The organism is Shewanella salipaludis, from assembly GCF_012911865.1.
Lineage (GTDB): Bacteria > Pseudomonadota > Gammaproteobacteria > Enterobacterales > Shewanellaceae > Shewanella > Shewanella salipaludis.
Window position 1 is genome coordinate 1 of record NZ_JAAXYH010000005.1, and the last position, 55,468, is coordinate 55,468.

At 55.2% G+C, this 55,468-nt stretch carries 61 protein-coding genes (1 of these 61 cut by a window edge); 38 read left to right on the plus strand and 23 right to left on the minus strand.

All coding sequences use genetic code 11. The annotated features are described in order from the left end of the window. Nucleotides 1–129 precede the first annotated feature (129 nt). The gene (locus tag HC757_RS08685; RefSeq protein ID WP_169563954.1) at nt 130–1,677 is read left to right on the plus strand and encodes a hypothetical protein; all 1,548 of its coding nucleotides are present in this window, start codon (nt 130–132) and stop codon (nt 1,675–1,677) included. Nucleotides 1,678–1,774: 97 nt separating this feature from the next. Here the strand turns inward: HC757_RS08685 and fumC are convergent, their stop codons facing one another. Beyond that, nucleotides 1,775–3,175 (minus strand): class II fumarate hydratase, encoded by a 1,401-nt coding sequence (gene fumC / locus HC757_RS08690; protein ID WP_169563955.1) that lies wholly within the window; start codon nt 3,173–3,175, stop codon nt 1,775–1,777. 144 nt (nt 3,176–3,319) lie between these two features. Between fumC and HC757_RS08695 the strand changes: the two genes are divergently transcribed. Continuing rightward, entirely contained in the window at nt 3,320–4,174 is an 855-nt protein-coding gene (locus HC757_RS08695; protein WP_169563956.1) for a PA4780 family RIO1-like protein kinase, read from the plus strand. 116 nt (nt 4,175–4,290) lie between these two features. Here HC757_RS08695 and HC757_RS08700 read toward each other — a convergent pair whose 3' ends face one another. Further along, the gene (locus HC757_RS08700) at nt 4,291–4,530 is read right to left on the minus strand and encodes a transposase (protein WP_169563957.1); all 240 of its coding nucleotides are present in this window, start codon (nt 4,528–4,530) and stop codon (nt 4,291–4,293) included. 618 nt (nt 4,531–5,148) lie between these two features. On the opposite strand from HC757_RS08700, the gene HC757_RS08705 reads away from it, so the two are divergent. Continuing rightward, nucleotides 5,149–5,796 carry a YiaD family glycine zipper/OmpA-like lipoprotein gene (locus HC757_RS08705; RefSeq protein WP_483315809.1) on the plus strand — a complete coding sequence of 216 codons (648 nt, stop codon included), beginning with the start codon at nt 5,149–5,151 and terminating at the stop codon, nt 5,794–5,796. A 185-nt stretch (nt 5,797–5,981) separates the two neighbouring features. Here the strand turns inward: HC757_RS08705 and mgtE are convergent, their stop codons facing one another. The 12 genes from mgtE to HC757_RS18930 form a co-directional block, all read right to left on the minus strand. Then, nucleotides 5,982–7,346 (minus strand): magnesium transporter, encoded by a 1,365-nt coding sequence (mgtE, locus tag HC757_RS08710; RefSeq protein WP_169563959.1) that lies wholly within the window; start codon nt 7,344–7,346, stop codon nt 5,982–5,984. A 63-nt stretch (nt 7,347–7,409) separates the two neighbouring features. Continuing rightward, on the minus strand, nt 7,410–7,685 hold the full coding sequence (locus tag HC757_RS08715; protein WP_169563960.1) for an HPr family phosphocarrier protein: 276 nt from the start codon (nt 7,683–7,685) through the stop codon (nt 7,410–7,412). Next, entirely contained in the window at nt 7,672–8,526 is an 855-nt protein-coding gene (gene rapZ / locus HC757_RS08720; protein ID WP_169563961.1) for an RNase adapter RapZ, read from the minus strand. The genes HC757_RS08715 and rapZ overlap by 14 nt, the downstream gene beginning before the upstream one ends. After that, nucleotides 8,523–8,966 carry a PTS IIA-like nitrogen regulatory protein PtsN gene (ptsN, locus tag HC757_RS08725; protein WP_169563962.1) on the minus strand — a complete coding sequence of 148 codons (444 nt, stop codon included), beginning with the start codon at nt 8,964–8,966 and terminating at the stop codon, nt 8,523–8,525. Before ptsN ends, rapZ begins: the two co-directional genes overlap by 4 nt. 2 nt (nt 8,967–8,968) lie before the next feature. Then, on the minus strand, nt 8,969–9,256 hold the full coding sequence (hpf, locus tag HC757_RS08730) for a ribosome hibernation promoting factor (protein ID WP_169563963.1): 288 nt from the start codon (nt 9,254–9,256) through the stop codon (nt 8,969–8,971). A gap of 28 nt (nt 9,257–9,284) precedes the next feature. After that, on the minus strand, nt 9,285–10,763 hold the full coding sequence (locus HC757_RS08735) for an RNA polymerase factor sigma-54 (protein WP_169563964.1): 1,479 nt from the start codon (nt 10,761–10,763) through the stop codon (nt 9,285–9,287). Nucleotides 10,764–10,890: 127 nt separating this feature from the next. Beyond that, entirely contained in the window at nt 10,891–11,622 is a 732-nt protein-coding gene (lptB, locus tag HC757_RS08740) for an LPS export ABC transporter ATP-binding protein (RefSeq protein WP_169563965.1), read from the minus strand. Further along, nucleotides 11,619–12,170: a lipopolysaccharide transport periplasmic protein LptA gene (gene lptA, locus HC757_RS08745; RefSeq protein ID WP_169563966.1), complete on the minus strand. Its 552-nt coding sequence runs from the start codon at nt 12,168–12,170 to the stop codon at nt 11,619–11,621. Before lptA ends, lptB begins: the two co-directional genes overlap by 4 nt. Then, nucleotides 12,160–12,720: an LPS export ABC transporter periplasmic protein LptC gene (gene lptC, locus HC757_RS08750; protein WP_169563967.1), complete on the minus strand. Its 561-nt coding sequence runs from the start codon at nt 12,718–12,720 to the stop codon at nt 12,160–12,162. The genes lptA and lptC overlap by 11 nt, the downstream gene beginning before the upstream one ends. After that, the gene (gene kdsC / locus HC757_RS08755; protein WP_169563968.1) at nt 12,717–13,268 is read right to left on the minus strand and encodes a 3-deoxy-manno-octulosonate-8-phosphatase KdsC; all 552 of its coding nucleotides are present in this window, start codon (nt 13,266–13,268) and stop codon (nt 12,717–12,719) included. Before kdsC ends, lptC begins: the two co-directional genes overlap by 4 nt. Before the next feature lies 1 nt (nt 13,269). Next, nucleotides 13,270–14,247: a KpsF/GutQ family sugar-phosphate isomerase gene (locus HC757_RS18925; protein ID WP_211164340.1), complete on the minus strand. Its 978-nt coding sequence runs from the start codon at nt 14,245–14,247 to the stop codon at nt 13,270–13,272. A 39-nt stretch (nt 14,248–14,286) separates the two neighbouring features. Continuing rightward, the gene (locus HC757_RS18930) at nt 14,287–15,249 is read right to left on the minus strand and encodes a calcium/sodium antiporter (protein WP_211164341.1); all 963 of its coding nucleotides are present in this window, start codon (nt 15,247–15,249) and stop codon (nt 14,287–14,289) included. A 180-nt stretch (nt 15,250–15,429) separates the two neighbouring features. Here HC757_RS18930 and mlaF point away from each other — a divergent pair, with 180 nt between their 5' ends. Genes mlaF through murA form a run of 7 tightly spaced genes read left to right on the plus strand, consistent with a single transcriptional unit; the run spans nt 15,430 to nt 20,054 of the window. Continuing rightward, nucleotides 15,430–16,242: a phospholipid ABC transporter ATP-binding protein MlaF gene (gene mlaF / locus HC757_RS08765; RefSeq protein WP_169563969.1), complete on the plus strand. Its 813-nt coding sequence runs from the start codon at nt 15,430–15,432 to the stop codon at nt 16,240–16,242. A 13-nt stretch (nt 16,243–16,255) separates the two neighbouring features. Beyond that, nucleotides 16,256–17,014, plus strand: a complete 759-nt coding sequence (mlaE, locus tag HC757_RS08770) for a lipid asymmetry maintenance ABC transporter permease subunit MlaE (protein ID WP_211164347.1) — start codon at nt 16,256–16,258, stop codon at nt 17,012–17,014. 59 nt (nt 17,015–17,073) lie between these two features. Beyond that, the gene (gene mlaD, locus HC757_RS08775; RefSeq protein WP_169563971.1) at nt 17,074–17,547 is read left to right on the plus strand and encodes an outer membrane lipid asymmetry maintenance protein MlaD; all 474 of its coding nucleotides are present in this window, start codon (nt 17,074–17,076) and stop codon (nt 17,545–17,547) included. An 11-nt stretch (nt 17,548–17,558) separates the two neighbouring features. Next, nucleotides 17,559–18,221 carry an MlaC/ttg2D family ABC transporter substrate-binding protein gene (locus tag HC757_RS08780; RefSeq protein ID WP_169563972.1) on the plus strand — a complete coding sequence of 221 codons (663 nt, stop codon included), beginning with the start codon at nt 17,559–17,561 and terminating at the stop codon, nt 18,219–18,221. Continuing rightward, the gene (locus HC757_RS08785; RefSeq protein ID WP_169563973.1) at nt 18,221–18,508 is read left to right on the plus strand and encodes an STAS domain-containing protein; all 288 of its coding nucleotides are present in this window, start codon (nt 18,221–18,223) and stop codon (nt 18,506–18,508) included. Before HC757_RS08780 ends, HC757_RS08785 begins: the two co-directional genes overlap by 1 nt. A 19-nt stretch (nt 18,509–18,527) precedes the next feature. After that, nucleotides 18,528–18,785 (plus strand): BolA family protein, encoded by a 258-nt coding sequence (locus HC757_RS08790; RefSeq protein WP_169563974.1) that lies wholly within the window; start codon nt 18,528–18,530, stop codon nt 18,783–18,785. Nucleotides 18,786–18,794: 9 nt separating this feature from the next. After that, the gene (gene murA, locus HC757_RS08795) at nt 18,795–20,054 is read left to right on the plus strand and encodes a UDP-N-acetylglucosamine 1-carboxyvinyltransferase (RefSeq protein WP_169563975.1); all 1,260 of its coding nucleotides are present in this window, start codon (nt 18,795–18,797) and stop codon (nt 20,052–20,054) included. Nucleotides 20,055–20,129: 75 nt separating this feature from the next. Here murA and degS read toward each other — a convergent pair whose 3' ends face one another. Together degS and degQ are read right to left on the minus strand one after the other, a co-directional pair. After that, nucleotides 20,130–21,212 (minus strand): outer membrane-stress sensor serine endopeptidase DegS, encoded by a 1,083-nt coding sequence (degS, locus tag HC757_RS08800; RefSeq protein WP_169563976.1) that lies wholly within the window; start codon nt 21,210–21,212, stop codon nt 20,130–20,132. A gap of 136 nt (nt 21,213–21,348) precedes the next feature. Next, nucleotides 21,349–22,701, minus strand: coding sequence for a Do family serine endopeptidase DegQ (degQ, locus tag HC757_RS08805; RefSeq protein ID WP_169563977.1), 1,353 nt, complete (start codon nt 22,699–22,701; stop codon nt 21,349–21,351). A 333-nt stretch (nt 22,702–23,034) separates the two neighbouring features. Between degQ and zapE the strand changes: the two genes are divergently transcribed. The 8 genes from zapE (at nt 23,035) to rlmB (ending at nt 30,957) form a co-directional block, all read left to right on the plus strand. Next, entirely contained in the window at nt 23,035–24,147 is a 1,113-nt protein-coding gene (zapE, locus tag HC757_RS08810) for a cell division protein ZapE (RefSeq protein WP_169563978.1), read from the plus strand. Between the two features lie 280 nt (nt 24,148–24,427). Further along, on the plus strand, nt 24,428–24,856 hold the full coding sequence (rplM, locus tag HC757_RS08815) for a 50S ribosomal protein L13 (RefSeq protein ID WP_169563979.1): 429 nt from the start codon (nt 24,428–24,430) through the stop codon (nt 24,854–24,856). 14 nt (nt 24,857–24,870) lie between these two features. Beyond that, nucleotides 24,871–25,263, plus strand: coding sequence for a 30S ribosomal protein S9 (rpsI, locus tag HC757_RS08820; protein ID WP_169563980.1), 393 nt, complete (start codon nt 24,871–24,873; stop codon nt 25,261–25,263). Nucleotides 25,264–25,395: 132 nt separating this feature from the next. Next, the gene (locus HC757_RS08825) at nt 25,396–25,584 is read left to right on the plus strand and encodes a DUF2065 domain-containing protein (protein ID WP_169563981.1); all 189 of its coding nucleotides are present in this window, start codon (nt 25,396–25,398) and stop codon (nt 25,582–25,584) included. A 66-nt stretch (nt 25,585–25,650) separates the two neighbouring features. Beyond that, a complete protein-coding gene (locus tag HC757_RS08830; RefSeq protein WP_169563982.1) occupies nt 25,651–26,946 on the plus strand; it encodes an adenylosuccinate synthase in 1,296 nt (431 codons plus the stop codon). A 149-nt stretch (nt 26,947–27,095) separates the two neighbouring features. Then, nucleotides 27,096–27,716 carry a tetratricopeptide repeat protein gene (locus HC757_RS08835; protein WP_169563983.1) on the plus strand — a complete coding sequence of 207 codons (621 nt, stop codon included), beginning with the start codon at nt 27,096–27,098 and terminating at the stop codon, nt 27,714–27,716. A 40-nt stretch (nt 27,717–27,756) separates the two neighbouring features. Further along, the gene (gene rnr, locus HC757_RS08840) at nt 27,757–30,216 is read left to right on the plus strand and encodes a ribonuclease R (RefSeq protein WP_169563984.1); all 2,460 of its coding nucleotides are present in this window, start codon (nt 27,757–27,759) and stop codon (nt 30,214–30,216) included. Beyond that, a complete protein-coding gene (gene rlmB, locus HC757_RS08845; RefSeq protein ID WP_169563985.1) occupies nt 30,217–30,957 on the plus strand; it encodes a 23S rRNA (guanosine(2251)-2'-O)-methyltransferase RlmB in 741 nt (246 codons plus the stop codon). A gap of 103 nt (nt 30,958–31,060) precedes the next feature. Here rlmB and HC757_RS08850 read toward each other — a convergent pair whose 3' ends face one another. Then, complete coding sequence (locus HC757_RS08850) at nt 31,061–31,804, minus strand: DUF481 domain-containing protein (RefSeq protein WP_169563986.1); 744 nt, start codon at nt 31,802–31,804, stop codon at nt 31,061–31,063. A 214-nt stretch (nt 31,805–32,018) separates the two neighbouring features. On the opposite strand from HC757_RS08850, the gene rpsF reads away from it, so the two are divergent. From rpsF to rplI, 4 genes are read left to right on the plus strand one after another with little or no spacing between them, the layout of a single operon-like run. Continuing rightward, nucleotides 32,019–32,420: a 30S ribosomal protein S6 gene (gene rpsF / locus HC757_RS08855; RefSeq protein WP_169563987.1), complete on the plus strand. Its 402-nt coding sequence runs from the start codon at nt 32,019–32,021 to the stop codon at nt 32,418–32,420. An 8-nt stretch (nt 32,421–32,428) separates the two neighbouring features. After that, nucleotides 32,429–32,734 (plus strand): primosomal replication protein N, encoded by a 306-nt coding sequence (gene priB / locus HC757_RS08860; protein ID WP_169563988.1) that lies wholly within the window; start codon nt 32,429–32,431, stop codon nt 32,732–32,734. A 12-nt stretch (nt 32,735–32,746) separates the two neighbouring features. Then, nucleotides 32,747–32,974 carry a 30S ribosomal protein S18 gene (gene rpsR / locus HC757_RS08865; protein ID WP_169563989.1) on the plus strand — a complete coding sequence of 76 codons (228 nt, stop codon included), beginning with the start codon at nt 32,747–32,749 and terminating at the stop codon, nt 32,972–32,974. 41 nt (nt 32,975–33,015) lie between these two features. Further along, entirely contained in the window at nt 33,016–33,468 is a 453-nt protein-coding gene (rplI, locus tag HC757_RS08870; RefSeq protein ID WP_169563990.1) for a 50S ribosomal protein L9, read from the plus strand. Between the two features lie 181 nt (nt 33,469–33,649). On the opposite strand, the gene HC757_RS08875 is transcribed toward rplI, so the two are convergent. Continuing rightward, nucleotides 33,650–35,848 (minus strand): S46 family peptidase, encoded by a 2,199-nt coding sequence (locus HC757_RS08875; protein WP_169563991.1) that lies wholly within the window; start codon nt 35,846–35,848, stop codon nt 33,650–33,652. A gap of 129 nt (nt 35,849–35,977) precedes the next feature. Between HC757_RS08875 and dnaB the strand changes: the two genes are divergently transcribed. The 5 genes from dnaB (at nt 35,978) to HC757_RS08900 (ending at nt 40,551) form a co-directional block, all read left to right on the plus strand. Then, nucleotides 35,978–37,384, plus strand: a complete 1,407-nt coding sequence (dnaB, locus tag HC757_RS08880; protein WP_169563992.1) for a replicative DNA helicase — start codon at nt 35,978–35,980, stop codon at nt 37,382–37,384. A gap of 50 nt (nt 37,385–37,434) precedes the next feature. Beyond that, nucleotides 37,435–38,514, plus strand: a complete 1,080-nt coding sequence (gene alr, locus HC757_RS08885) for an alanine racemase (RefSeq protein ID WP_169563993.1) — start codon at nt 37,435–37,437, stop codon at nt 38,512–38,514. Nucleotides 38,515–38,715: 201 nt separating this feature from the next. Continuing rightward, nucleotides 38,716–39,693, plus strand: coding sequence for a tRNA dihydrouridine(20/20a) synthase DusA (gene dusA, locus HC757_RS08890; protein WP_169563994.1), 978 nt, complete (start codon nt 38,716–38,718; stop codon nt 39,691–39,693). 226 nt (nt 39,694–39,919) lie between these two features. Next, a complete protein-coding gene (locus tag HC757_RS08895) occupies nt 39,920–40,219 on the plus strand; it encodes a hypothetical protein (RefSeq protein ID WP_169563995.1) in 300 nt (99 codons plus the stop codon). 131 nt (nt 40,220–40,350) lie between these two features. Next, entirely contained in the window at nt 40,351–40,551 is a 201-nt protein-coding gene (locus HC757_RS08900) for a PspC domain-containing protein (RefSeq protein ID WP_169563996.1), read from the plus strand. 126 nt (nt 40,552–40,677) lie between these two features. Here HC757_RS08900 and HC757_RS08905 read toward each other — a convergent pair whose 3' ends face one another. Next, nucleotides 40,678–41,415, minus strand: coding sequence for an enoyl-CoA hydratase-related protein (locus HC757_RS08905; protein WP_169563997.1), 738 nt, complete (start codon nt 41,413–41,415; stop codon nt 40,678–40,680). Between the two features lie 29 nt (nt 41,416–41,444). On the opposite strand from HC757_RS08905, the gene HC757_RS08910 reads away from it, so the two are divergent. The 3 genes from HC757_RS08910 to HC757_RS08920 are packed head-to-tail and all read left to right on the plus strand — an operon-like array spanning nt 41,445 to nt 43,645. Beyond that, the gene (locus tag HC757_RS08910; protein ID WP_169563998.1) at nt 41,445–41,924 is read left to right on the plus strand and encodes a copper chaperone PCu(A)C; all 480 of its coding nucleotides are present in this window, start codon (nt 41,445–41,447) and stop codon (nt 41,922–41,924) included. A gap of 12 nt (nt 41,925–41,936) precedes the next feature. Further along, a complete protein-coding gene (locus HC757_RS08915) occupies nt 41,937–42,908 on the plus strand; it encodes a DUF2333 family protein (RefSeq protein ID WP_169563999.1) in 972 nt (323 codons plus the stop codon). 2 nt (nt 42,909–42,910) lie between these two features. Then, nucleotides 42,911–43,645 carry a TIGR04219 family outer membrane beta-barrel protein gene (locus HC757_RS08920; protein WP_169564000.1) on the plus strand — a complete coding sequence of 245 codons (735 nt, stop codon included), beginning with the start codon at nt 42,911–42,913 and terminating at the stop codon, nt 43,643–43,645. A 61-nt stretch (nt 43,646–43,706) separates the two neighbouring features. On the opposite strand, the gene tolC is transcribed toward HC757_RS08920, so the two are convergent. Continuing rightward, on the minus strand, nt 43,707–45,023 hold the full coding sequence (gene tolC / locus HC757_RS08925; RefSeq protein ID WP_169564001.1) for an outer membrane channel protein TolC: 1,317 nt from the start codon (nt 45,021–45,023) through the stop codon (nt 43,707–43,709). A gap of 242 nt (nt 45,024–45,265) precedes the next feature. Between tolC and nudF the strand changes: the two genes are divergently transcribed. From nudF to parC, 7 genes are read left to right on the plus strand one after another with little or no spacing between them, the layout of a single operon-like run. Continuing rightward, on the plus strand, nt 45,266–45,877 hold the full coding sequence (gene nudF, locus HC757_RS08930; RefSeq protein WP_169564002.1) for an ADP-ribose diphosphatase: 612 nt from the start codon (nt 45,266–45,268) through the stop codon (nt 45,875–45,877). Between the two features lie 20 nt (nt 45,878–45,897). Next, nucleotides 45,898–46,335 carry a DUF1249 domain-containing protein gene (locus HC757_RS08935; RefSeq protein WP_169564003.1) on the plus strand — a complete coding sequence of 146 codons (438 nt, stop codon included), beginning with the start codon at nt 45,898–45,900 and terminating at the stop codon, nt 46,333–46,335. Nucleotides 46,336–46,350: 15 nt separating this feature from the next. Then, nucleotides 46,351–47,190, plus strand: a complete 840-nt coding sequence (gene cpdA, locus HC757_RS08940) for a 3',5'-cyclic-AMP phosphodiesterase (protein ID WP_169564004.1) — start codon at nt 46,351–46,353, stop codon at nt 47,188–47,190. A 42-nt stretch (nt 47,191–47,232) separates the two neighbouring features. Beyond that, nucleotides 47,233–47,808: a YqiA/YcfP family alpha/beta fold hydrolase gene (locus HC757_RS08945; protein WP_169564005.1), complete on the plus strand. Its 576-nt coding sequence runs from the start codon at nt 47,233–47,235 to the stop codon at nt 47,806–47,808. Nucleotides 47,809–47,863: 55 nt separating this feature from the next. After that, nucleotides 47,864–49,750, plus strand: a complete 1,887-nt coding sequence (gene parE / locus HC757_RS08950; protein WP_169564006.1) for a DNA topoisomerase IV subunit B — start codon at nt 47,864–47,866, stop codon at nt 49,748–49,750. Nucleotides 49,751–49,801: 51 nt separating this feature from the next. Then, nucleotides 49,802–50,971: a PQQ-dependent sugar dehydrogenase gene (locus tag HC757_RS08955; protein WP_169564007.1), complete on the plus strand. Its 1,170-nt coding sequence runs from the start codon at nt 49,802–49,804 to the stop codon at nt 50,969–50,971. Continuing rightward, a complete protein-coding gene (gene parC, locus HC757_RS08960; RefSeq protein ID WP_169564008.1) occupies nt 50,964–53,231 on the plus strand; it encodes a DNA topoisomerase IV subunit A in 2,268 nt (755 codons plus the stop codon). Before HC757_RS08955 ends, parC begins: the two co-directional genes overlap by 8 nt. 89 nt (nt 53,232–53,320) lie before the next feature. On the opposite strand, the gene HC757_RS08965 is transcribed toward parC, so the two are convergent. After that, complete coding sequence (locus HC757_RS08965) at nt 53,321–53,512, minus strand: bacterioferritin-associated ferredoxin (protein WP_169564009.1); 192 nt, start codon at nt 53,510–53,512, stop codon at nt 53,321–53,323. Nucleotides 53,513–53,802: 290 nt separating this feature from the next. Further along, on the minus strand, nt 53,803–54,729 hold the full coding sequence (locus HC757_RS08970; RefSeq protein ID WP_169564010.1) for a D-2-hydroxyacid dehydrogenase: 927 nt from the start codon (nt 54,727–54,729) through the stop codon (nt 53,803–53,805). A gap of 49 nt (nt 54,730–54,778) precedes the next feature. Between HC757_RS08970 and HC757_RS08975 the strand changes: the two genes are divergently transcribed. Next, a complete protein-coding gene (locus tag HC757_RS08975; RefSeq protein WP_169564011.1) occupies nt 54,779–55,111 on the plus strand; it encodes a DUF3392 domain-containing protein in 333 nt (110 codons plus the stop codon). A gap of 13 nt (nt 55,112–55,124) precedes the next feature. Here the strand turns inward: HC757_RS08975 and HC757_RS08980 are convergent, their stop codons facing one another. Continuing rightward, nucleotides 55,125–55,468 carry the 3' end of a glycerophosphodiester phosphodiesterase gene (locus HC757_RS08980; protein ID WP_169564012.1) on the minus strand. The gene runs 391 nt beyond the window's last position, so only the last 344 of its 735 coding nucleotides appear in the window; its start codon lies beyond the right edge, outside the window; it ends in the stop codon at nt 55,125–55,127.

Below are 55,468 nucleotides of genomic sequence, written 5' to 3' on the forward strand. Positions count from 1 at the left end.
GCTGCCTCGAGTCGAAACTCCGGGCTGTATGTTGGTCTGGTTTGCTTTGTCATTGTGTCACCTGTTTAAATACAGAAGTGATGATATCACCTCTAATCAGGTGGCCAAATTTAGTATGCCACTACACACATGCGTACTATTTTATGGCTGGAGATGAGACATAGGCTACAGAGCCCTCACATCTGGTTGGTATTTTTGGGGGTGATTGCACTTACCTTGTTGCTCTTTCCCAGCCCCTATGCAGGTTATGCGGTAGTGGACATTCAAGGGGCCCGTGGCGTCTATAACTCGGCCTGGATGGGCGCCTCCCTGGCCTTGGTTGGTTCCGCTTTCATGTTCCTCATGGGCTACTACCTGGTCACCGGCACCGTGGAGCATGACAGACACCAGGGGCTACTGCCCTTGATGTTATCTTCGAGGCTCAGCATCAATGGTTATTTGCTGGTTAAATTTTTTTCACATCTATTACTGCTAAATGGCCTGGGAATTACCATGGTTTTGGTCGCCATGTTGCAACAGCTTGTCATGGCTGAGCAGGCTGGGCTGCGGATTGCGGATTATCTCCTGCCCTATCTGGTATTGTTTGAGCCAATACTTGTGCTCGTGGCCAGCATAGCCATCTTGTTTGAGGTTATCCCTAAGCTGGCGAACCAGTATGGCAATCTCGGCTACTTTTTCCTCTGGGCCATGCTGAGTGTGGCCAACATGGGGGGCTTGTCTGCGCATTCGGCCATCACAACACAGATGGCCGCGGCAATCGCTACGCCTGCCGATGTACCTCGGCAGATATCGATAGGTTTTTCAGCCCTGAAACAACAACAACTGACGTTCGAGTGGGGGGGCGCTGTCTATGACAGCAACGTCTGGTTGCCCGTCACGCTGCAGCTGCTGCTGGCGGTTTGCATCATGCTACTGGCGATGTATTTGGCCAATAATGGGTATCACTTGCTGTACCACGCCAGAGATGCGGAAACACCACGAAAGCGCTCAGCCGGGCATCAAAATCAGTTGGCTTACCGTTGGTTCTTCCTGCTAACCCGGCGCCTCAATTGCGCCTTTCTGCTGCGGGCCGAGCTGGAACTCTTATTCGCCGGTCTGTCATCGAGTCTATTGCTTATCTTGTTATCCTTGTCGTTGGCGGCCCTGATATTACCCCTGGCTGCTGTGCAGACAGTGCTGCTGCCGTTGCTTGCCTTGTTGCCCATGCTGACCCTTTCTCGATTCAGCATCCGCGATGTGTTCTACGGCACCCGGGAGCTTATCGAGTCGAATTGCAGCAAGCTCACCCTTGTCCGGACACGTTGGCTGGCTGCAGTGCTGTTCTTGCTCATCTGCAGCTGCGGTTTGCTGCTGCGTTTCATTTTTGAACGGGACTTGCTGGCCGTGTTGCACTTGTTGGCTTTTATCTTGCTGCTGCCCAGTATGTCTATGCTGCTGGCGGGGGGCTTCCATTGGCGTAAAGGTTTCGAGCTGTTATATCTGCTGTTGTGGGTGGTAGGGCCGATCAACAAGACGGGTGAGTTAGACTTTATCGGTGTGACCCAGGAACATTTGGCCTTAGGCAACACCTGGTTGGTTGCAACTTGTTGTACTGTTTTGCTGTTGCTCGTAAAAGGTGAAGGTTTTACGCGGCTACCTTGGCGCTCTGCTGGGACAACAGGAAAGGCTAAGGCGTAACCTGAGATGAACAGGGCTCTGGGCCTGTGTTGGTCCTGGCCCAGAGCCCAGGCTTATTCACTGAGCCGGTGGATTCCGGTCGCTGCTATCTGCCGTACTAGTCAGATAATTTTCCCACCATCTTGCCGGGATCGACCCAGAGATCGAACTCCTCGGCGCTGACATAACCCAGTGCCAGCGCCACTTCCTTCAGCGAACGCCCCTCCTTGTAGGCCGTCTTGGCGATCTGCGCCGCCTTCTCATAACCTATGTGGGGATTGAGGCTGGTCACCAGCATCAGTGACTGCGCCAGATAATGCTCTATCCGGGGCAGATTGGGGCTGATGCCGACGGCACATTGATCGTTGAAGCTTGCACAGGCGTCGCCCAATAATCTGGCGCTCTGCAGCACATTGGCGGCGATCAGCGGCTTGAAGACATTCAGCTGGAATTGGCCATTGCTGCCGGCGATGCCCACTGTGACATCGTTGCCCATCACTTGCGCCGCCACCATGGTCAGGGCCTCGCACTGGGTTGGGTTAACCTTGCCCGGCATTATGCTGGAACCCGGCTCGTTGTCGGGAATGCATAGCTCACCGATGCCGCAACGGGGACCGCTGGCGAGCATGCGGATGTCGTTGGCGATTTTCATCAAGCTAACCGCTAACCGGCGAAAGGCACCGCTGAGTTCGACCATGGCGTCGTGGGCAGACAGGGCCTCAAATTTATTCGGTGCTGTTACGAAGGGATAGCCTGTGAGCTCGGCGATTTGCTTGGCAACGGCTTCGGCATAGCCTTCGGGGGCATTTAGCCCTGTGCCCACCGCCGTGCCTCCCAGGGCCAGCTCGCTCACCATGACGAGGGCATGCTTGATGGCACGGATGCCATTGTCCAGTTGCTGCACATAGGCACTCAGTTCCTGCCCCAAGGTGAGCGGGGTCGCATCCATGAAGTGGGTGCGGCCTGTCTTGACTATCGTCATTGAGTCCCGTGATTTCTGTGCCAGTGTGTCGCGCAGCTTTTGCACCCCGGGCAGGGTGGTTTCGACCGTGACGGTGTAAGCCGCGATATGCATGGCGGTGGGAAAGGTGTCGTTGCTGCTTTGACTCTGGTTGACGTCATCGTTGGGATTGAGTTTCTTCTCCTTGTCACCCAATCGGCCACCGCCGAGTTCCTGTGCCCGCCAGGCGATGACTTCGTTCAGATTCATATTGGTCTGGGTGCCGCTGCCCGTCTGCCAGATGACCAGGGGGAATTGCGCATCCAGCTTCCCGGCCAAGATCTCGTCGCATACCCGGGTGATGAGGTCGGTTTTTTCCCGGCTCAGGCCTCCAAGTCGGCAGTTGGTCAGGGCCGCCGCTTTCTTGAGTTGGGCGAAGGCGTAGATGATTTCAAGCGGCATGCTGGCACTCGGGCCTATGGGGAAATTGGTGCGGCTGCGCTCCGTCTGGGCCCCCCAATAGACGTCACTCGGAACTCGTACTTCCCCCATGGTGTCGGTTTCGATTCTGTGTGCCATAAACTGGCTCCTTCTTGCCGTATGTGTGCCTGTGCTGGGCTTTTCCTTCTTAGCTTAGCCGCGATCTTAGCCCCGGGGGCAGGAATTTGGCCAAGATTTGCCCGCGGTATTCCATCCCGTGGCCAACTAAGGTATAAGGGCGCTATGAAAACTCCAAAACGCATCCAACCCTTGGTTGATGAAGGCCTGGTCGATGAAGTCATCAGCCAGCTAATGAGCGGTAAAGAAGCGACCGTCTATGTCGTCCGTTGTGGCGAGGATATTCGCTGCGCCAAAGTCTATAAAGAGGCCAGCCAGCGTAGCTTTAAGCAGGCGGTACAGTATCAGGAAGGCCGCAAGGTGCGTAATAGCCGCCGGGCAAGGGCCATGGAGAAGGGCTCCAAGTTTGGCCGGGATCAGCAGGAAGAAGCCTGGCAAAATGCCGAGGTCGATGCCTTGTATCGCCTGGCCCACGCCGGGGTGCGGGTACCTCAGCCCTATGGCTGTTTCGACGGCGTGCTCCTGATGGAGCTGGTCACAGATGATGACGGCAATGTGGCTCCCAGACTCAATGATGTCAGCATGTCGGCAGATACGGCGCGCCGGCATCATGCCCTGGTCATGGGCTACGTCACCCGCATGTTATGTGCCGGACTGGTCCATGGCGATCTGTCTGAATTCAACGTGCTGGTCGACAGTGCCGGGCCTGTGATCATCGACCTGCCACAGGCAGTAGACGCGGCGGCCAACAACCATGCCAAATGGATGCTGGCGCGAGACGTGGACAACATGAGTCAGTATTACGGCAGATATGCCCCCGAGTTGTTGACGACAAAATATGCCAAAGAGATCTGGGCCTTATACGAAGCGGGCGAGCTGAAACCCGACACCCGCCTCACGGGTGAGTTTGAGGAAGTCTTGCTGGAAGCCGACGTGAACTCTGTGCTGGAAGAGATCCAGGCCGCCTTCGAAGAGGCTCAGGAGCGCAAACTAAGGCTGCAGGAAATGGAGCTGGAATAGCCGGCAGCTTATGTTGTCGCCGGCCATCCCGGGGCGTTGGGGAATGGCACGCCTTCGGCAGCCGAGCGCGCCTCCCGGTCGCGCCCCTTAACCGTTAGCATGCAGTGCCAACATTGTCAGCATCTATGGCCGGCATTCAGTTCATTGTTGAGTAAGCGGATCTTTTGCTGCAAATGGGCTATTTCTGTCAGCAGCGCCGCCTCTCTTTGCTTTGGCGCCTGCTCACTTTCCCTGACCCACAGGTACACTGTCTTGCTCGAGAGGCCGTACTGGCGGGCGACATCCGACAGTAGCCGTCCATCGGCCTTGACCGCTGCTATGACCTTGAGTCTGATGTTGTTTTCTGTGCTCCCCATGGCGCTATTCCTTCTTTTAGGCTTGAAATCTATCTGCGGAAATCTGTCTGTCTGACTGTCGGTAAAACGTCTCTCAACGCTGTTCGACATCCCACTGGCTGTAACCCAGGCGGCTGAGGCTGAGCCATTGATGACGACAGGCGTTGAATAAAGAGATCAGATTTTTCATGACTTTCTCCCGGTTGACAGTGATTGTTCTGTGGTTTGGCCCAAGTACATACGACGCGGTTCTGCACTCGTGCAAAAATGTATATGAGAACCTATGTAAGAAGTATGCCAACTTCTCGCTACGATATTATTTGTTTAAAAACAAATATTTGCTCTATTCCATTGGAGGGTGAGGTAGCATGGGGATAGCAAAAATGGTGCGCGCCGCACCGTTTTAGCACCCGAGTCGCCAGTGGATAAGCTGTATCTATACTGAATTCGTGATGATTACCGCTCCGGATGGTCAACAAGCTATTGTGTGTGCGCCAATAACTTATATACTTCAGAGCTGATTGTGGCGGCGTATTTTGGTTATCTTATCCGCCCGTTAATCGGCCATCGGTTGGATGGCCAGAAGAAGAAACCTTGAGAGGTTCACATATGACGATGAAATTTCATAAAACGACTCTGATGACACTGTCCTTGGTGTCGGCTGCGTTACTGACTTCGGGCTGCAGCACAGTCAATCCTTATACCAATGAGCAGCAGACGGCGAAAGCCACCACTGGCGCCCTGATAGGTGCCGTTGCCGGTGCCGCAGTCGGCGTCGCCTCGTCCAGTAAGAAAGATCGCGGCAAGGGCGCCCTGATAGGTGCGGCATCCGGTGCCGCCGTCGGTGGCGGCATAGGTTATTACATGGATGTGCAGGAAACCAAGCTGCGTCAGCAGTTGGCGTCGACCGGTGTCAGCGTGACCCGGGATGGCGATAACATAGTGCTGAACATGCCCAACGAAGTGACCTTCGCCGTGGATAAGACAGACTTGAGCGAAGGGGCCAAGTCTGTGTTGCACTCGGTGGCCTTGGTGGCCAAGGAATACAGCAAGACTCAGCTGAATGTGTTGGGCTATACCGACAGTTCAGGTTCAGATTCCTATAACCTGCGTCTGTCTCAGGTGCGTGCCAACGAAGTCGGCAGCTATCTGATGCAACAAGGTGTGGCGGCGAACAGGGTACGGACTCAGGGGATGGGCGAGAGCAATCCTATCGCCTCCAACGGTTCGGCCGCGGGTCGGGCACAGAATCGCAGGGTCGAGATAGTGCTGACACCTACGGGTTAAGCCGAGGCGTTATCCTGTAGCAGCAAGAATAAAACCACCCTGGGGTGGTTTTATTGTTTCCGGGGCTTTTTTCCAGAGGCCAGGTCTTAAATACCGGGCTTAAATGCCTGGCTTAAATACCGGACTTAAATACCTGGCTTGAATACCGCGCTTAAGCCATGCAGGTTCAGGCATGGCGGGCGAGGCTAGTGCATCAGGAACAGGGTGGCGAGTCCGAGGAAGGCGAACAGGCCGATCACATCCGTGACCGTGGTCAGTACCATGCCACCTGCGAGTGCGGGATCTATGTTGAATTTCTTCAGCAGCAACGGGATCCCCGCTCCGGCGAAGCCTGCGACCGTCATGTTGATCAACATGGCGCCGCCTATCAGGGCGCCGAGGGCCATATCGTTTTTCCAGAGCCAGACGGCGACGAAGACCAGCAAAGACCACACCAAACCGTTTAACATGCCTATGGCCAATTCCTTGCCTATCAACCAACGGCTGTTGCTCTGGCCGACATGCCCCAGGGCTATGCCACGGATCACCAGTGCCAGGGTTTGATTGCCTGCGACACCTCCCATGCTGGGGACTATGGTCATCAGGATGGCTATGGTGGCAAATTGCTCCAGGGTGCCCTCGAACAGGTTGCTGACCGAGGCGGCGAGCAGGGCGGCGAACAGGTTGATGGTCAACCAGAGCGAACGCCTCAGTGTGCTCTTGAGTACCGGGCCGAAGGTGTCTGCATCGTCCTCCATCCCGGCCATGCCCATCATGGAATGATCGGCATTCTCACGGATCACATCCACCACATCGTCTATGGTGATGCGGCCAAGCAACTTGCCCTGCTCATCGACCACGGGTGCCGATACCCAGTCGTGGCGTTCGAACAGCTGCGCGACTTCGGTATCCCCCATGGCGACGGGAATGCTCTCAAGCTCGGGATCCATTATGCTGCGCACGCTGGCGGTGGGATCGCAGGTCAGGAGATCTGCCAGCCTGACGCCGCCCAGCACTCTATCCCGCTTATCGACCACATAGAGAGTGTCTGTGGTATCGGGCAAGGAACCCCGTTGGCGCAAATAGCGCAGTATGACATCCAGGTTGACGTCCGGCCTCAGGGTCACAGTATCTGTATTCATTATGCTGCCGGCGGTGTCGTCCGGGTAGGACAGGGCCTGTTCAACCCTGAGCCTGTCCTGGCTGCTCATGGATTGGAGCACGCGCTTATATAAGGCGTCGGGCAGGCTGCGCAGTATATAGGCCAGATCGTCTGTGTCCATGCCCGCCGTCGCCCTGGCGACGCTCTCCGGGCTCATTTGGCGAATGAGGTGATCTTTGAGATCTTCTCCCAATGCCTCGAGGATTTCGCCCGTCTGTTGGGTGTCTATCAGCTGCCACAGCACCTGGCGGGTACGCGGCGGCGAGGATTCGAGAATGAGGGCTATGTCTGATGCCGCCATGTCATGGAGCATATTGCGGACATGGACAAACATGCCGCTGCCTAGGGCCTGATTGAGGCGTGCTAGCCTCTGGGCTGTGACTTCAGCTTCTATTGCTTCGACAGGCATGGGTCCCTCGGTGGCTCAATGCGGCGCTATCTTAGGCCTGCTATCTTTGACTCGTAGGAAAGGTTAGCTGGCTTCGTCGAACTTGGCGTCTATCAGGGCGCAGATGGCGTCCAGTGCCGCCTCGGCATCTTTGCCTTCGGCCTTGATGGTAATGCGTTTCCCCATACCGGTTTCCAGCATCAGGAGTCCGAGCACGCTGGCGGCCGAGGCCTGTTTATCCCCTTGAATGAGGGTGATGCTGGCATCGAAATCCGACGCCAAGATTGCAAGCTTAGTGGCGGCCCTGGCGTGCAGCCCCAGTTTATTGCAGATGGTGACCTGACGTTCAAGCTTTGGCATGACTCAGTTCCCTATGGCGGGCCTGCACCTTATGTTTGCCGTTGGCGAAGCGTTTGGCCAGTTGTTCGGCGACATACACAGATCTGTGCTGGCCACCGGTGCAGCCTATGGCGATCGTCAGATAGCTGCGATTGTTGCGCTCCAGGTGCGGCAACCAGGTTTCCAGCAGGTTTTCTATCTGCCAGATGAACTTATTGACCAGGGGCTGACGGCTCAGGAAGTCCTGTACCGGCTCATCCAGGCCGGTGAGCGGCCGCAGTTCCGCTTCCCAGTGAGGGTTGGGCAGGAAACGTACATCGAACATGAAGTCGGCTTCGGTTGGCATACCATGCTTGAAACCGAAGGATTCGAAGTTGATCACCAGCTCTTTGTCGACACTGCCGAGCAGGATCTGCCTGACCTGGTCGCTCAGTTCATAGATATTCAGGTTGGAGGTATCTATGTAGTGATCGACCAGCTTAGACACGGGTTCGAGCAACTTGCCTTCGAGCTTGATGGCTTCCTGCAGCGAGACCTTGCTCTTGGACAGGGGGTGCAATCTGCGGGTTTCACTGTAGCGTTTGAGCAATACCTTGTCGCTGGCATTGAGGTAGAAGCTGCTGAGTTCCGTCCCCTGTGGCAACTGGGCGAGCTGTTGTTCCAGTACCTTCTCCTGCTCCGGCATGTTGCGCACATCTATGCTGATGGCCACCAGATCGTTGCTGCCCTTGAACTGCTCCAGCAAGCTGCCGATGAGCTGCAGTGGCAGGTTATCGACACAGTAGTAGCCCAGATCTTCCAGCACCCGCAGGGCAACAGATTTTCCTGAGCCGGAGCGGCCCGAGACTATGACAAGCTTCATCCAGTGATTACCTGATAGAGTTCCGATTCATCGCAGGTCTTGCGCAACTGTTTCAATATCAGCTTATTGCTGAGCTTTTCAGCCATGCAAGACAGGGTGCTCAAGTGCAGTTGACATTGATCGGCCGGGACCAGCAAGGCAAACAGCAGGTCTACCGGTTGTTTGTCTATGGCATCGAAGGCAATGGGTTCCTCACACTTGACCAACACGGCAATAGGTTGCTCTATGTCGGTCAAGCGCCCGTGTGGGATAGCGATACCATTGCCTATGCCAGTACTGCCCATCTTTTCTCGCGCCACCAGGCTTTCAAAGATCGCCTGAGATGAGAGGTTCGGGTACTGGGCAGCGACTAGGTCGCCTATGAGTTCCAGTACCTTTTTCTTACTGCCTGGAGTGGCGCAGGTGGTGCATTCCGGCCGCAGTATGCTACTAAGTTGCATTATTAGTGTTTTGTCAGCTTCTCTTTGTGTTTAATTACCTGACGGTCGAGTTTATCGATCAGGACGTCTATCGCGGCATACATATCGGCATGCTCTGAGGTGGCATACACCTCACCACCGGTAAGATGGATTTTGGCTTCGGCAATCTGTTGCGTTTTCTCAACATTGAGCACAACGTGCACATTATTGATCTGTTCGAAATGGCGTTCAAGTTTTGAAAATTTTTCTTGTACATAATCACGCAATGAATCTGTGATTTCTATGTGGTGCCCAGTCAGATTAATTTGCATATACCTCTTCCTCCAATGTCCTAAGTGTCTATAAACTCTTACGTTGATTTGAGGGGGGGATCAACATGGCTTCACGATATTTGGCTATGGTGCGCCGAGCAACATTGATCCCCTGTTCTGCCAGAAGTTGCGCCATCTTGCTGTCGCTCAGAGGCTTCTTCTGGTTTTCCGCCGCGACCAGCTTCTTGATGAAGGCGCGGATAGCGGTAGATGAGCACTCGCCACCATCGTCGGTACCGACGTGGCTGGAGAAGAAATATTTTAGTTCAAACAGGCCTCTTGGGGTATGCATATATTTCTGGGTGGTCACCCTGGAAATGGTGGACTCATGCATCTCGACGGCCTCGGCGATATCGTTGAGCACCATGGGCTTCATGGCTTCCTCGCCATACTCGAAAAAGCCCTGCTGGTACTGGACTATGCAGTTGGCTACCTTGAGCAGGGTGTCGTTGCGACTCTCCAGGCTCTTGATAAACCATTTGGCTTCCTGCAGATGCCCGCGGATGAACTGGCTGTCGGCCTGGCTCTTGGTGCTGCGGGCCATGGCGGCATACTGTTGGTTGACGCTGATCTTAGGCATGCAGTCCGGGTTTAGCTCGACCACCCAGCGTCCGCTCTTCTTCATGACAGAGACATCCGGGATCACATACTCATCATCGACAGGGGTGATGAGCAATCCCGGGCGCGGATTCAGCGTCTGGATCAGGGCTATGGCCTGTCTCAGCTCATCTTCCTTGAGCCGGGTCTTGCGCATCAGGGTGCGAAAGTCGCGGCCGGCGATGAGTTCAAGATGATCTTTAATCAGGAGCCGGGCATTGTCTATGTGGGGGGTATCGGCGGCAAATTGCGCCAGTTGGATCAGCAGGCATTCACTCAGGTCGCGCGCCGCGACCCCTATGGGATCGAAATGCTGGATGCGCTTGAGCACGGCTTCGACTTCATCCAGCTCTATCTCCGGGTTGCCCATGGCGTCGAGTATCTCTTCCATGCTCTGAGTCAGGTAACCCTGTTCGTCTATGGCATCTATGATGGCCGTCGCTATCGCCAGGTCGGTTTCCGAGAAGGGGGTGAGATTCTTCTGCCATTCCAGGTGCTCATACAAGCCATCGCTGGTTTCCCCCTGGAAGGGCATATCGTCTTCCCGCATGCCGCCGGAGCCGGAATTGGGCGAGGCGGTGAACACTTCATCCCAGGTGGTGTCCATGGGCAGCTCATCCGGCATGGACTCCTGGGTCAGAGATTCGGCGGTATCAACGGTCGAACTGTCCTTGTCCGTCGACACTTGGCTGTTGTCGCTGAAGTCGGTATCCGGCTGCGCCGGATTTTCGCTGGTGCCGGCAGCCTCATAGCCATCCTCCTCCTGCTCTAGAAGGGGATTGGAGTCTAATGCTTGTTGGATCTCTTGTTGCAGTTCCAGTGACGAGAGTTGCAACAGACGTATCGCCTGTTGTAATTGGGGCGTCATGGTTAACTGCTGACCCAGTCTTAACTGGAGTGACGCTTTCATCTTACCGCTGATCCCTACTTATTATTCTTGAACACAGTTGTTGGTTCATTGGTGTTGGCTCGCTGGTGTTGGTGATAGTGCCGACTGTCAACCCGCCATGGTCTGAAAGTGCCGGCCCATGCCTTAACTATAGCCTGAATTGTTCTCCTAAGTACACAGCCCTAACTTGCTGATTGTCTAGGATCTCTGCCGGCGTTCCTTCGGCAATAAGATTGCCGTGGCTGACGATATAGGCATGTTCACACACATCCAGAGTTTCGCGCACATTATGGTCCGTTATCAACACCCCCAAGCCGCGGATCTTCAGGTGCTCGATGATTTTCTTGATGTCGATGACGGAAATCGGGTCGACCCCGGCGAAGGGCTCATCCAGCAGGATAAACTTGGGGTTGGCCGCCAGTGCCCTGGCAATCTCGACTCGGCGGCGCTCGCCGCCGGAGAGGGACATGCCCTGGCTGTCACGGATATGGGTGATATGGAATTCTTCCAGCAGGTTTTCCAGCTGTTCTTCCCGCTGCTGCTGTGTCAGTGACGAACGCGTCTGCAACACGGCCATGATGTTGTCATGGACTGTGAGCTTCCTGAAGATGCTGGCTTCCTGGGGCAGGTAGCCTATGCCTTTACGGGCCCGCAGGTGCATGGGATCTGTGGTGAGATCGTCATCGTCGATGAAGATCCGTCCCTTGTCGCTCTTGACCAAGCCGACGACCATATAGAAAGTGGTGGTCTTGCCGGCGCCATTGGGGCCGAGCAGACCTACGACCTGGCCCGTCTTTACCGTCAGGCTGACATCCTTTACCACCTGGCGGCTCTTATAGCTCTTGGCCAGGTTCTCGGCTCTCAGGGTAATCTGTGTCATTCCTGCTCCTGCTTGTTAACCTGCGGCTCGCTCTGTGGCGTGGGCTTGGGCTCTTCCTGATAAGTTTCAGGTTGAATTATGGTGATCACCCTGTCATCGCCGGCGCCCGAGCTCTCGGCGATGAGTTTCTGCTCGCCTATGTTATAGCGGATGAGGTTACCCTTAACCTGGCTGCCGGCCTGATCCAGGCTGGCATCGCCCTTGAGGGTCAGGGTGCGGCTGGCTAATTCGTAACGTATTTCCTTGGCGCTGGCCGATGCCGGACGGCCATCATCGAGGATCTGCGAATAGGTGGCAGGATCCCCTATGGCGACCAGCACCTTGGCGCCATCGTTTTCGGGGGAGTAGGCCCTCAGTTCGCTGGCGTGGATCTTGATTGACCCCTGAGTCACTTCGACCGGGCCGAAGAAGATCAGCTGGTTGTTCTTGATGTCGGCGGTTTGGCTGACGGCCTTGATTTTGACTTCTTGTTTGAGATCGCCTTCTTTGGCCACTGAACTCATGCTGATGACGCACAGCAGGCCGGCGAGGAATAAATTATTTTGCATCGTATGTACCTTCTATCTGACTGGTCAGTTGCACTTCTTGTGCATTGAGGTCGGCGTAAAGTCCTTGGCCCCGGATGTTGAAGTCTTTGCCCTTGACGTAGATGATTCTGTCGGATGTCATTATCATGGTGTTGAGATCCAGTTCCAGATAGCTTGTGGTGAGTGTCTGCACGGGTTCGGTCGGACTGATGGCATCGATGATAACATCATTTTCCAGCACTACCTTGCCGCTATCCTTGTTGAGTCGCCCCTCGTTGGCCCTCAGCCGCCATTGGGCCTGGCCCTTGTCCGGGTAAATGAGGTAAACGGGTTGAGTGAACTTGGTGAGGTTGAACTCGGCGAAGTGCTCCATGTATTTGGCCGTGACCCGACTGTTGACTTTGCCTTCGTCGTTGAAGCTGATGCTGCGCAAGTCGTTGGCCATGAAGTCAGGTCTATTTTGCGCAGCCAAGTGGCCGCCGTCCTGGCTACCATGTTTGTGCTGCACTTGCCAGTAGAGTATGAGTGCCGTGCTGAAAAACGCGATTATCGCCAGGGTGACCCGGTTCATACACTCATTCCATGGGCCGTGGTGAATTTGTTTTGACTGAGCAGCAACAGGTCTGCCAGTTCCCTCAGTGCACCATGACCGCCCTGGATATGGGTCACCATGTGGGCATGTTGCCTCACATAGGGGTGACCGTCGGCGACGCACACGGCCAGGCCCACGGCTTTCATCACCGGCAGGTCCACTATGTCATCGCCTATGTAGGCGACTTCTTCCGGTTGCACCTCATAGTGCTCGAGCAGCTCCCGGTAAGGAACAAATTTATCGTCTATCCCCTGGTAGATGTGACTGATACCAAGCGCCGTCATCCTGTTCTCAACGATTTTTGAGTTGCGTCCGGTGATCACCGCCAGGTTGAAACCGCTGGACAGGAGTGAGCGCACCCCGTAACCGTCGCGGGTGTGGAAAGCCTTGAGCTCTTCCCCGTTGTTGCTCATGTAGATGCGGCCATCGGAAAATACCCCATCGACATCGCAGATGAGCAGCTTGATCTTCTGGGCCCGCTGCCAGACGTCGCTACTGATGGGACCGTAAAAGCCTTGTTGTTCCATGTTAAATCACTCCCGCCTTGACCATGTCGAGCATATTGAGGGCGCCTATGGGGCGTTGGTTGGCATCGATCACTATCAGGCCGTTGATGTTTTTTTCTTCCATTAGCAGCAGCGCCTGGGCCGCCAGCACATTCTCCGTGATGGTGACACAATTACGGGTCATCACCTTGGCAATGGGGGTGGTGCGCAGGTTGACTTCCGCATCTATCACCCGGCGCAGGTCGCCGTCGGTGAAGATGCCGACCAGCGCCTGCTTGTCGTCGACAATCGCCGTCATGCCCAAGCCTTTCTTGGAGATTTCGTACAGGGCTTCGGTGATGCAGATGTCGTGGGGCACCAGGGGCAGGGCGTCGCCCTGATGCATGACATTGCTGACCTTGAGCAGCAATTTGCGTCCAAGGGCGCCGCCCGGATGCGACAGGGCAAAGTCGTCGCGGGTGAAGCCTTTGGCTTGCAGCAGGGCGACCGCCAGTGCATCGCCCATGACCAGAGTGGCCGTGGTGCTCGAGGTCGGTGCCAAGCCGAGCGGGCAGGCTTCTTCCTCGACCGCAATGCAGAGGTGCACCTGGCTCAGGCGGGCCATGTTGGAGTCGGGTTTGCCCGTGACCGCTATCATGGGAATGCCCATGCGCTGGATAACCGGCATCAGGGTCAGGATCTCGCTCGATTCCCCCGAATTGGAAATGGCCAGGATGATGTCGTTCTCCGCCAATACTCCGAGATCGCCGTGGCTGGCCTCACCCGGATGGACGAAGAAGGCGGGGGTGCCTGTGCTGGCGAAGGTGGCGGAGATTTTATTGCCTATATGACCCGACTTACCCATGCCCATGACTATGACCTTGCCGCTGCAATTGAGGATCAACTCGCAGGCCTGGGCAAACTCGTCCGAATCGACGTATTGATACAGATTGTCCAGTGCCGCCTTCTCGATATCGATAACGCTGCAGCCCCACCGGCGCAATTGGCTTTTATCTAGCATGTCTGTTTCTCTTTTCTTCTATGCCGCTGTATCGCTCAATCAATGGGATTGAAACAGGATAAACTGATAAGCGATGAAGCAGCTGACTAATACCACCCCGTGCCAGGGTTTCAATTCCCGGGTGCGACCGCCGAATAACACCAAGACGGCGAGGGCGACACTGGTGGCCATCACCATGTAAAAGTCCCGGCCGCTGGCCATGGCATCTATCTCTCCCGGGGCTATCAGTCCCGGGACTGCGAGCACGGCCAGGATATTGAATAGGTTCGACCCTACAATATTCCCTATCACCAGGTCATCTTCTTTTTTCAGCACCCCGGCGATGCAGGCGGCGAGTTCGGGCAGGCTGGTGCCTATGGCTATGATGGTCAGGCCTATCACCAGCTCGGAAAGATGGAACGCCTTGGCGATACCGACAGCGCCATCGACCATGAGGTCCGCCGCCAGGGGCAAGAGTACGATGCCCAGCACCAGCCAGAAGAGGGCCCTGGGGGTCGGCACGTCTTTGGGAATTTCGGCATCCGCCTCGGCGTCGAGGGGATCTTGTTGCTTGTTGGTCAGGGCATGCCAGATGAGGTAAGACATCAGCACCAGGAACAGTCCCAAGAGTATGACACCGTCGAGACGGGTCAGCATGCCATCATGCAGCAGATAACCGGCAAGCGCCGTGGCGGCCAGCATCATGGGGATCTCCCGCTTGAGGGTCTGTGAGCTGACGGCGATGGCGCCGAGCAATGAGGTCAATCCCAGGATCAATGCCACATTGGCTATGTTGGAACCCAACACATTGCCTATGGCCGTGTCTGTCATGCCTTCCATCGAGGCGGTGGCGGCGACAAACATCTCGGGTGCCGAGCTGCCCATGGCGACGACAGTCAGGCCTATGAGCATGGGCGGCAGCCCCAAATTGCGGGCGAAGGCGGCGGCGCCGTAGACAAATTTATCTGCGCTCCAGATCAATACGACTAAGCCAGCAACAAGTAAAAAAACATTAAATAACATTTGATAACAATCGAGAGGGATATTACCCCGCATTTTCGCTGGATTTAACTCAAATTGAAAGTATCCTGACTCGATAGTCGCGATTCGGTTGTAGGTTAAAGGACAATTACGTACAATTTGCAGCTCTTCGAGACCTCGCCAGGAAGGCGGTTATCTCTTCTTTCATCTCCGGAATCACGCATGACTCAAGATCTATCTCCCTTGGTTGAAATCCGTCATCTCGGTTTTAGTCGTGGCAATCGTGTCATCTATGAAGACATCAGCCTGTCTATCCCCAGGGGGAAAGTGACGGCCATCATGGGGCCGAGTGGCATAGGGAAGACCACCTTGCTCAAGCTCATCGGCGGGCAGTTGCAGCCGGATCACGGTCAGGTGCTGTTTGATGGCCATGATGTGCACCGCGCCAGCCGCAGTGAACTGTTCGAGCTGCGTAAACGCATGAGCATGTTGTTTCAGAGTGGCGCCCTGTTCACCGATATCAATGTGTTCGACAATGTCGCCTTCGCGCTGCGTGAACATTCTGGGCTGCCCGAGGCCATCATACGCGCCATAGTACTGATGAAGCTCGAGGCGGTCGGGCTGCGTGGCGCCGCCAACCTGATGCCCAATGAGTTATCAGGTGGTATGCAACGCCGGGCGGCATTGGCGCGTGCGATGGCGCTCGAACCCGAGATGGTAATGTATGACGAGCCCTTCGCCGGCCAGGATCCTATTTCCATGGGGGTGTTGGTCAAGCTGATACGCGAGCTGTCCGATGCCCTCAACCTCACTTCCGTGGTGGTCTCCCACGATGTGCACGAGGTGTTGAGCATAGCGGATTATGTCTATGTGGTTGCAGACAAAAAGGTGATAGCCCATGGCACACCGGCACAGCTGCAAGCGCTCGACAATCCGCAGTTGAAACAATTTATTCAGGGGGCGCCGGACGGTCCTGTGCCCTTCCATTATCCGGCCGAGGATTATCAGAAGGAGTTGGCCCGTGGGCTTGATTAACACTATTGCCGCGATGGGTCGCAACGCCATAGAGATGATGCTGGGCTTCGGCCAGGCGGGTCTCATGTTGTGGGGCGCCATCTTTCAGAAGCCACGGATTGCCAAGGGGCTTCCTCTGCTGGTGCGGCAGATTTATGTGGTCGGCGTTCAGTCTATGGTGATCATCCTGGTCTCAGGACTCTTCATCGGTCTGGTACTGGCGCTGCAGGGCTATAACATACTCGTGGGTTTCGGCACGGAAGAGAGCCTGGGCCCCATGGTGGCTTTGAGCCTGTTGCGGGAGTTGGGGCCAGTGGTGACTGCGTTGCTGTTTGCCGGCCGGGCCGGTTCGGCGCTGACGGCCGAGATCGGCCTGATGAAGAGCACAGAGCAGCTGTCCAGCCTGGAGATGATGGCGATAGATCCCCTCAGGCAGGTGATAGCACCGCGCTTTTGGGCCGGGGTGATCAGCATGCCCTTGCTGGCGCTGATGTTTTCCGCCATAGGCATATACGGTGGTCACCTGGTCGGGGTCGAGTGGAAGGGCATAGACAGCGGTGCCTTCTGGTCGATTCTGCAGGCTTCGGTCGAGTGGCGTGAAGATATAGTCAATTGCCTGATCAAGAGCCTGGTGTTTGCCGTGGTGATCACCTGGATCGCCTTATACAGGGGCTATCAGGTGACCCCAAATCCGGAAGGCCTCAGCCGTGCGACCACGCAAACCGTGGTGCAGTCGAGCCTGGCGGTATTGGCACTGGATTTCTTGCTCACGACTATGATGTTTGGCCGCTAGCGCTGCCAAACGGCAACAAATTTGCGTAATACGGATTCTACACAAGGTGGTAAAAGAGTATGTCAACACGGAAAATTGAGTTATTGGTCGGCCTGTTCCTGTTAAGTGGCCTGGCCGCCTTCCTGATACTGGTATTTAACGTCGCCAATGTCGAAGTTAATTCGGGAAAAAGCAACTATAGCTTGCAGGCCAGCTTCAGTAACATTGGCGGCCTCAAGGTGCGCTCTCCGGTCAAAGTCGGTGGTGTGGTGGTTGGCCGGGTCAGCGCCATAGAATTGGATCCCGTGAAGCTGGTGCCCGTGGTGACCCTGACCATGGACAAACGTTACAATCAGTTTCCCGAAACCAGCAGCCTGGCCATCCTGACCTCTGGTCTCCTGGGAGAGCAGTTCCTGGGATTGACGCCGGGTTTTGTCGATGAGGATGTCGCCATGCTCGGCGATGGCGATAAAATAGATGACACACGTTCGGCATTGGTGCTGGAAGAGCTGATAGGTCAGTTCTTGTACAGCATGTCATCCAAGGATAAATAGGAGTCACACTTATGTTGCGAGCAATATCCCGTTTTTGTTGTGCCTTGATGCTATTCGGTGGTTTTGGGCTGGCCCAGGCCGCAGATGACAACATTAATACCATGGATCCCTATGCCATGGTGAAAGCCGTGGCCAACAAGACCTTCGATCGTTTTCACCAGGACAAGGCCATCATAGATAAGGACATGGATCACCTGAAAATCATAGTCCGTGAAGAACTGATGCCTTATATCGACTCCAAATACGCCTCTTACAAGGTGTTGGGCCAGTATCTGCGTGATACCACTGCCGATCAGCGTGAGCGTTTCGTGCAGGCCTTCGAAGGTTATTTAGTCGCTACCTATGCCCAGGCCTTTACCGAGTACACAGATCAAAAGGTGGAGTTTTCGCCGGCTATCGATTTCAGCAAGGAAAAGATGGTCGATGTTAACGTGCAGATCATAGAAGCGGGACGCCCTCCCATTAAGCTGCAGTTTAAGGTGCGTCGCCTTAAGGACAACAGCTGGAAGGCGTTCGACTTGGTGGCCGAAGGCGTCAGCCTGCTGGCATCCAAGCAGTCTGAGGTGTCCAATCTGGTGCGCCAGCAAGGCATAGAGGCAGTGATCGACATGCTCAATGAGCGCACCAAGGCGCATGTGACCAAGGCGAGTCAACAGCAGAGGACGGCAAAATAGTGGTAGAGTTTGTGCAACAGGGCGAACAATGCCTGGTCAAGGGGCGTCTGACTCAGACAGATGTGAGTAGCCTCTGGACACAGAAGGACGCATTGCTGGGGCCTCAGACAAGGGAGCTGGAGTTGTCGGCACTCGAATACAGTGACAGCGCGGGTATTGCGTTCCTCATTAACCTGTCCCGACAGGGCAGGACGCAACACCTGAGACTGATGGCGCCGTCGCCCCAGCTGAAAAAGCTCATCGCATTATATAACTTAGCAGCCTTCTTCAGCGAAGAAGCTAATTGAAAACTAAGGTAAAGATTTCATGGATTGCACATTGATAGAAGAAATACTCACAGCGGCACTCGGACTCGAAGAAGTTCATGTCAGCTCGGATGGCAGCCATTATAAGGTCATTGCCGTCGGCGAATGCTTCGATGGCATGAGTCGGGTGAAGCAACAACAGGCCATCTATGGGCCACTGAGCGAGCAGATCGCCAGCGGTGAATTACACGCATTGACTATTAAAACTTTTACGCCGACGCAATGGAAACGTGAAAAACTGTTCAACATGCCAGGGTAGAGGATAACAGTGGATAAATTAAAGATTCAGGCCAGCGGCGCCTTGAGCGGCGATGTCGTTATTTCCGGCGCCAAGAATGCCGCCTTACCCATACTCATGGCCGGGGTGTTGGCCGAAGGTGACTTCCTGGTCTCCAACGTCCCCTCGCTGCGCGACGTGAACACCAGCTGCGAGTTGCTGCGTTGTTTGGGGGCCGAGGTGACTGACCTGGGCCAGGGGCAGATACGCATCTCGACCGAAAACCTCAATGAATTCTGCGCCCCCTATGACTTGGTTAAGACCATGAGGGCCTCTATCCTGATCCTTGGGCCCCTGTTGGCGCGCTTCGGCACCGCCGACGTGTCTCTGCCCGGCGGCTGTGCCATAGGTGCCCGTCCGGTGAACCTGCATCTGCATGGCCTGGAACAGATGGGCGCCAAGATCGAGGTCGAGGAAGGTTATATCAAGGCCAGGGTCGATGGTCGCCTCAAAGGCGCACATATCTTCATGGATATGATCAGTGTCGGTGCCACGGAAAACCTGCTGATGGCGGCGGCTTTGGCCGACGGCGAGACAGTGATAGAGAACGCCGCCCGTGAACCCGAAGTCATAGACTTGGCCAATTGCCTCATCGCCATGGGCGCTAAAATTAGCGGTGTGGGTAGTGCGACCCTGCGTATCCAGGGGGTTGAACGCCTGCAGGGCTGCCACTACCGGGTGATGCCGGATCGCATCGAAACCGGCTCCTTCCTGGTCGCCGCCGCAGTCACCCGCGGCCGCATTCGTTGTCTGGATGCAGATCCTGCGTCCCTGGAGTCTGTACTGGCCAAGCTCGAAGACGCCGGCGCAGCTATCACCACAGGCAAGGATTGGATCGAGCTGGATATGCAAGGCAAGCGCCCCAAGGCCGTCAACATCAAGACGGCGCCTTACCCAGGCTTCCCGACCGACATGCAGGCCCAGTTCTGCGTGCTCAATGTGCTCGCCGAAGGGAATGCGACCATTACCGAGACCATCTTCGAAAACCGTTTCATGCACGTGCCCGAACTGATACGCATGGGAGCGAACATGGAGCTGGAAGGCAATACCTGCATCATTCACGGCATAGAGAAGCTGAAGGGCGCTCAGGTGATGGCGACGGATCTGCGGGCATCGGCCAGCCTGGTGATCGCAGGCTTGGTCGCCGATGGCACTACTACCGTGGATCGCATCTATCATCTGGATCGCGGTTATGAGCATATCGAAGCCAAGTTTCAGGGGCTGGGTGCCCAGGTCGTCAGGATCAAGTAGTCATACCTGGTAGCGAGCAAAAAGCCACCCCAGGGTGGCTTTTTTGTGTCTGCTACCGGCGAGTGCTCTGGCTTATTAGCCGTTCGATACGGGTTTCTCGCCGATCACCACGGGGATCTCCTGGGGCTTGCCCTGGCGTATTATCGTCATCATCACCTTCTTGCCCGGCATGGTCTCGGCTATCCTGTCCATCAACATTTCGACTCCGGGAACTTCTTCGCCTTCGTATTTGATGATCACATCTTTGGGCATCAGCTGGGCCTTGGCTGCCGGTCCTGTGGCGTCGATACCCGTGATCAACACCCCCTTGGTATCCGGCAGGTTGAGGATCTGCGCGACCACAGGGCTCAGGGCCTCACCCGATATCCCCAAGGCACCGCGAATGACCCGGCCGTGTTGGATGAGTTTATCCATTATGCTGTGAGCCAGCTTGATCGGAATGGCAAAGTTGATGCCGTGACCGCCGCCTTCACCGCCTATCTGGAAGGCGGCGGTATTGATGCCTATCAACTCGCCGCGGGTGTCTATCAGGGCGCCCCCCGAATTGCCCGCGTTGATGGCGGCATCCGTTTGCAGGAAATCCAGGTAGCCTGTGCTCAGACCGTTACGGCCGGTGGCGCTGATGATCCCCTGGGTGATGGTCTGTCCCAGATTGTAGGGATTGCCTATGGCGAGGACCACATCACCCACCTGAACCGGAATATCCAGGTTGATTGGCACTATGGGCAGGTTATCGCCCTCAATCTTGAGCACCGCCAGATCTGTCTCGGGATCTGAGCCTATGACTTCCGAGGTAAATTTACGTCCGTCCTGCAGCGCGACCACTATCTCATCCGCTTGTTTGATGACGTGGTAATTGGTGAGTATGTAGCCTTCCTTGCTCATGATGACGCCGGAGCCCAGCCCCTGGAGCGAACTGGAATTGAGCGGTCGGTTTTGATCTATGCTCAGGCTGTAGATATTGACCACGGCAGGGGCCGCCCGGCGAACGGCCTTGGCGAATGACAGCTCGCTGCCGTCGTGAGATGCGGGCTGCAGCAAGCCGTGGTTGCCATTACCGCCGTTGAACAGGGAGGTTGCCAGCAAAAAGATGGCCGCCATGATCAGGCCAAATAAGACCGCTTTACCTAGGTAGTGCAGAGTATTCTTGATATTCATAGGGGGGCTTTGCGGTCGGCTCAAATCAAAAAAGGTGATGTAGATTAACATGTTTAACAATAAGAAGCACAGGTAGGCATAAGCTACCTGTGCCCCGCCTTGGCCGGCATAGCGCACCGGCCGTCAATCTGTCGCCTTAACGCAATACCAGGTAGAGTTGGCTCTTGCCTCTGATGAGTTTGAGGGCGACGGCACCCTCCTGATCTTTCAGCTCAGCTTTCAGTGACTTGAGATCTTTAATCTTGGTACGGTTGACCCCGACTATGAGATCCCCCTTCTGCAATCCGCTCAAGGCGGCCGGTGAGCCTTGGGCCACATCCGTGATTTCTACCCCGTTGTTGACGTTTTCCAGTGTGGCGCCTTGCAGCATGGGATGAATCACACCTGCTGCGGTCTCGCTCGTTTGACTGGCTTCTCCCAGTGTGACCTTGACGGTTTTCTCATCGCCATCGCGTATGAGTCCAAGTTCGAGTCTAGCCCCGGCGCCCATGGTCGCGACCTTGGCGCGCAGCTCCTGGAAGGTCTTAATCTTGCGGCCATTGACGCTGACGATAATGTCGCCACCCTTGATGCCTGCCTTGTCGGCGGCACTGCCCGGCATGACTTCGTTGACGAAGCCGCCATGTTGGGTATCCAGTCCGAAGCCCTCGGCCAGCTCGCTGGTCAGATCTTGCCCTGTGACCCCCAATACCCCGCGCCTGACTTCACCGTGTTCTATCAGCTGTTTGACCAGGTTATGGACCATGTTCGCCGGAATGGCGAAGCCTATGCCGACATTGCCGCCGCCGGGCGCCACTATGGCAGTGTTGATGCCGATCAGCTCGCCATTGAGATTAACCAGGGCACCGCCTGAGTTGCCGCTGTTGATGGCCGCATCCGTCTGAATGAAGTTCTCCAGCATTTCAATCCCCAGACCGCTGCGCCCCAGGGCGCTGACTATGCCTGAGGTGACTGTTTGCCCTAGGCCGAAGGGGTTGCCTATGGCAACGGCGAAGTCACCCACCCGCAGGCTGTCCGAATCCGAGGTCCGGATGGCGGTGAGGTTCTTGGCCTCAATTTGCAACAGGGCGATATCCGATTCGGCATCTGTGCCGATCAGCTTGGCTTTGACTTCGCGGCCATCGTGCAAGCCTATCTTGATTTCATCTGCACCGTCGATCACATGGTTGTTGGTGACTATATAGCCCTTGTCGGCATCTATGATCACCCCTGAGCCCAGGCCGCGAAACGGCCTTTCCTGCACTTGCTCCTGGGGGGCGTTGGGGCCGAAGAAGTAGCGGAATACATCCGGGATCCTTTGCTTGGACACATGGGTGCCGGACACGGCCACTGAGACGACAGCCGGCGTGGTGCGCTCGAGCATGGGCGCCAGGCTGGGTAACATTTGGCCCTCAACCGTCATGGGGATGGCGGCCTGGGAGATGGCAGGCATCAGACTCAGGCTGACGCCTAGAATTGCGGCTGAAAGTACAGATAATTTTGTCTTCATCTATTCAATGCTCCAAAGGTGTAAGTAATAATCTAGACCCTGTCTTGCTGTCTGAACCGGCGAGAGTCAAGTCGCTATTGTTAGGGGCGCCATTGCCCTGATATTGACTCCGACTCTGGGTTGTTTAGAAAAGTTCTCTTGATTAACAAAGGTTAATTTTAAATTGTCCGGCATTTCCTGGTCGAGTTCGTCGATAAGCTAGGCCTTCATCTCCCGCTGTCACCGACGCCATCCCGGCTGCCAAGGCAAACTCGGCCGGCTCACATATACCTTGCAGCTGGCTGGCATGGTACTATTGCGCCGCGCAAGTTCAGCAGAGAAGAGAATATTCGAGTGTCGCAGTTAAGCCCTTGGCAACATTATCAAAAAGATCTTACCCGGGAAGGTTTCTCGCACGACTCTGCCCAGGAAAATGCCGTGAAGGCATTACAAAGGGTATATGAGGATCTGATTAAGGCAAATCAACCCAGATCGGCATGGGGTAAGTTGTTGGGCGCATTCGGCGCTCAATCTCAGTCACACCAGGTTCAGGGTTTGTATCTATGGGGTGGCGTCGGCCGCGGCAAGACCTACCTGATGGATACCTTCTTTGACGCCTTACCCGGAACCAGGAAGCTCAGGGCGCATTTTCATCGCTTCATGCACCAGCTGCATCATGAATTGGGAGAGCTGCCCGGGGTACAAGATCCTTTGTTGATAATCGCCAAGAAGATGGCGGGGCAGTATCAGATCATCTGTTTCGATGAATTCTTCGTTTCCGACATTACCGATGCCATGCTGCTGGGCACGCTATTCCAGGCTCTGTTCAAGGAAGGGGTTGTCTTGGTGGCGACCTCCAATATCATTCCCGATGATCTCTATAAAAACGGTCTGCAACGGGCGCGTTTCTTGCCCGCCATCGCCCTGATCAATAAGCATTGTCAGGTGTTGAATGTGGATTCAGGGATAGATTATCGCTTGCGCACCCTGGAGCAGGCAGAGATCTATCATTACCCGCTGGACCAAGCGGCCGAAACCAACTTGCTGCGATACTTTGGGCAATTGGCGCCCGAGTCTGAAGTATCGGCTGCGCCCATAGAGATAGACGGCAGGGAGATCCCTATCCGCAAGCAGGCGCAGGGGGTGTTGCTGGTCGATTTTCGCGCCCTATGCGATGGTCCGCGCAGCCAACGGGATTATATGGAGTTGGCGTGCCAGTATCATACCGTCTTGATCAGTGGGGTAGAGCAGATGGGCGCCCAGCAAACCGGCGATGATATCGCCCGCCGTTTTCTGGCCATGGTCGATGAATTTTACGAGCGTCAGGTGAAGCTGATTATGTCCGCCGCCGTGTTGCTGGAACATATCTATACCGAGGGGCAGTTGAGTTTTGAATTCAGGCGTTGTCGCTCCCGCTTGGTCGAGATGCAATCCCATGATTATTTGGCCCTGGAACATCTGCCCTGAGGCGAGGTTCAGGGGGAAAAAGTGCTGCGGCACTCTGCCGGGAAAGCGTGGGCGGCGGGGCAGCCAAGTTGAGTGGTTTTTTATGATTTTCATTAAAATATCAGGTGATTTTTAACTCAGCTTTGTCTATAATCCGCCACCTGCCCACGTTACTCCGCCAATTGGGCGGAAGTTGTAAGCCAAATTCCTTGCTCGAAGGGGCACCAGGATAGGCAATTTTGTGTTGTTCGCAAATGCAGACAGCATGTGAGACAGAAATTAACTTTGGGTTTTTGTAATAATGAAGACTTTTACTGCTACACCAGAAACTGTAACTCGTGACTGGTATGTCGTTGACGCAGACGGCAAAACTTTAGGTCGTATCGCTACTGAAATTGCTAGCCGTTTACGCGGTAAGCACAAGCCAGAATACACACCACACGTAGACACAGGTGATTACATCATCGTTGTTAACGCTGATAAAGTGACTGTGACTGGTAACAAAGCGAAAGGCAAGACGTACTACTCGCACTCAGGCTTCCCTGGTGGCATTAAGCAAATCAGCTTCGAGAAGCTGCAAGCGCAGAAGCCAGAAATGATCATCGAGAAAGCAGTCAAGGGTATGTTACCAAAAGGTCCTCTGGGCCGTGCCATGTTCCGTAAACTGAAAGTTTACGCTGGCGCAGAACATAACCACACTGCACAACAACCTCAAGTTCTTGATATCTAAACGGGATTAAGCAAATGGCTGCAACTCAGTACTACGGCACTGGCCGTCGAAAAACTTCTACTGCTCGCGTATTCGCTAAAGTAGGTAGTGGCAACATCGTTGTAAATCAACGCCCTCTGGATCAGTATTTTGGTCGTGAAACTGCTCGTATGGTTGTTCGTCAACCATTGGAGTTGGTTGAAATGACTGACAAGCTGGACATCTATGTAACTGTTAAGGGCGGTGGTACCACTGGCCAAGCAGGCGCCATCCGTCACGGTATCACCCGTGCTCTGATGCAACTGGATGAAGCTCTGCGTCCATCTCTGCGCGCCGCTGGTTTCGTTACCCGTGATGCTCGTAAAGTTGAGCGTAAGAAAGTGGGTCTGCGTAAAGCACGTCGTAAGCCACAATTCTCTAAGCGTTAATTCGTTTTCAGAATCTCAAAAAACCCAGCTTATGCTGGGTTTTTTATTGCCTACTGTCAGCTTATTTGTATTTTAGTGGCAATAACTGACACAATAAGCTTATGTCTGTCATTATCATACGAAATCCCCCTTATGTCTTTGCAACTCATGATGCTCGCGCTGGGTCTTATGCTGATATTCGAGGGCATAGGGCCATTGTGTTTTCCGAAAAAATGGCGCCAATATTTGGCTGAGATTTCGGCACAAAATCAAAGTGTTCTCAGGCGTTTAGGCGGTTCACTCGTCACCGCCGGCCTGGTGTTGCTGATTATTTTTTCATAAATGACTTGCCTTCTGCCCCCTAAAATCTGTTAAAATTCTTTTTTAACCGCAACCTTGCAGCAAACAATGGGCAAAAACGTAGTTGTTCTCGGCACCCAATGGGGTGACGAAGGAAAAGGTAAGATTGTCGACCTTCTAACAGAACAGGCAAAATATGTAGTTCGTTATCAGGGCGGCCACAACGCTGGTCATACTCTGGTTATCGATGGTGATAAAACCGTTCTTCATCTGATCCCGTCAGGCATATTGCGTGATAATGTTAAGTGCATTATCGGTAATGGCGTGGTGCTTGCACCCGATGCGCTGCTCAAAGAGATCAACATGCTCAAAGATCGTGGGGTTCCCGTTGAGGAGCGTCTGCTGATCTCTGAAGCGTGCCCACTGATCCTGCCTTTCCATTGTGCACTAGACCTCGCCCGTGAAAAAGCGCGCGGTAATAACGCTATTGGTACGACAGGACGCGGTATAGGTCCTGCCTATGAAGATAAGATTTCTCGTCGTGGTCTGCGTGTCGGTGATCTGTTCAATGCTGAACTGTTCGCCGAGAAGCTGAAGGAAGTGATGCAGTATCACAACTTCATGCTGACAGAGTATTACGATGTCGAAGCCGTCGATTACGAGCAGACTCTGGCCGATGCATTGGCTATCGCCGATTACCTGAAATCCATGTGTACCGATGTCACCGAACTGTTGGACACTGCGCGTAAAGCCGGTGAACCCATACTGTTCGAAGGCGCCCAAGGCACACTGCTGGATATCGACCACGGTACTTATCCATTTGTGACTTCGTCGAACACTACCGCAGGTGGTGTGGCGACGGGCAGTGGCTTCGGCCCCCGTCACCTGGATTATGTCCTGGGTATCATGAAGGCGTACACCACGCGTGTGGGTGCGGGTCCCTTCCCGACGGAATTGCGCAATGAAATCGGTGACTACTTAGGGACTAAGGGTCATGAATTTGGTGCCACTACGGGTCGTAAACGCCGTCCTGGTTGGTTGGATGCCGTGGCCATGCGCCGCGCAGTACAGATCAACAGCGTCAGCGGTTTCTGTCTGACTAAGCTGGATGTGCTCGATGGTCTGGAAGAAGTGAAGATCTGTGTGGGTTATCAAAATCCAGACGGTTCTATTGCGACCGTGACCCCATTGGCAGCCGAAGGTTATGAACTGGTGACCCCGGTTTATGAAACCATGCCAGGCTGGAGCGAGTCGACATTCGGTGCGACTTCGATTGAGCAACTGCCACAGGCGGCGCTCAATTATATCAAGCGCATCGAAGAGATTTTGGAGACGCCTGTCGACATCATCTCTACCGGTCCTGATAGAAATGAAACCATGATCTTGGTGAATCCGTTCAACTGATCCACAGGTTCAGTCATAAAGGCCGCAGTAGCGGCCTTTTTCTTGCCTGTGCTTTACCCGGGTTGCCGGTGCTTGAAATTCAGTCATGGCTCAAGAAATGAGTTATACTGCCGATGCATAGAGTAACCCCATCGTCATCGAGAGCCGTTATGCTGCGTATTGTGTCACTCATATTGTTGTTAGTTTCAGCGTCAATCAGCCGAGCCGAGCCCCAGGCAGTGGATGTTTACAGCCAGGAGCAGTTGCTGGAGCTGATCCGCAGCAAGCAGTATTTAACCAAGGTGAAGAAAGACGATTGTCAGCTGTTGCAAGATATTGAAGCCAGGGCAGAAGTGTTGAAACAGCCGCTGTATCAATACCTTTGGGGGGAAATGCTTAATTTTGGCATCTGTGTGAAGGCCAATCCGCCCAGGGGTATTTCCCTGTTGCGCGATGCGGCCGAGCAGGGCAGTAGCGAAGCCATGGTGCGGATTGCCGAATATTACCGCGACGGTAAGTTCGTGATCCAGGATAAGGAAAAGGCGGTACATTATGTATTGCCCGCGGCAGCCAACGGTGACTTACCGGCAAGGCTCATGCTGGTCGGCTTGTTCGGCCAGGGACATGGCAGCCCAAGAGATTACGAATTGGGTTATCATTGGTTGTATAACGATGTTTTCAGTGATGACGCGACGAAAGAGAAAGCATTGAAATTATTGCAGGTGTTAGCCAAGAGAATGCCTGCCAGTGCAGTGGAGCGGGCTCAGCAGGAGCATCTGCGTCCCCGCTAACAGACTTCGCCAGAGCGAAGACAACATATTTGGATATTGAATGATCAAAGACCCTCATTTTGAGCGTGAACAGGATAAATACGACAAACCCATCCCAAGCCGTGAGTATATTCTCGACTACTTGCGCTCCCAGAAATCCCCTATCACCCGTGACAACATAGCCGTCGCCCTGCAGATCACCGAGGAAGATCAGCTCGAAGCCCTGCGTCGCCGTTTGCGTGCCATGGAGCGTGATGGTGAGTTGGTGTTTACCCGTGGCCAGAGCTATGGCCTGCCCGAACGCATGGATCTGCTCAGCGGTACTGTGATAGGTCACAGGGATGGCTTCGGTTTCTTCAAGCCGGACGAGGGCGGGGATGATCTCTATATTTCCAACCGCGATATGCAGATGTATTTTCACGGCGACAAGGTGCTGGCGCAGAAGGCCGGTGTCGATCGCCGTGGCCGCGGCGAGGCTCGCCTGGTACGTTTGATTGAACCTCGCAGTGCCGCTCTGGTTGGACGTTATCATGTGGACTCGGGCATGGCCTTCGTCGTCGCCGATGACAAGCGTATCACCCAGGAAATCCTCATCGCCGGTGAAGATAAGAACGGTGCCCGTCACGGCGATGTGGTGGTGGTCGAACTGACCCGCCGGCCCGGCCGTTTCGTCAAGGCTGCGGGTAAGATCACCGAAGTGTTGGGACAGCAGATGGCGCCGGGCATGGAAATCGAAATCGCCCTGCGCAACTATGATCTGCCTCATACCTGGTCACCCGTGATAGAGAAGAAGCTGCGCCGCATTCCCGATGAAGTGACGGAAGCGGATAAAGCCGGTCGCATCGACTTGCGTCAACTGCCGCTGGTGACCATAGACGGCGAAGATGCGCGGGACTTCGACGATGCCGTATATGCCGAGAAGAAGACCGGCGGTGGCTGGCGCCTATGGGTGGCGATCGCCGATGTCAGTCATTATGTGCGCACCGACTCGGCGCTGGATACCGAAGCCCGTGCTCGCGGCAACTCTGTGTATTTTCCATCCCAGGTGATCCCCATGCTGCCGGAGAAGCTCTCCAACGGCCTGTGTTCACTGAACCCCCATGTGGATCGTCTCTGCATGGTGGCCGAGATGACTGTCTCGGCTAAAGGTAAGCTCTCTGGCTATAAGTTCTATCCGGCGTTGATGAACTCCCATGCCCGTTTCACCTATACCCAGGTTGCGGCCATGCTGGAAGGCGGCCCGATAGCGCCTGAGCATGAGAGCTTATTCCCGCACCTGCAATGTTTGCAATCTCTGTATCTGGCATTGGATGAGCAGCGGGCACAGCGGGGGGCGATCGCCTTCGAAACGGTTGAGACCCAGTTCATTTTCAATGAGCAGCGCAAGATAGACAGGATAGTGCCACGGGCGCGCAATCAGGCCCATAAGATCATCGAAGAATGCATGATCTTGGCCAACGTCTCGGCCGCTAAATTCGTCAAGAAGCACAAGGGCGAAGTCTTGTTCCGGGTACATGATGCGCCATCGGAACAGAAGCTGGCGAATTTCAAAGAATTCCTGGCCGAACGTGGCCTGAGCATGGACGGTGGCCTGGAGCCGACCCCGGCGGATTACCAGAACCTGATGCTGAAAATTGCCGACAGGCCAGATGCGGAACTCATCCAGGTCATGTTGCTGCGCTCCATGCGCCAAGCGGTATACACGCCCGATAACGAGGGCCATTTCGGTCTGGCGTTGGAGGAGTATGCGCATTTTACCTCGCCCATTCGCCGCTACCCGGATCTGGTGTTGCATAGGGTGATACGTTATCTACTCACCAAGAAGCAGCAATCGAGTGTCGGCGAGTCGGCGGCTAAGGTGATGCGTTACCTGCTGAAGAGAGAGCAAGACACGAGTTCCGCCAAGTGGACTCAGGATGGCGGCTATCATTATCAGCTCGATGAGTTGGATGCACTCGGTGAAGAGTGTTCCAACACGGAGCGGCGTGCCGATGAGGCGACCCGCGATGTCAGCGACTGGCTCAAGTGTGAGTTCATGCAAGATCATGTCGGCGACAGCTTCGAGGCCGTGATCGCCTCGGTCACCAGCTTTGGCCTGTTTGTGCGCCTCAACGACCTGTTCATCGACGGCCTGGTGCATATCTCCAGCCTGGGCAGTGACTATTTCCAATTCGATCCCATGCGCCAACGCCTGATAGGTGAGAACAGCAGGAAGGTGTATCAGCTGGGTGATCCCGTGATGGTGAAGGTGGCCGCGGTGAACCTGGACGACAGGCAGATAGATCTCATCATGCTGGGTGATGAAGCCAAGGGGCGGCGTAAAGCCGGCGGCAAAAAGCCCTTGACCGCCAGGGAGCGTGTCAATCGTGAAGGTGCCAAACTCGCAGGCGGCAGGGCCAAGGCCGGGGAGCGCAAGCCCAAGGGGCATGCCGGCGATAAGCCAAAGACCAAGGCGACCACTGAAGACACGGCCCAGAACCAGAAGCCAAAGACCGCCAAGCGGCGCACGAGAAAGAAGTAAATGAAAAAACAAGATATGATTTTTGGGATCCATGCCTTCGAAGCCCTGTTGAGCACCAGCCCGGAGCGGATCATCGAGCTTTGGTTGCTGCAGGGGCGCGACGATGAGCGTTTGCAGCCCCTGGTCGCCAGGGCCGAGGCCTTCGGCGTGACTGTGCAACTGGCGTCCCGCAAAGTGCTGGACGATAAGGCCCAGAGCAGCCAACACCAGGGGATAGTCGCACGGGTTAAGGCCGCTAAGGTCTTGAACGAGGCGGATCTGGATGAATTGCTGGCCATCACCGAGGTGCCTTTCCTGCTGATCTTGGATGGGGTCACAGATCCCCATAACCTGGGGGCCTGTCTGCGCAATGCCGACGCCGCCGGCGTGCAGGGTATCATAGTACCCAAAGACAACTCGGTCGGGTTGACCTCCACCGTCAGCAAGGTGGCCTGCGGCGCCGCCGAGACTGTGCCTTTATTTCAGGTAACCAATCTTGCTCGTACCATGCGCCATCTGCAGGACAAGGGCATATGGATCATAGGTACCGCGGGCGAAGCAGATTGCGAATTGTATCAGGCCGAGCTCAAGGGACCGCTGGCCATCGCCATGGGCGCCGAAGACAAGGGCCTGCGCCGCCTGACCCGTGAGGGCTGTGATACCTTGGTCTCCATCCCCATGGCGGGCAGTGTTTCCAGCCTCAACGTGTCGGTAGCCACCGGCGTGTGCTTGTTCGAGGCTGTGCGCCAGCGCCTGGGGTAACGGGCGTTGCACCGAATAGGGCAGGCGACGAAAGTGGGCCGCCATCAATGAAAAAACGGGACCGGCATTAGCCGGTCCCGTTTTTTATGGGTCGCAGTGGCTCTTATTGAAAGGTATAGAGCAGATTGAAGGTGGTGATGGTATCTGTCTGTTGGCTGTCTTCAGGTACCACGTCGGTGTATTTGACGTTGACGCCAATCTTGAATGCCCAGTCTTGAAACAGCAGATTTTTATAGTTCATTTCCAGGGTCAGGGTGCTGTTATCCTCACCCGCTTCGGCGGTGAGATCGGCATTGAGGCTGGTGTATTCCTGCAGCTTCTGGGAAAACTTGGCCGCGGTACGCAAGATGAGGTCCTTATTGGCGGCCGGATCGGGATCCGTGTCTGTGGCGGCAGGCAGGTTGTAGCGGTAACCCGGGCCGACTTCGAGGCTGAACTTGGTCTTGTCGCTGCTGATAACATCGAAACCATAACCGCTGGACAAGGTGTAGATGCGGGTGTAACTGCCGAATTGGTCCCAAGTCAGTTCGCCGCGGCCGAAGATGTAGCCGCCATCGAGTTTCAGGCTGGACTGCAACTGTACATTATACTTCTCTGAAGTGGTTTTTTCCGAGTCGGAGGCGAAGTAGGCCTTGAAGGTGCCTTCCTGTTTGGCGACTTGGGTGTCATACACCAGCATGGTCCTGCCATTGAAGCTGCTGGACTCGGTATTGCCCGTGTTGAGTTGAAATCCTGCCTCTATTTCAGCGGTGAAATCACTCGGTGGTTCCTGATAATCCGGGGGAACCAGGGCGAAGGCCGGAAGTGCGAGGCAAAGAAGACTGGTGATACATATGGCTCGTAACATGCTTTTTATTCTTAGTCGGAGTTTATTTTAAGATCCCGGATCCAGATGAGGCGCCATGATACCCGGATTGCTTTTGACAGCAAAGTTATTGCTTGAATTTCATGCCGGGTTTATGTACTATCACGCGCCTAATTCAGTCACTTTATTTCGTTCCTTGCCTCCATTTGGTCTGACTGAGCCAATACCGAGGCTACTTAACCGTAAGGAGCAATAAATGCGTCATTACGAAATCGTATTTATGGTTCACCCAGATCAAAGTGAACAAGTACCAGGTATGATTGAGCGTTACACAGGTGTTATCACCGCAGCTAACGGCACAATCCACCGCCTGGAAGATTGGGGCCGTCGTCAACTGGCTTACCCAATCCAAGACCTGCATAAAGCTCACTACGTTCTGTTGAACGTTGAAGCAGCGGCAGAGACAATTGACGAGCTAGAAACAGCTTTCCGTTTCAATGACGCTGTTCTGCGTAGCATGGTTATGCGTACTAAAGCTGCCATCACCGAAGCATCACCAATGGCTAAAGCAAAAGATGAGCGCGATTCACGTCGTGGCCCAGCTGGCGAAAGATCATTTGATGACGCTAGAGAAAACGCTGAAGAAAACGCTGAGTAAGTTTATCTGTGACCACCAATCATTTGGTGTTATCAGGAACCATAACCCGTTCCCGATGCTTTAACAGCCCGGCAGGCATTGCACACAGTGTGATCATGCTGGAACACAAATCGCAGCGCTATGAAGCAGAGATGCTCAGAAATGTGTACTGCCAGATACAAGTGGTCTTGAGTGGCCCGCGCTTTGAAAGCGTCGCAGATGAATTAAAAGCAGGTGTGGAGATACGGGTCGAAGGCTTCATGACACTACAACAGGGTCGTAATGGTCAAAATCGTCTGGTACTGCATGCCGAAAATGTCGAATTGAAATCTTAGGAGACTGTCAAAATGGCACGTTATTTCCGTCGTCGCAAGTTCTGCCGTTTCACCGCTGAAGGTGTTACTGAGATCGATTACAAAGATATTGTAACTCTGAAGAACTATATCACTGAAAGTGGCAAAATTGTTCCAAGCCGTATCACTGGTACTAGTGCTAAATACCAGCGTCAACTAGCTCGTGCAATCAAGCGTGCTCGTTATCTTTCTCTACTGCCATACACTGATTTACATCAGTAATTGCCAGTATTAATTCCTAATCGAATATAGAGGATTTGATAATGAACGTTATTCTGCTTGATAAGATCGCTAACCTGGGTAATCTGGGTGACCAAGTTTCAGTTAAGGCCGGTTACGCTCGTAACTACCTGCTGCCACAAGGTAAAGCTGTTGTTGCTAACGAAGGAAACGTTAAAGTTTTCGAAGCGCGTCGCGCCGAGTTAGAAGCTAAACTGGCTGCCGAATTGGCTGCTGCTAACCAACGTGCCGAAGCACTGTCTGCTCTGGAAGCTGTTGTTATCGCTTCTAAAGCCGGTGATGAAGGTAAACTGTTCGGTTCAGTTGGCAACCGTGACATCGCCGATGCAGTGACTGCTGCCGGCGTTGAACTGGCTAAATCAGAAGTTCGTTTACCATTAGGCGCTCTGCGTACTACTGGCGACTTCGAAGTTGAAGTTCAGTTGCACACAGAAGTTAAAGCTGTCGTTAAAGTGTCTGTAGTTGCAGAAGCTTAATCGAACTTAGCTTGATAAAAAAACACCGCCCCAGGGCGGTGTTTTTTTATGCCTGTCGGCCAAGATTCGGTGCTGTTAAGGATTGGATGCGTTTCGTTAGCTAACTATAGTGTGTCTTTGGGAGCGGTTGCGCGTTGAAACGACACAACAGGAGCCGGTGCCCGCCAGCTCCTGCTTCGGGCTAGTTTCTCACCAAATCCAACTCTGTTAGCAAATTATCTGCGTGATCTACTTCCTCCATCATCCAGAGTATGTAGCGGATATCCACATGCACGGCGCGGGTGATGCCGGGGTTAAAGAACCAGTCCTTGGTGATGGCCTCATAGGTGGAGTCGAAGTTCAAACCAACCAGCTCCCCCTTACCGTTGAGCACGGGTGAACCCGAGTTGCCGCCTGTGGTATCGGCGCTGGAGAGGAAGTTAACCGGCACAGAATCGAAGGCGGGGTGTGCCTGAGCGCAGGACAGCAGACGGCAGAGCCAGCCGCGTGAGTCCCGATAGACCTCTGCTACCTTGTGGCTGCCATAACGCTTGGCTTTGATGGCCTCGAGCAGTTTAGCAGGTGCATCATAAGGCGCAACTCCTGTGTGTTTCGCCACTATGCCTTCGAGGCGGGTGAACGGCTGCTTGTAGAGGGCATCGCGGGACTGGTAACCATCGACCACACCATAGGTGATCCTCAGGGTGCCGTTGGCATCCGGGTACACGGGCCAGCCCTTGGCCTTGTAGTAGCCAATCACCGACTTCATATATTCTGGACGGGCGATGGACAGTTGACCTTCGAGTGTTTTCTCGGCCAGCTCCTGCGCCATGTTGGTGTCGTACAAGGCAACGGCCAAGCGGATGAAGGGATCGCTGCTGCTCTCGAAGGCGCTGACCTCGGCATTCATCCATTCAAGACGCTGAGCCCTGTCCGTGAGTGAGGTCAGGGCATAGAGACCGTCGAGCCTGTCGCTCAGGCTGGCAGCCTTATTCTGATTGCCAAGCAGTTCATCGAGCGCGGCGACCCTCTTGTCCTGGGCCAGGTAGGCCTCCAAGTCCTGCTGCCACAGGACCTTGTCGACACTGGCATCGAAGCTGGTGTCTATGCGTTTGAGGCGCGCGGTAAACATCTTCATGTCTCGCTGCTGGTAGCCTGGCTCACGCTCGGCATCGGCTTTTTGGCGTTCTTTCGCCAAGCGGTACAGGCTGTTGGCCGTGGTCAACAGGGTGCTGGATTGGGCATTATCGAAGAAGTAGTGCGCTCGTTGCTGTCGATGTGCCTGTTCGAGCAAGGCTTCCAGTCGAGGGAGCGAGTCCTGACTGGCTTCGCCTGCCAGCGTCAGCCATTGCTGGTAGTCATTTTCGCGCTGCTGCTTGATAGCCGCTATGTCCGTGGCCCTGAAGCCATCGAGCAGACCATTGAGTTTCTTCATCCGGTTCGCCATCGACGCCAGGGTGCCGGCATATTTGATGGCAACATCGGCATCGGCCGCACCCATGGTCGTTATTGTGTCTATTTGTTGGCGATAACGTTTGGCTTGGAGCGGGTAGAGCCAGTCGCTGGCAAACTTGAGTTCGCTGGTGAGGCTATAACGACTGGTCGAGCCGGGGTAACCTGCGACCAGGATACCGTCACCTGCCTTGACTCCGTCGGCGTTGATTTTCAGATAGCTCTCTGGCTGGTAGGGAACGTTATCTGCGGCATAGCCGGCGGGTTGACCGTCTTTGCCGACATAGGCCCGCAGAAAGCTGAAATCACCCGAGTGCCTTGGGTATTCGTAGTTGTCTATGTCGCCACCGTAGGCCCCGATACTGGCCGGTGGTGCATACACCAGGCGCACATCGCGGATGATGAGCTGTTTGATCAGGTAATATTCCAAGCCATTATGGTAGCTGCGCACCGAACAGCGATAATTTTCGTCGGCTTCACAGGCCTTGACCAGTGCCTTGCTGTTGGCCTGTATGGCCTGGTAACGCGCCAGTGGTTGCTGGCTCAAGTCTGAGATCACCTTGTCCGTGACATTTGTCACCGCCTGGGTGATATAGAGGCGCTCATTGGGGCCTGCCGAAGGCTCCTGCGCTAAGCTGTTGGCCAGAAAGCCTTGTTCCAGGTAATTGTGCTCTTTCTTGCTGTTGTATTGAATGGCGCGATAGGCGCAATGATGGTTAGTGACAACTAGCCCTTGGGGGGATACAAAACTGGCGGTACAATAGCCCAGCCCGACGACCGCATTCATGGGATAACGGCCGAGATCGGCCAGTTGTTCGGCGGCTATGCCTATGCCGCGTTCCGTGAGTTGCTCGGCGATCGCGGGCATTTGATAGGGTTGCCACTGACCTTCATCGGCATAGCAGATGCCGGATGTCAGGAGCAGGGCTGCAACCAAGGGATTACGCATATTGATTCCTTATTTATTTTTAGATAGTCCGTTGAGATGGGGCCAAGAGTTAGCTATCTTGCTAGGTTCCGTCTTGTTTGACCCGTTTTATAGCATATTTTGTAAAGCCGTTGGAAACTGGGAGTATGAATGTCACAGCAAGGTGCTTTTAAGCCGAAGAGCAAGCCAAGAGATGCACAGATAGATGCGCTTAAATTGCCACCTCACTCGATAGAAGCCGAACAGTCTGTGCTCGGCGGCTTGATGTTGGATGCGGAGGCCTGGGACAAGGTCGCCGAGGCGGTGGTGAAAGAAGACTTCTACTCCCGTTCCCACAGGATGATCTTCTCGGCCATGCATAGGCTGATCGAAACCAGTCAGCCGATCGATTTGATCACAGTTTCCGAGCAGCTGGAAATTGAAAGCCAGCTGGAAGAAGCCGGTGGCTTCGCTTATCTGGGGGAGATCGCCAAGAATACCCCGAGTGCCGGCAACATACTGTCCTACGCCGAAATCGTGCGCGAGCGTGCCGTGGTGCGGGAGATGATCCGCGTGGCACACGAGATAGCCGACGCCGGCTACAATCCCGAGGGTCGCGACTCGAGCGCCTTGCTGGACTTGGCCGAGAGCAAGGTATTCAAGATTGCCGAGCAGCGTACCAATGCCAACGAAGGCCCGGAAGGCATCAAGACCATTCTGGAAAAAACCGTCGATAAGATCGAACAGCTGTATAACAACCCTCATAACGGTGTGACCGGAGTCTCCAGCGGCTTCGGTGATCTCGACAAGATGACCGCCGGCTTCCAGTCCGGTGACTTGATCATCGTCGCCGCCCGTCCGTCCATGGGTAAGACCACTTTCGCGATGAACCTGTGTGAGCAGGCGGCACTCAATGAAGACAAGCCTGTGCTGATCTTCAGTCTCGAGATGCCCTCGGAACAGATCATGATGCGTATGCTGGCCTCGCTCGGCCGCGTCGATCAGACCAAGATACGTACCGGCCAGCTGGACGATGACGACTGGGCACGGGTGTCCTCCACCATGGGGATCATGCTCGAACAGGGCAAGATGTATATAGATGACGGCTCGGGTCTGACGCCGACCGAGGTGCGCAGCCGCGCCCGTCGTATTGCCCGCGAGTACGGCGGACTGTCGATGATCATGATAGATTACCTGCAATTGATGCAGGTGCCGGCATTGTCGGATAACCGTACCCTGGAAATCGCCGAGATCTCCCGCTCCCTCAAGGCGTTGGCCAAGGAGCTGGAGATCCCTGTCATCGCCCTGTCACAGCTGAACCGCTCGCTCGAGCAGCGTGCCGATAAACGCCCGGTCAACTCGGATCTGCGTGAATCCGGCTCCATCGAGCAGGATGCGGATCTCATCATGTTCATCTATCGTGACGAGGTCTATAACAACGATTCCCAAGACAAGGGCACGGCGGAAATCATCATAGGTAAGCAGCGTAATGGCCCCATAGGCAGGGTGCGCTTGACCTTTCAGGGGCAATTCTCGCGTTTCGACAATTACGCCGGCCCTCAGTTTGAAGAAGACTAAGCTGGCCGAGCCGGCAGTATTTTTATTTTCCGTGACCACAAGGCAAATTTTTGAAACCTTTTCCCCGTGCAGAAATAAGCAGTAGCGCCTTGCAAACCAACCTGGCCAGACTGCGCCAGATAGCCCCCGCCAGTCGCGTGATGGCCGTGGTCAAGGCCAACGGCTACGGCCATGGGCTGTTGAATGTCGCCCAGTGCCTGAACAAAAACGCCGATGGCTTCGGCTTGGCACGTCTGGAAGAAGCCCTGGAGCTGAGGGAAGGCGGGGTGAGCGCCAAGCTGCTGCTGCTGGAAGGCGTATTTCGCGGCGCAGATCTTCCCCTATTGGTGGCCCACGACATAGAGACAGTGGTGCATCACGAGTCCCAGCTGCAGATGCTGGAGCAGGCGGTGCTGGCCAAGCCGGTTAGCGTTTGGCTGAAAATCGATTCCGGCATGCATAGGCTGGGGTTTGCCCCCGAGCAATTTGCCGAGGTGTATGCCAGGTTAATGGCCTGTCCTCAGGTGGCCAAACCCATTCATCTGATGACCCATTTCGCCTGTTCGGATGAGCCGGACAACGACTTTACCGCCAGACAGGTGCAGCTATTCAACAGCCTCACCCAGGGACTGCCGGGTGAGCGTACCCTGGCGAACTCGGCCGGTGCCTTGTATTGGCCCGAGAGCCAGGGGGATTGGATCCGTACCGGTATCGCTCTCTATGGTGTTTCGCCCGTGATCGGAGATTGCGGTGCCAATCATGGCCTGGTGCCCGCAATGCAACTGGTTTCCTCCTTGATTGCGGTGCGTGAACATGGCGCCGGGCAACCCGTAGGCTACGGCTGTCATTGGACCGCCAAGCAGGACACCCGCTTGGGCGTGGTTGCCATAGGTTATGGCGATGGCTACCCGCGCAATGCCCCTCCCGGCACCCCTGTGTGGGTCAATGGTCGGCGGGTGCCTATCGTCGGGCGGGTATCCATGGATATGTTGACGGTAGATCTGGGCAAAGATGCGACAGATAAGGTCGGTGACGACGCCGTCTTGTGGGGGCCTCAGTTACCTGTCGAGGAAGTGGCCGAGTACATAGGCACCATAGCCTACGAACTTGTGACCAAACTGACCCCCAGAGTGGCCGTGTGCCTGACCTGAATCGCCAGCTCAAGTTGAGTCAGCTTAGCCGCCAGCCTTATTCGGGATTGTCACATCATCGAGCCTATTCGGCTGATGGCCCCGGAAGCTCCCTCGCTACTTTGCTGTCGTTTTGCGGGTTTGCAGTGTAAAATACGCCCCCGCTGTGGCCGCGCAACCGCCACAGGCTTAAGCTTTGACTCACATAACACTGGTAACCCTATGTCGCTTGAATTAGACCGCACCTTTTCCATCGCCCCCATGCTGGATTGGACCGACCGTCATTATCGTTATTTTGCGCGTCTTATGTCGTCCAAGGCGCTGCTCTATACCGAGATGGTGACCACAGGTGCCATACTCCATGGGCGCGGCGACTATTTGGCCTATAACAGGGAGGAGCATCCACTGGCGCTGCAACTGGGTGGTTCCAACCCGGAAGATTTGGCCAAGTGTGCCGCCTTAGCGGCACAACGTGGCTACGATGAGGTCAACCTGAATGTGGGCTGCCCGTCGGACAGGGTGCAAAATGGCCGCTTCGGTGCCTGCCTGATGGCCGAGTCCGCCTTGGTGGCCGAATGTGTCGACGCCATGAAACAAGTGGTAGACATTCCTGTGACAGTCAAGACGCGCATAGGCATAGACGAGCAGGACAGCTATGAGTTTCTCACCGACTTCATAGACACGGTGCAGGCCAAGGGCTGCAGCGCCTTCACCATACATGCGCGCAAGGCCTGGCTACAGGGCTTGAGTCCGAAGGAAAACCGCGAGATCCCGCCGCTGGATTACGCCAGGGTCTATCGACTCAAGCAAGACTATCCAGGGCTGAACATCAGTCTCAACGGCGGTATCACCAGCCTGGAGCAGGCCAAGACACACCTGACACACCTGGATGGCGTCATGGTGGGACGCGAGGCCTATCAGAATCCCTACATGCTGGCCGAGGTCGACAGCCGGCTCTGTGGTTTGACGGCGCCGGCATTGAGCCGGGAAGAGGTTATCGACAAGATGTTGCCCTATATCGAGGCCCATCTGGCGACAGGGGGCCGCCTGAATCATATCACACGCCATATTATCGGCCTGTTTCAGGGCTTACCCGGCTCCCGTGGCTGGCGTCGCTACCTGAGTGAAAATGCCCATAGACCCGGTGCCGACACCCGAGTAGTGCTGCAGGCGCTGCAGACAATGCAGGCCGGTATTTAGTCCAGTTCATGCCGCTAGAATACACTCCTATGTCTTGGTGAAAATAACTATTGCCTTGGTTATTTTCACCAATCCCTTACTCGCCCCGCGCTTACCTTTGCAACAGCAAGCCAATATCTTTATAAATTTAACCTTTATATTCAATTAACTATGCCGATGTTGAAACTTGGCACGTCCCTTGTATTAGTCCTGGTGTCATTAGTTAACAAGCGAAAGGGACGACATCATGATTAACACAAATGTGAAGACAATACTGACAAGGGGTTTGCTGCTCGGCAGCATTGGCCTGGGTTTCGGGGCCAATGCCGAGGTTTTACAAGCCAACGAGCTGGTGAGCGCTGTGGAGCAAAATATGTCCGAGCAGGCACAGGAAATACTGACCGGCGCCAAACGCGAGCTGACCCTGTCACTGCGGACCCAGTTGGCCGAGAGCATCTATGATTTCAATCAGAATGCCGAGGCGAGTAAAGCGAGTGAGATGCCGCAATCCGAGACCCTGGCAGTCAATGCCAAGCAGAAGGATTGAGTATGTGGCAGGCACAGACGTTAGCGACCTTGCTACTGCTGCCGATGCTGGGATTTATCGTCGCATCCTGGTTGGTGTGTCGGCTGCAGTGGCATAAATTTTATGAAGACTAGGTCCGAATCGAGGTGGTTATGAAATCGATCAAGAAACGTTTTGCAGATAAACAACGCCTGGTGTGCGGTGTCGCCGCCGGCATGGCGACCCAGTTTGGTTGGTCATGCTTCTGGACCCGATGTGCCTGGCTGGGGGCCCTATTGATTAATCCCGGCCTGAGTCTGCTGGTGTATTTTGTCCTGGCGCTGCTGGTGTCTGATTGGAAACAGCGCATTTAATCTCGCAGCCAAGGGCTGAACTCGGGCGTCACTGCTCATCTGGGGATAGGATCGGGATTTTACGTCCTGTACGCCTCGGAGCCAGCCACAGGGACCGGCTCCTACATGCCGCAACAGTGAGTACTACTATTTACTGAGGAAGGCCTGAAATCTGGCTTTGGCCTCATCACTGCCCAGACGAATACCGAACTCTTCCAACTCCTGATGCATCTGATGTTGTACCCTGTGCTTATGGGGCCGCATCAACTGACGGGTGGCCTGTAATGCCTGTGGTGGTTGAGCCGCCAACCTCTTCGCCTTATCCAGGGCATGTGCCAGCAAGGCATCCGGCGCGACCAGGGCATTGACCAGCCTGAGTTCATGGGCCGTATTGGCATCGAAGCTTTCTCCCAGCAACAGCAGCTCGGCCGCTTTCTGGTAGCCTACGAGTTCGGGCAGCAACAGGCTGGCGCCGGCTTCGGGCACCAGGGCGAGGTTCACGAAGGGCAATTGGAATTGCGCCGTCTCATCGGCATATACCAGATCGCAGTGCAGCAGCAGGGTAGTGCCTATGCCTACCGCGGCGCCCGAAACGGCGGCGACCAAAGGCTTTTTCAGCTCGAGTAAGCAAAATAAGAAACGCACGGCGGGATGGTTGGGACCTAAGTCGCTATTTTTTAAAAAGTCTGCAACATCGTTGCCCGAAGTGAAGCAATTCTGTTGGCCGTGGATCATAAAGGCGCGAATGTCGTTGTCTGCCTCGCCTGCGATCAGGTATTCTGTCAGCTGCTTATACATATCGAGATCGAGTGCGTTACGTTTATCCGGGCGGTTGAAGCTGATGATACGCACGCCCTGATCATCCTGAACCTGTATATGACTCATTCGTTTTTCCTCATACGAATTGGGGTTACATGGAGTTTAAGACATTGAGACCAATATTCAAACAGATGTTTAAGTTCGCTGCCTTGTCCTGTCTGTCATTTCCCGTTTTAGCCGACATCACTCTGGTCGAAGGTCATATCCGCGCCATGCCGGCCAGTGTGCCTAACAGCGCCGCCTACCTGACCTTGGCTAATGACACAGATCGGGCGGTACGCTTGGTGGGCATCAGGACAGATATTGCGCGGGAGGCGCAATTGCATACGCTCATCGAGGAGCAAGGCATGGTGAAAATGCGCAGCGTCGATGGATTCGAGATCCCCGCCCATGGCACCTTGGTGTTGAGTCCGTCGGGTAGCCACATAATGCTGCTTGGCCTCAAGGCGCTGTTGGCGGTGGCTCAAGAGGTCAGGCTGGAGCTCATATTGGAGCCGGGTGAGCCGGTTAGCGTGACTCTGCCCGTGTTGAAACAGGCTGATGCAGCCATGCAGCATGAGCATCACCATCATTAAGGAGTGCATTAGATGCAAATGACATGGAAAAAACTGCTTGGACTGACGGCGTTGTTATTGCTGTGTTTCTACATTATTTCTGTCTGGTGGAGCGTCGAGCCGGATGCGCTTACCCCGCAACAGCTGGTTCAGGATGAGGGCAAGCCGATCGTCGGTTACGCCACCACCAGTTCTCTGATTGTGACACTGGAAACCCTGCTGGATAAGCAGGGCGGCTGGTTATCCAACGATGTCATCCCCCCGTCCCTGATGATGGATAATATGCCGGCGTTCGAATTCGGCGCACTGGAGCAGGCCAGGGATCTGGCGCTGATCATGCGCAACGAGTTCAGCCGTTCCCAGTCCCAGTCCACTGCGGATAAAGACTTGCCCGCGGCCCAGGCCAAACTGAACATAGATCATACCAGCTGGTTGGTGCCCAGTGCCGAGAGCGAGTACCGCGAAGCCATTAAGCTGTTGAAGTTGTATCGTGCCAGGATCAGCGATATCAACCACCCAGATGCCCAATTTTATGCCCGTGCCGACAACCTCAACGAATGGCTCAAGGAAGTTCAGAAGCGCTTGGGCAGCATGTCACAACGTCTGTCCGCCAGCGTAGGTCAGGAAAGGTTGAACACGGACTTGTCCGGTGACAGCGCAGCGCGCCAATCTACCCCAGGGATGGCGAGCAGCCAGATAAAGACCAGTTGGTGGCAGATAGATGACGTCTTCTACGAGAGTCGTGGTGCCTCCTGGGCGCTGCTCAACTTCATGCGCGCCATAGAAATTGATTTTGCCGAAGTGTTGAAAAAGAAGAATGCCGAGGTCAGTTTGCGACAAATCATTCGTGAGCTTGAGGCGACCCAACAAACAGTCTGGAGTCCCATCATACTCAACGGAAGCGGCTTTGGCTTTGTCGCCAACCATTCATTGGTCATGGCTAATTACGTGTCCCGGGCGAATGCCGCGGTGATTGATTTAACTAACTTGCTATCTCAAGGTTAATTATGAAAAAAACATTCCTTGCCGCTGCTTTGCTGAGTTCTTTTGCGGCCACTTCCATTCAGGCCGCCACCCTGGTTGGCTTTAAAGTCGGCGGCGATTATTGGCATGCAGATGCCAGTGGCAGTTTCTCGGCAGACAACGGCCAGCAGCAGGAGTTTGCCTACGACTCATCGGCTCAGGGCAGTGTCTGGATCGCGGTCGAGCATCCGCTTCCCTTCATTCCCAATGCCATGATCCGTGAGAACCGCGTGGAAGAAAAAGGCCTGATGTCCGGTGCCGATTTCATGTTTAATGGCGACAGCTTCAGCGGCGATGTCAGGGCCAACACAGATCTGAGCAACACAGATTTTGTCTTGTACTATGAGTTGCTGGACAATGATTTGGTGTCTCTGGATCTGGGCGCGGCCTACAAGCTGATGCATGGCGCTATTCGTGTGGAAAACAGCCATCCGCAAGAGAAGGACATAGACAGCGGTGTGACCATGGGCTACGCCAGCGCTAAGGTGGGCATCCCTGGCATGGGGCTGTACGGCTTTGCCGATGTGCTGAGCGGGCTGAACGAGTCCAGCGTTTATGATTATGCCGTCGGTCTGGGATGGGAATTCGATGGTCTGGCGCTGGATTATCGTGTGCGTGCCGGCTACCGCGACTTCAACTTCGACGTCAATGGCTTCTCTGGCATCAGTGCCAACATGAAGTTCGATGGCTACTTTGCCGGTTTGGAAATTGCCTTCTAACCGAATCCGAGCCCAAAAAAACCGCCATTCAGGCGGTTTTTTTATGGGCATAGCAGAGCAGTTACATCTTCTCTGTCGTCTTCAGACCGTTATTGATCGCCAGTACGTCATCTTCATTCAGGGTGCCGGCGGCTTGTTTCAGCGCCATGATAGAATTGATGTAACCGTAGCGGGCATCCGACAGCTTGCGCTTGGAGTCGTACAGGTCACGGGTGCGGTTCAGCACGTCGACTATGGTACGGGTACCGACTTCGAAGCCTGCCTGAGTAGCCTTCAGTGCGCTCTCGGAGGAGACCACAGACTGCTCGTAGGCACGGATCGAGCTGATGGAGGCACCGACGTTATTGAAGTTGTTGCGTACATCCTTCACTACCCGGCGATGGATCTGCTCCAGCTTTTCACTCGCTTCAACATATTGATATTGCGCCTGGTTGACTTGAGAACTGACCTTGAAACCCTGGAAAATAGGGATACTCAGCGTCACCCCTATGCTGGAGTTGTCGAAGTCAGGATCATCGACGTTGCCCGTCTTCTGTTCTATGCCCTTGCTGTAGCCGGCATTCAAGCTCAATGACGGCATATGGCCGGCCTTGTACAAGGTAATGGTTTCCTGGGCGATATCCTTGGCGATGCGCTGGGCCATCAGATCCAGGCTGCTGGTTTCGGCTATCTTAATCCAATCGGATGAGGCCGCCGGTGCCGGCGTACCGGCGGAGAAACGTTGGGTATCCAGTATGTCTATGTTCTGGTGATCTATGCCGGTGATTTCCCGCAGCGCTTCGTAGCTGTTGAGCAGGGTGTTTTCCGCCAGGATTTCTGCCGCCGAGGCTAAGTCGTATTGCGCCTGTGCCTCATGTACATCTGTGATCGCGGTCAAGCCTACGGCAAATCTTTGCTTGGTTTGTTCCAGCTGGCGTTCGATGGCGCGTTTCTCGGCACCCTGAAACTCATAGTTGTCTTTGGCCGTCAGCACATCGAAGTAGGCCGAAGTGACGCGTATGATGACATTCTGCAGCACAGAGGCATAGGCAGAATCTGCCTGGGAGGCGGCCTTCTCGGCCAGGGATAAACCGACCCAGGCGCTGTGATCATAGATGATCTGATCCAGGTTCACTCTGCCGGTCACACCGCTGGTGTCTTTTCCGGGGTCTTTCCAGGCCTTGTCGTAACCCACGCTGGCGCTGATGGTTGGCAGCAGTGGCGCGCGGTTTTCTTCGATACTTTCGTACAAGGCATCACGCTGGGCCTTGGCTTGTAGCAGGACAGGGTCGTTGGTCAGGGCTTGCTGGTAAATCTGCAATAAATCGTCGGCTTGTACTGCAGAGGCTGAGGCAGCCAGAGTGAGTGCTGCACATAAAGTACGGATCTTGAATTTCATTTGCTGTCCTTATTAGACAAAATCCCCCGCTGGAGGAACATGTTAACTTCGTAAGACTAAGTAATGCCTTTACCAAGGCGGTTTGCGCTTCCCGACGCTTCCCGATACAGCTATAACTTGACGAGCGGTATAGTAAAAAAACTCGGCTTTTCAAGTCAACTCGGAAGTGTAACAGATTTTATTTTAACTATGTGGCAAATTCCTTTGATAATAGAGAGGAATTTACACCATGGGATGGGACGATGAAATTGATTAAATTCACCAAAAATGATGTGCAAGTCCTGGGCAAAGAGTCCCTCTATCAGGGCTTCTTCAGCCTGGAGGCTTACAGCTTCAAACATAGACTCTTCGCCGGTGGCTGGAGTGAGGTGGTGACCCGCGAAGTGTTCGAACGCGGTCATGCCGTGGTGGTCTTACCCTACGACGCCAGCACAGATCAGGTGGTGTTGATAGAGCAAGTGCGCCTGCCGGCCCTGGCGACCTCTGAATCCCCCTGGCTGCTGGAGCTGGTCGCCGGCATGATAGCCCCGGGGGAGGCGCCGGAGGAGGTGGCGCACAGGGAATTGCTGGAGGAGACAGGCCTGACGGCAACCGGGATGCGCGAAGTGAATAGCTATCTTGCCAGTCCGGGCGGCACCTCGGAGCGATTCTATTTCTATCTGGCCAGTATCGACGCGACTCAGGCCGCCGGGCTGCATGGCCTCAAGGAGGAACATGAAGACATCAGAGTACATGTGCTCAGCCGTGAGCAAGCGTATACTAAGGTGGAAACCGGCGAGATAGACAACGCCTCTACCGTGATAGGGCTGCAATGGCTCGAGTTGCATCATCGCCAATTAATTCCAAGCCGTTAACTTGAAGGGGAAAGCCTGAGGTGACTAAGTCGATATCCCGACATAAACCCAGATACCAGCCCAATGTGAGCGATTTCCTGGCGCTATGCGGTCGCAATTATGGCCACATTTTGAAGTGGCTGCCGCTGCAGCTGAGCCTGGATTCCCCTTGCATGGTCGAGGGGGCGTTCGGGGTGCTTATGGTGCGAGTGCTGGAAAATACCAAATATACTCAACTGGTTGAAATATCCAGGCAACTGCCTGATTCGGCATTTTTCGCGCCCCCAAGAGTGCAGGTGAGAGTCTACCACGATGCCAAATTGGCAGAAGTGTTAACTGGTCAACAGATTTACCTCCTGCGGCCGGTGTATGATTACCCCAATCAACATATGCATCACAGCGATGAAAAGTACCGGGTCAACGCCTTCCTGGAAGAGTTATTGAAGATAGGTTGTCGACCCCGTGTTTGCCAGTCTTAACCTTGGGTAATCAATGTGCTGAAACCAGCAGTCTCTTATTCCGTGCCGGATGATCTGAATGTGCGTTTAGTACAGGTCACAGATCCCCATCTGTTTGCCGACCCAGATACCCGGCTGCTGGGGGTCAATACCGCCGCCAGCCTGACCGCGGTGCTCGACTGTATTCAAGATGCGCACCATGAGCCAGAGCTGCTGCTCGCGACCGGCGATATCAGCCAGGACTATTCTCCAGGCTCCTATCGACAATTTGTCGAGCTGGTCACCCCCCTGGGATTACCTTGTCACTATTTACCCGGTAATCACGACGATGTCGGCGTCATGGCGGCGCATATGCGCCACCAGGGCATCTTCGCCCAGCAACGCATCCTGCTGGGATGCTGGCAGATACTGATGCTGGACTCGACCGTGCCGGGCAAGGCCGGCGGTTTCATGGCCGAAGAGCAGTTTGAGTTGATCGAACAGGCCATCGCCGCCGAGCCGGCGCGGCATGTACTTCTGGTGATGCATCACAACCCGGTATTGCTCAACAGTGCCTGGCTGGATAAGCACTGGATGACCAATGGTACCGACTTGCTCACCAGGGTAGCTGCCTATCCTCAGGTCAAGGCGTTGCTCTGGGGCCATGTGCACCAGGCCATGGACAGCCAGTATCAGGGCCCCCATGGACAGATTAAACTCCTGGCGACCCCCTCAAGTTGCATTCAATTTGCGCCATTGGCGCCGGAATTCACTTTAGATGAGCGCCAGCCTGGTTATCGTTTGCTGGAGTTAAGAGTGGATGGTAGCATTCTCACCCAAGTGTATCGTGTGCCGGGAAATCGTTTCCGTGCCGATGCTGAAGCCGGCGGTTATTGAGTTAGCGTGACATAGCTAGTGTTGACCGCAGCGTGAGGACATATGCTGCTCTATATACATGGGTTTAACAGCTCTCCCCTGTCGGATAAAGGCAGGGTGACGGCACAATTTATCGCGCAACATCATCCAGGGTTACGCTTCTATCAACCACAACTGGCCACAGCGCCCGAGGTGGCGATGGCGGAGCTCTGTCTGCTGGTGGAAACACAAGTGCAGGCCGGCGAGCCTCTGGCTTACATAGGCTCGTCTCTCGGCGGTTATTATGCCAGCTATCTGGCCGAGCGCTACGGTGGCAGGGCAGCCCTAATCAACCCGGCGGTGAGACCCTTCGACTTGTTTGACGACTTCATCGGCATCCAATACAACCCCTATACCCGGGAGAGTTATCGGGTCTTGCCCGAGCATAAGCAACAGCTGGTACAATTCGATACTCAGGTTATACGTAATCCGGAGCGTTTTTTGGTATGCTTGCAAACCGGCGATGAGGTATTGGATTACAGAGCGGCGCTGCATAAGTATGCTTGCTGCCAACTGCATATCGAAGCCGGCGGCGACCACAGTTTTGTGGGGTATGAGCAACAGCTGCAGCGCATGAGTCAATTCCTATGCTTGCCTTGACAAACAGACATGTAGGGCCGCACCATGGCCTGAATAACAACCTATTGTGTGGACTATGACGAATCAATACACCTCCGACGCCATCGAGGTTCTCAATGGACTCGACCCAGTAAAACGCCGTCCAGGTATGTATACAGATACCACTCGCCCCAACCATCTTGGGCAAGAGGTCATAGATAACAGTGTCGATGAAGCGCTTGCCGGACACGCCACCCGAATCGACGTCGTCTTGCATACAGACAATTCGCTGGAAGTCACGGACGATGGCCGTGGCATGCCGGTGGATATTCACCCGGAGGAAGGCATTCCCGGGGTCGAGCTGATCCTCACCAAGCTGCATGCCGGCGGCAAATTTTCCAACAAGAACTATCAGTTCTCAGGTGGCCTGCATGGGGTCGGCATCTCTGTGGTGAACGCCCTGTCACGCCGGGTGGAAATTACCGTGCGCCGTGATGCTCAAGTCTATGATATGGCATTTGAAAATGGCTTTAAGGTCGAAGACTTGCACGTCACAGGCAACTGTGGCCGCCGTAACACAGGCACCAGAGTGCATTTCTGGCCGGACGCGAGTTATTTCGACTCGGCCAATTTCTCCCTCAGCAAGCTCATCTATCTGCTGCGTGCCAAGGCGGTGCTATGTCCGGGACTGAGGATCAAGTTTACCAATAAGCATACGGGTGAAGTGCAGGAATGGTTCTATGAGAGCGGCCTGACAGATTATTTGAAGGCCGCCATCAGCGATAGCCTGAGGTTGCCGGAAGAGCCTTTCGTCGGCAGTTTTCAGGGGCAGCTGGAGGCCGCAGATTGGGCCATCACCTGGCTACCCGAAGGGGGCGAAAGCCTGGCCGAAAGTTATGTCAACCTGATCCCCACGCCATTGGGCGGCACCCATGTAAACGGGTTTCGCCAGGGCTTGCTGGAGTCCATGCGCGAATTCTGCGAATTCCGCAACCTCATCCCCCGCGGCATCAAGCTGTCGCCCGAGGATATCTGGGACAGGGCGGCGTTCATCCTGTCGGTGAAGATGCAGGATCCCCAATTTGCCGGTCAAACCAAGGAGAAGCTCTCCAGCCGTCAATGTGCGGCCTTCGTTTCCGGCCTGGTGCGGGATGCCTTCTCCCTCTGGCTCAACTCCCACACAGATCTGGCCGAAGCGCTGGCGGAGATGTGCATCAACAATGCCCAGAAACGCCTCAAGGCGGCCAAGAAGGTCGCCCGCAAGAAGGTCACCTCTGGGCCGGCCTTGCCTGGCAAGTTGACCGATTGCAGTGGCCAGGACCCCATGCGCGGCGAGCTCTTCCTGGTGGAGGGTGACTCGGCGGGCGGCAGTGCCAAACAGGCCAGGGACCGTGAATTTCAGGCGATCATGCCGCTGCGGGGCAAGATACTCAATACCTGGGAAGTGGATGCTTCCCAGGTGCTGGCCTCCCAGGAGGTGCATGATATTTCGGTCGCCATAGGCTGCGATCCCGACAGCAACGACATTTCTGAGTTAAGATACGGTAAAATTTGCATTCTGGCCGATGCCGATTCGGACGGGCTGCATATCGCCACCCTCTTGTGTGCCTTATTCCTCAAGCATTACCGGGTGTTGGTCGAGTTGGGGCATGTGTATATCGCCATGCCGCCCCTGTTCCGTATCGATATCGGCAAGGAAGTGTTTTACGCCTTGGACGATGCGGAAAGATTGGGGATCCTGGACAGGATCGCCGCCGAGAATAAGAAAGGCAAGGTACAGGTCACCCGCTTCAAGGGCCTGGGTGAGATGAATCCACTGCAATTGAGAGAGACCACTATGGATCCCAATACCCGCAGGCTGGTGCAGCTCACTATCGATGATGCCGACGACACCTTGGCCTTGATGGATATGCTGCTCGCCAAGAAACGCTCCCCGGATCGCAAGACCTGGTTGGAGACCAAGGGCGATATGGCGTTACTTTAACCTTGTCCATTCTGCCGAGAACAATAATATTAAGGCATGCAAAGAATCATAATGTTGTCTATTAAAGCACTGAATTATATTAACTTACGTTGGCTTGGTTCGAGCGTTGCCCTGGCCCTCTTGGTGTCGGGGCAGGCCTATGCCGGTTATCAGTCGATAGTGATTACCGTCACCAAAGGTTTCGGCTTGACCCTGTACGCCTCCGAGCTGGGGGATGCCAAGGGCATGGCACTTGGCGACGAAGGTACCTTGTTTGTCGGTTCGGGCAAGAGCGGCAGCATCAATGCCCTGGTCGACAGCGATCAGGATGGCCGGGTCGACAAACGCTATCTCATCAGCGACGAGCTGACCTCTCCCGAGGCCATCGCCTTCCATGATGGCGATCTCTATGTGGCCATAGAAGATCGCATATTGCGCTATGTTGACATAGAGCAGCGGCTGCGTCGTCCCGGCAGGCCGAAAGAGATCTATAGCAAGTTGCCGGAAGAGAGCCGCAAAGGTACCCGGGCGATGCGCTTCGGCCCGGATGGCCGTCTCTATGTCGCCATCGGCGCCCCCTGTAATGTATGTGAATCGCCGGCCCCCTTCGGCAGCATCATAGCCATAGACGTAGACACGGGCGACAGCGAGCAGATAGCCACCGGGATACGTGATGTGACCGGGTTGGACTGGTCACCGGTTGACGGCAAGTTGTGGTTCGCCGATAAGGGCCGCGACTGGATGGGGGATAATTTACCGGCCGATGAGATCAACAGAGTCGACATCAAGGGTGCCCATTATGGCTTTCCCTATGTGCATGCCAAGGATGTGATAGAGCCGGCCTATGACAAGCCGAAGAATTTAAAGGTCACGGCGCCCATCTTCGAGCTGCCGGCCCATGTGGCCCCGACCGGGATGGCCTTCTACCGTGGCAAGCAATTTCCCGAGAAATATCACCAACAGTTGTTCGTCGCCGAAAATGGCTCATGGAATCGCTCCAGCAAGGTGGGTTATCAGATAGTCATGCTGGATGTGGCCGATAATCAGGTGCTTAGCCGTCACACTGTGGTGAGTTTTCTGGATGGCGAGTTTCCTGTCGCCCGGCCATACGCGGTCATTAACGCCCCGGGAGGTGCCATGTATATTTCGGACGATCTCAAGGGCAATGTGTATCGCCTCTATTACAAGGGGATAGAGCCGGCTGCCCCCCAGGAACAAGAACAGGAATCGACTAATGAGTGATGCGATAGAGTTAAGTCTGGATGGGGTAGAGCAGATGCCGCTGCGGCGCTTTACCGAAGAGGCTTATCTGAACTATTCCATGTATGTGATCATGGACAGGGCCCTGCCGCACATAGGCGACGGTCTCAAGCCGGTTCAGCGCCGCATTATTTATGCCATGAGTGAATTGGGCCTGTCGGCCCAGTCCAAACCCAAGAAATCGGCCCGTACCGTGGGGGACGTGCTGGGTAAGTACCATCCCCATGGCGACAGCGCCTGTTACGAAGCCATGGTGTTGATGGCGCAGCCCTTCTCTTACCGCTATCCCCTGGTGGACGGCCAGGGTAACTGGGGCGCGCCCGACGATCCCAAGTCCTTCGCCGCCATGCGTTACACAGAAGCCAAGTTGTCCAAGTTTTCCGAGGTCTTGTTGAGCGAGCTGGGGCAGGGCACGGTCGAATGGGGCGCCAACTTCGACGGCACCCTCAAAGAGCCCAAGGTGTTGCCGGCGCGGCTGCCGCACATATTGCTCAACGGCATCACAGGCATAGCCGTGGGCATGGCGACCGACATACCGCCCCATAACGTGCGCGAGCTGGTGGCCGCCTGTGTCGAGCTGCTGGATAATCCCAAGACGGAGCTGCCACGCCTGATGGAGCTGGTGCCGGCACCCGACTATCCGACCGAAGCCGAGATCATCACCCCGGCGAGCGACATAGCCAAGATTTACGAGACGGGGCGCGGCTCGCTGAAGATGCGCGCCGTGTACAGCCTGGACAACGGCGAGATCATCATCACAGCGCTGCCGCACCAGGCCGGCAGCGGCAAGATATTGGAACAGATAGCCGCCCAGATGCAGGCCAAGAAGCTGCCCATGGTGGCGGATCTGCGCGACGAATCGGATCACGAGAATCCCGTGCGTTTGGTGGTGGTGCCGCGTTCCAATCGCGTCGACTGTGAGCAACTGATGGCGCACCTGTTCGCCACCACAGATCTGGAGAAGAGTTTCAGGGTCAACCTCAATGTCCTCGGGCTCGATGGTCGCCCCAGGGTGAAGGGGCTCAAACAGCTGCTGACCGAGTGGCTGGAATTCAGGGTAGAGACGGTCAGACGCCGCCTGGAATTCCGTTTGGATAAGGTGCTCTCCAGGCTGCATATCCTCGAGGCGTTGATGGTCGCCTTCCTCAATATTGACGAAGTGATAGAGATCATACGTTTCCATGACGAGCCCAAGGCCGAGCTGATGGCGCGTTTTTCGCTGACGGACAAACAGGCCGAAGCGATACTCGAACTCAAGCTGCGCCATCTGGCGAAGCTGGAAGAGTTCAAGATCACCGCCGAGCAGGACGAACTGGAGGCCGAACGCCAGAAGCTCGAACTCTTGCTGGGTTCGGAGCGTCGTCTCAAGACGCTGATCAAGAAAGAATTGCTGCAGGATGGTGAGACCTTCGGTGACGACAGGCGCTCGCCAATAGTGCTGAGAAATGAATCCAAGGCGCTGAGCGAGCAAGAGTTGTTGCCGACCGAGGCCGTGACAGTAGTGCTGTCGGAGAAGGGCTGGGTACGTTGCGCCAAGGGCCACGATGTCGATGCCCAGGCGCTGTCTTACAAGGCGGGGGACCAGTTCCTCTGCAGTGCCATGGGCCGCAGCAACCAGGCGGCGTTGTTCATCGACTCCTCCGGGCGCGCCTTCGCCACCGACAGTCATACCTTGCCGTCGGCCCGCAGCCAGGGCGAGCCGATCACCACCCGCTTCAACATGGCCCCGGGTGAAACCATGCAGCATGTGTTGATGGGCGAGGACGAGCAATGCTTCCTGTTGGCCAGCGACGCCGGCTATGGTTTCATCTGCGCCTATGGCGACATGGTGTCACGCAACAAGGCGGGTAAGGCCCTCTTGAGTCTGCCGGCTAACGCCAGGTCCTTGCCTCCCAGGCTTATCGACAAGGCGAAGGCAACCTCCATCCTGGCGATCACCAACGAAGGCCGCATGCTGCTGTTTGCATTGGATGCCCTGCCGCAGTTATCCAAGGGTAAAGGCAATAAGGTCATAGGCATTCCCGGCGAACGCGCCAAGAGCCGGGAAGAGCTGCTGACTCACCTGCAACTGGTGCCGGCCGATACGTCTGTGACTCTGTGGGCGGGTAAGCGCAAGCTGACCCTCAAGCCCGGCGATCTCGAGCATTATCGCGGCGAACGTGGCCGCCGTGGTGCCAAGTTGCCGAGGGGACTGCAGCGGGTCGACAGTGTCGAGTTGGGGGATGGCGAGACCCAGAGCTGATTTGGGATTGCCTAGACATAAAAAATGCTGCCAATGGCAGCATTTTTTATGTCTATCGTGAGTGGCGCTATCGGCTTAGGTGTCTGTGCTCAGGCCACTTCGTAATAATTGGGTTCTATCTCGAGTTGGTTCTGGATGATCTGCGTCGCCATTCTGGCGCACTTGCCGCATTGGCTGGCGACCCCTAAACGCTTCTTCACGTCGGCCAATGATGCGTCGCCCTGGCCCACGGCCTGTTTGATCTGGCTATCGGTAATCGCATGGCAAAGGCAAACATACATAGGGTGACTCCAATCTCGTTTCGCGGCCGTCGCTTGGCCGCATCTGCTGTGTCGTGCTGTGGATCTCATGGGGCGACGCTGCGCTCTCCCTCGAATGGCGCCAAGTATAAATAAGAATACTTCTCAATACTAATAACCATTGGCTATAATTTAGCGTCCAATTTGCTGTTCGAGGAATAACCAAGGAGGGCCGAAAATCCAGGCTGGCCCTGAGATGGGCAGGCGTTGCTGCCTAAGTTGCTGAGGCATAATGTAAAGCGGCTCGGCTGCCTTTCAGCCCGGATAGCATCTCAATAGCCACGCTCGAAATCGACCCTATGGGCCAGCGGCTGGCCCGCCAGCAACTTGTGATAGTTGGCCGTGAAAATGTCCACTACCTGTTCGGGAAAACTGGGAGCGGCGATATGCGGGGTGATGGTGGCATTGGTGCGCTCCCAGATGGGGTGTTCGGCCGGCAGGGGTTCCTGATTGAAGACGTCCAGAATCGCCTGTTGCTCGGGATTGGCGGCCAGCTGCAGATTGAGGGCGTCGAGATCCAACACGTCGCCCCGCCCCAGGTTGAACAGTACGGCATCCGGCTTGAGCAACGCCAGCATAATGGCATTGAGGCGGCCACGGGTCTCTGGGGTGCTGGGCAACAGGCTGGCGATGGCATCGGCCTGGGGCAGGTATTGTGGCAGCGCGTCCAGGGTCGCTATCTCATCGAACTCGGGTACCTGGGTGGCACTGCGATTCAGCCCCACTACCCGCATGCCGAAGTGTTTGGCTGTCTGGGCTATATGCCTGGCAATGGAGCCTGTGCCGAGCAGGAGCAAGGTCTGGCCCTGGAGTGTCTTGTAACTGCCGGGCAGCCATTGCCTCAATTGCTGCTGCGACTTGTATCTCAGGTGTTCTCTCTGATGCGCCAACAGGTAGCCGAACAGGTACTCGCTCATCAACGGGCCGAAGATGCCGCGGATATTGGTCAGCTGGTAGTCGCGCCTCTGCCTGGGTTTAGTCAGGGCATCGACACCGGCGAAAGTGGATTGCAGCCAGCGCAAGTCTCTGGCATGGGCCAGCAGGGGGGCGGCGAGTGCGGGTTCGGCCAACCAGATGTCGGCTTCCTGGATGCTCAGGGGATCGTCCCCCAGCAGTGTCAGTCCGGGAAGTGGGCTGGCGGCCAGTAACTGGCGGTAACGGCTATTCTCCCGGGTTAACAAGAGTAACTTGTGTCTCATACTTTCTCCCCGTATCCTTGGCGTTATTTCTCAATCATATCGAGTATTTATGGATAGCATCCTAGGGTTTCTTTCCCGCATGGGGGCCATGCTGCACCCTTGGCTCAACGAGATAGCCACCGCCATGGTCGCCTGCCTGATAGTGGTCTTCGGCGCCGACATCAATAGATTGTTGCGCCGCAACCTGGCGGGGCGCTCCTTCACGCTGCGCACCCTGATCTTCGTGTTGGTCAATGCCTTCGGCTACGGCATGTTGATAGTGACCCTGAGCCCCTGGCTGGCGCGGAAACTGGCGCACATGCCATCCTCTTGGATGCTGCTGCTGGTGGTCGCCGCCTTCCTGTTTGTCGGTGCCTGGGCCCAACGCAACCGTCAGGTGTAATTGTCTATCTGGCCTATTCGAACCAGTGGCTGTAATCCTGGCCCTGCCTGTTTGCCCGGCTCTCGGCAAGTGCCTCGGCGGCGCGGTCCGGATAGTTGCTGAAGATGCCGTCGACCCCCAGCTGCTGCAGCGCCCTGATATCATCGCCATCGTCCACAGTATAGACGTAGACGCGCACGCCCCTGGCATGGGCATCCTCGATCAGGGCCCTGTCGATGAAGGCGATATCCAGGTGCAGTGAGAAGGCATTCAGCTGGCTGGCGATATTCGCCTTGTCCAGGGGGATGCCGGCAAGCAGGGGCGCCACCCTGGCATGGGGCAATGCCTGCTTGACCTGTTGCAGATAAGGATGATTGA

Excerpts from the sequence above, each read along its gene's own strand:
- rplI (WP_169563990.1), top strand. The coding sequence starts at position 33,016 with ATGAACGTTATTCTGCTTGATAAGATCGCTAACCTGGGTAATCTGGGT.
- HC757_RS08735 (WP_169563964.1), bottom strand. The coding sequence starts at position 10,763 with ATGAAAGCGTCACTCCAGTTAAGACTGGGTCAGCAGTTAACCATGACG.
- nudF (WP_169564002.1), top strand. The coding sequence starts at position 45,266 with ATGAAATTGATTAAATTCACCAAAAATGATGTGCAAGTCCTGGGCAAA.
- kdsC (WP_169563968.1), bottom strand. The coding sequence starts at position 13,268 with ATGGAACAACAAGGCTTTTACGGTCCCATCAGTAGCGACGTCTGGCAG.
- degQ (WP_169563977.1), bottom strand. The coding sequence starts at position 22,701 with ATGAAGACAAAATTATCTGTACTTTCAGCCGCAATTCTAGGCGTCAGC.
- fumC (WP_169563955.1), bottom strand. The coding sequence starts at position 3,175 with ATGGCACACAGAATCGAAACCGACACCATGGGGGAAGTACGAGTTCCG.
- parE (WP_169564006.1), top strand. The coding sequence starts at position 47,864 with ATGACGAATCAATACACCTCCGACGCCATCGAGGTTCTCAATGGACTC.
- mgtE (WP_169563959.1), bottom strand. The coding sequence starts at position 7,346 with ATGCCTGTCGAAGCAATAGAAGCTGAAGTCACAGCCCAGAGGCTAGCA.
- HC757_RS08945 (WP_169564005.1), top strand. The coding sequence starts at position 47,233 with ATGCTGCTCTATATACATGGGTTTAACAGCTCTCCCCTGTCGGATAAA.
- HC757_RS08705 (WP_483315809.1), top strand. The coding sequence starts at position 5,149 with ATGACACTGTCCTTGGTGTCGGCTGCGTTACTGACTTCGGGCTGCAGC.
- HC757_RS08850 (WP_169563986.1), bottom strand. The coding sequence starts at position 31,804 with ATGTTACGAGCCATATGTATCACCAGTCTTCTTTGCCTCGCACTTCCG.
- HC757_RS08900 (WP_169563996.1), top strand. The coding sequence starts at position 40,351 with ATGAAATCGATCAAGAAACGTTTTGCAGATAAACAACGCCTGGTGTGC.
- HC757_RS08825 (WP_169563981.1), top strand. The coding sequence starts at position 25,396 with ATGTCTTTGCAACTCATGATGCTCGCGCTGGGTCTTATGCTGATATTC.
- HC757_RS08875 (WP_169563991.1), bottom strand. The coding sequence starts at position 35,848 with ATGCGTAATCCCTTGGTTGCAGCCCTGCTCCTGACATCCGGCATCTGC.
- HC757_RS08830 (WP_169563982.1), top strand. The coding sequence starts at position 25,651 with ATGGGCAAAAACGTAGTTGTTCTCGGCACCCAATGGGGTGACGAAGGA.
- HC757_RS08700 (WP_169563957.1), bottom strand. The coding sequence starts at position 4,530 with ATGGGGAGCACAGAAAACAACATCAGACTCAAGGTCATAGCAGCGGTC.
- HC757_RS08695 (WP_169563956.1), top strand. The coding sequence starts at position 3,320 with ATGAAAACTCCAAAACGCATCCAACCCTTGGTTGATGAAGGCCTGGTC.
- lptB (WP_169563965.1), bottom strand. The coding sequence starts at position 11,622 with ATGACACAGATTACCCTGAGAGCCGAGAACCTGGCCAAGAGCTATAAG.
- HC757_RS08780 (WP_169563972.1), top strand. The coding sequence starts at position 17,559 with ATGTTGCGAGCAATATCCCGTTTTTGTTGTGCCTTGATGCTATTCGGT.
- HC757_RS08915 (WP_169563999.1), top strand. The coding sequence starts at position 41,937 with ATGCAAATGACATGGAAAAAACTGCTTGGACTGACGGCGTTGTTATTG.
- hpf (WP_169563963.1), bottom strand. The coding sequence starts at position 9,256 with ATGCAAATTAATCTGACTGGGCACCACATAGAAATCACAGATTCATTG.
- rpsR (WP_169563989.1), top strand. The coding sequence starts at position 32,747 with ATGGCACGTTATTTCCGTCGTCGCAAGTTCTGCCGTTTCACCGCTGAA.
- HC757_RS18925 (WP_211164340.1), bottom strand. The coding sequence starts at position 14,247 with ATGCTAGATAAAAGCCAATTGCGCCGGTGGGGCTGCAGCGTTATCGAT.
- HC757_RS08905 (WP_169563997.1), bottom strand. The coding sequence starts at position 41,415 with ATGAGTCATATACAGGTTCAGGATGATCAGGGCGTGCGTATCATCAGC.
- ptsN (WP_169563962.1), bottom strand. The coding sequence starts at position 8,966 with ATGCAACTTAGTAGCATACTGCGGCCGGAATGCACCACCTGCGCCACT.
- HC757_RS08685 (WP_169563954.1), top strand. The coding sequence starts at position 130 with ATGCGTACTATTTTATGGCTGGAGATGAGACATAGGCTACAGAGCCCT.
- rplM (WP_169563979.1), top strand. The coding sequence starts at position 24,428 with ATGAAGACTTTTACTGCTACACCAGAAACTGTAACTCGTGACTGGTAT.
- lptC (WP_169563967.1), bottom strand. The coding sequence starts at position 12,720 with ATGAACCGGGTCACCCTGGCGATAATCGCGTTTTTCAGCACGGCACTC.
- rpsF (WP_169563987.1), top strand. The coding sequence starts at position 32,019 with ATGCGTCATTACGAAATCGTATTTATGGTTCACCCAGATCAAAGTGAA.
- HC757_RS08835 (WP_169563983.1), top strand. The coding sequence starts at position 27,096 with ATGCTGCGTATTGTGTCACTCATATTGTTGTTAGTTTCAGCGTCAATC.
- mlaF (WP_169563969.1), top strand. The coding sequence starts at position 15,430 with ATGACTCAAGATCTATCTCCCTTGGTTGAAATCCGTCATCTCGGTTTT.
- lptA (WP_169563966.1), bottom strand. The coding sequence starts at position 12,170 with ATGCAAAATAATTTATTCCTCGCCGGCCTGCTGTGCGTCATCAGCATG.
- HC757_RS08965 (WP_169564009.1), bottom strand. The coding sequence starts at position 53,512 with ATGTATGTTTGCCTTTGCCATGCGATTACCGATAGCCAGATCAAACAG.
- HC757_RS08975 (WP_169564011.1), top strand. The coding sequence starts at position 54,779 with ATGGATAGCATCCTAGGGTTTCTTTCCCGCATGGGGGCCATGCTGCAC.
- HC757_RS08920 (WP_169564000.1), top strand. The coding sequence starts at position 42,911 with ATGAAAAAAACATTCCTTGCCGCTGCTTTGCTGAGTTCTTTTGCGGCC.
- degS (WP_169563976.1), bottom strand. The coding sequence starts at position 21,212 with ATGAATATCAAGAATACTCTGCACTACCTAGGTAAAGCGGTCTTATTT.
- dusA (WP_169563994.1), top strand. The coding sequence starts at position 38,716 with ATGTCGCTTGAATTAGACCGCACCTTTTCCATCGCCCCCATGCTGGAT.
- rlmB (WP_169563985.1), top strand. The coding sequence starts at position 30,217 with ATGAAAAAACAAGATATGATTTTTGGGATCCATGCCTTCGAAGCCCTG.
- HC757_RS08895 (WP_169563995.1), top strand. The coding sequence starts at position 39,920 with ATGATTAACACAAATGTGAAGACAATACTGACAAGGGGTTTGCTGCTC.
- HC757_RS08910 (WP_169563998.1), top strand. The coding sequence starts at position 41,445 with ATGGAGTTTAAGACATTGAGACCAATATTCAAACAGATGTTTAAGTTC.
- rpsI (WP_169563980.1), top strand. The coding sequence starts at position 24,871 with ATGGCTGCAACTCAGTACTACGGCACTGGCCGTCGAAAAACTTCTACT.
- HC757_RS18930 (WP_211164341.1), bottom strand. The coding sequence starts at position 15,249 with ATGTTATTTAATGTTTTTTTACTTGTTGCTGGCTTAGTCGTATTGATC.
- dnaB (WP_169563992.1), top strand. The coding sequence starts at position 35,978 with ATGTCACAGCAAGGTGCTTTTAAGCCGAAGAGCAAGCCAAGAGATGCA.
- parC (WP_169564008.1), top strand. The coding sequence starts at position 50,964 with ATGAGTGATGCGATAGAGTTAAGTCTGGATGGGGTAGAGCAGATGCCG.
- mlaE (WP_211164347.1), top strand. The coding sequence starts at position 16,256 with ATGGGTCGCAACGCCATAGAGATGATGCTGGGCTTCGGCCAGGCGGGT.
- HC757_RS08970 (WP_169564010.1), bottom strand. The coding sequence starts at position 54,729 with ATGAGACACAAGTTACTCTTGTTAACCCGGGAGAATAGCCGTTACCGC.
- HC757_RS08790 (WP_169563974.1), top strand. The coding sequence starts at position 18,528 with ATGGATTGCACATTGATAGAAGAAATACTCACAGCGGCACTCGGACTC.
- tolC (WP_169564001.1), bottom strand. The coding sequence starts at position 45,023 with ATGAAATTCAAGATCCGTACTTTATGTGCAGCACTCACTCTGGCTGCC.
- rapZ (WP_169563961.1), bottom strand. The coding sequence starts at position 8,526 with ATGAAGCTTGTCATAGTCTCGGGCCGCTCCGGCTCAGGAAAATCTGTT.
- rnr (WP_169563984.1), top strand. The coding sequence starts at position 27,757 with ATGATCAAAGACCCTCATTTTGAGCGTGAACAGGATAAATACGACAAA.
- HC757_RS08955 (WP_169564007.1), top strand. The coding sequence starts at position 49,802 with ATGTTGTCTATTAAAGCACTGAATTATATTAACTTACGTTGGCTTGGT.
- mlaD (WP_169563971.1), top strand. The coding sequence starts at position 17,074 with ATGTCAACACGGAAAATTGAGTTATTGGTCGGCCTGTTCCTGTTAAGT.
- HC757_RS08715 (WP_169563960.1), bottom strand. The coding sequence starts at position 7,685 with ATGCCAAAGCTTGAACGTCAGGTCACCATCTGCAATAAACTGGGGCTG.